The organism is Ellagibacter isourolithinifaciens, from assembly GCF_008831035.1.
In the GTDB taxonomy this organism is placed as follows: domain Bacteria; phylum Actinomycetota; class Coriobacteriia; order Coriobacteriales; family Eggerthellaceae; genus Ellagibacter; species Ellagibacter isourolithinifaciens.
Genome location: NZ_WAJR01000018.1, coordinates 1 through 42,555 on the forward strand (window position 1 = coordinate 1; position 42,555 = coordinate 42,555).

31 protein-coding genes are annotated in these 42,555 nt (G+C 61.1%); 20 read left to right on the forward strand and 11 right to left on the reverse strand.

Features of this window, described 5'->3' with window-relative positions:
• Positions 1-197 precede the first annotated feature (197 nt).
• The 5 genes from F8C90_RS07430 to F8C90_RS07450 form a co-directional block, all read right to left on the reverse strand.
• A complete protein-coding gene (locus F8C90_RS07430) occupies positions 198-1,313 on the reverse strand; it encodes an IS110 family RNA-guided transposase (protein ID WP_158049890.1) in 1,116 nt (371 codons plus the stop codon).
• A 195-nt stretch (positions 1,314-1,508) separates the two neighbouring features.
• Entirely contained in the window at positions 1,509-2,417 is a 909-nt protein-coding gene (locus F8C90_RS07435) for a LysR family transcriptional regulator (RefSeq protein ID WP_158049891.1), read from the reverse strand.
• Between the two features lie 146 nt (positions 2,418-2,563).
• Positions 2,564-3,685: a 5-methyltetrahydropteroyltriglutamate--homocysteine S-methyltransferase gene (locus F8C90_RS07440; protein WP_158049892.1), complete on the reverse strand. Its 1,122-nt coding sequence runs from the start codon at positions 3,683-3,685 to the stop codon at positions 2,564-2,566.
• Positions 3,686-3,914: 229 nt separating this feature from the next.
• The gene (locus F8C90_RS10955; RefSeq protein ID WP_170264598.1) at positions 3,915-4,190 is read right to left on the reverse strand and encodes a substrate-binding domain-containing protein; all 276 of its coding nucleotides are present in this window, start codon (positions 4,188-4,190) and stop codon (positions 3,915-3,917) included.
• Positions 4,191-4,269: 79 nt separating this feature from the next.
• On the reverse strand, positions 4,270-5,322 hold the full coding sequence (locus tag F8C90_RS07450; RefSeq protein WP_158049894.1) for a helix-turn-helix domain-containing protein: 1,053 nt from the start codon (positions 5,320-5,322) through the stop codon (positions 4,270-4,272).
• Positions 5,323-5,417: 95 nt separating this feature from the next.
• On the opposite strand from F8C90_RS07450, the gene F8C90_RS07455 reads away from it, so the two are divergent.
• The 5 genes from F8C90_RS07455 to F8C90_RS07475 are packed head-to-tail and all read left to right on the forward strand — an operon-like array spanning position 5,418 to position 12,035.
• Positions 5,418-6,191: an energy-coupling factor transporter transmembrane component T gene (locus tag F8C90_RS07455; RefSeq protein WP_158049895.1), complete on the forward strand. Its 774-nt coding sequence runs from the start codon at positions 5,418-5,420 to the stop codon at positions 6,189-6,191.
• Positions 6,191-7,762 (forward strand): ABC transporter ATP-binding protein, encoded by a 1,572-nt coding sequence (locus F8C90_RS07460; RefSeq protein WP_158049896.1) that lies wholly within the window; start codon positions 6,191-6,193, stop codon positions 7,760-7,762. Before F8C90_RS07455 ends, F8C90_RS07460 begins: the two co-directional genes overlap by 1 nt.
• An 18-nt stretch (positions 7,763-7,780) precedes the next feature.
• The gene (locus F8C90_RS07465) at positions 7,781-8,404 is read left to right on the forward strand and encodes an MptD family putative ECF transporter S component (protein ID WP_158049897.1); all 624 of its coding nucleotides are present in this window, start codon (positions 7,781-7,783) and stop codon (positions 8,402-8,404) included.
• A gap of 60 nt (positions 8,405-8,464) precedes the next feature.
• Entirely contained in the window at positions 8,465-10,300 is a 1,836-nt protein-coding gene (locus tag F8C90_RS07470) for an ABC transporter ATP-binding protein (RefSeq protein WP_246155845.1), read from the forward strand.
• A gap of 34 nt (positions 10,301-10,334) precedes the next feature.
• A complete protein-coding gene (locus tag F8C90_RS07475; RefSeq protein ID WP_425481730.1) occupies positions 10,335-12,035 on the forward strand; it encodes an ABC transporter ATP-binding protein in 1,701 nt (566 codons plus the stop codon).
• A gap of 484 nt (positions 12,036-12,519) precedes the next feature.
• Here the strand turns inward: F8C90_RS07475 and F8C90_RS07485 are convergent, their stop codons facing one another.
• Complete coding sequence (locus tag F8C90_RS07485; RefSeq protein ID WP_158049899.1) at positions 12,520-13,809, reverse strand: ATP-binding protein; 1,290 nt, start codon at positions 13,807-13,809, stop codon at positions 12,520-12,522.
• Positions 13,810-14,003: 194 nt separating this feature from the next.
• On the opposite strand from F8C90_RS07485, the gene F8C90_RS07490 reads away from it, so the two are divergent.
• Entirely contained in the window at positions 14,004-15,299 is a 1,296-nt protein-coding gene (locus tag F8C90_RS07490; RefSeq protein ID WP_158049900.1) for an amidohydrolase, read from the forward strand.
• Between the two features lie 32 nt (positions 15,300-15,331).
• On the opposite strand, the gene F8C90_RS07495 is transcribed toward F8C90_RS07490, so the two are convergent.
• Positions 15,332-16,123: an MFS transporter gene (locus tag F8C90_RS07495; RefSeq protein WP_158049901.1), complete on the reverse strand. Its 792-nt coding sequence runs from the start codon at positions 16,121-16,123 to the stop codon at positions 15,332-15,334.
• Between the two features lie 333 nt (positions 16,124-16,456).
• On the opposite strand from F8C90_RS07495, the gene modD reads away from it, so the two are divergent.
• The 4 genes from modD (at position 16,457) to F8C90_RS07515 (ending at position 21,622) form a co-directional block, all read left to right on the forward strand.
• The gene (gene modD, locus F8C90_RS07500; protein WP_246155847.1) at positions 16,457-17,320 is read left to right on the forward strand and encodes a ModD protein; all 864 of its coding nucleotides are present in this window, start codon (positions 16,457-16,459) and stop codon (positions 17,318-17,320) included.
• 254 nt (positions 17,321-17,574) lie between these two features.
• Positions 17,575-19,647, forward strand: coding sequence for an elongation factor G (gene fusA / locus F8C90_RS07505; RefSeq protein WP_170264599.1), 2,073 nt, complete (start codon positions 17,575-17,577; stop codon positions 19,645-19,647).
• A 381-nt stretch (positions 19,648-20,028) separates the two neighbouring features.
• A complete protein-coding gene (locus tag F8C90_RS07510; RefSeq protein ID WP_170264600.1) occupies positions 20,029-20,991 on the forward strand; it encodes a SpoVA/SpoVAEb family sporulation membrane protein in 963 nt (320 codons plus the stop codon).
• A 337-nt stretch (positions 20,992-21,328) separates the two neighbouring features.
• Positions 21,329-21,622: a hypothetical protein gene (locus F8C90_RS07515; protein WP_158049903.1), complete on the forward strand. Its 294-nt coding sequence runs from the start codon at positions 21,329-21,331 to the stop codon at positions 21,620-21,622.
• Between the two features lie 170 nt (positions 21,623-21,792).
• Here F8C90_RS07515 and F8C90_RS07520 read toward each other — a convergent pair whose 3' ends face one another.
• Together F8C90_RS07520 and F8C90_RS07525 are read right to left on the reverse strand one after the other, a co-directional pair.
• Positions 21,793-22,221, reverse strand: a complete 429-nt coding sequence (locus F8C90_RS07520; RefSeq protein ID WP_158049904.1) for an FKBP-type peptidyl-prolyl cis-trans isomerase — start codon at positions 22,219-22,221, stop codon at positions 21,793-21,795.
• A gap of 110 nt (positions 22,222-22,331) precedes the next feature.
• A complete protein-coding gene (locus F8C90_RS07525; RefSeq protein WP_246155848.1) occupies positions 22,332-23,618 on the reverse strand; it encodes a glutamate-cysteine ligase family protein in 1,287 nt (428 codons plus the stop codon).
• A gap of 411 nt (positions 23,619-24,029) precedes the next feature.
• On the opposite strand from F8C90_RS07525, the gene argC reads away from it, so the two are divergent.
• The 8 genes from argC (at position 24,030) to F8C90_RS07565 (ending at position 34,837) form a co-directional block, all read left to right on the forward strand.
• Positions 24,030-25,100, forward strand: a complete 1,071-nt coding sequence (argC, locus tag F8C90_RS07530) for an N-acetyl-gamma-glutamyl-phosphate reductase (RefSeq protein WP_158049905.1) — start codon at positions 24,030-24,032, stop codon at positions 25,098-25,100.
• 21 nt (positions 25,101-25,121) lie between these two features.
• Positions 25,122-26,384 carry a bifunctional glutamate N-acetyltransferase/amino-acid acetyltransferase ArgJ gene (argJ, locus tag F8C90_RS07535; RefSeq protein WP_158049906.1) on the forward strand — a complete coding sequence of 421 codons (1,263 nt, stop codon included), beginning with the start codon at positions 25,122-25,124 and terminating at the stop codon, positions 26,382-26,384.
• 5 nt (positions 26,385-26,389) lie between these two features.
• Positions 26,390-27,334 (forward strand): acetylglutamate kinase, encoded by a 945-nt coding sequence (gene argB, locus F8C90_RS07540; RefSeq protein WP_158049907.1) that lies wholly within the window; start codon positions 26,390-26,392, stop codon positions 27,332-27,334.
• 41 nt (positions 27,335-27,375) lie between these two features.
• Positions 27,376-28,611 (forward strand): aspartate aminotransferase family protein, encoded by a 1,236-nt coding sequence (locus tag F8C90_RS07545; protein ID WP_158049908.1) that lies wholly within the window; start codon positions 27,376-27,378, stop codon positions 28,609-28,611.
• Positions 28,612-28,682: 71 nt separating this feature from the next.
• A complete protein-coding gene (locus F8C90_RS07550) occupies positions 28,683-29,891 on the forward strand; it encodes an argininosuccinate synthase (protein ID WP_158049909.1) in 1,209 nt (402 codons plus the stop codon).
• 532 nt (positions 29,892-30,423) lie between these two features.
• A complete protein-coding gene (argH, locus tag F8C90_RS07555) occupies positions 30,424-31,824 on the forward strand; it encodes an argininosuccinate lyase (RefSeq protein WP_158049910.1) in 1,401 nt (466 codons plus the stop codon).
• Between the two features lie 209 nt (positions 31,825-32,033).
• Positions 32,034-34,268 carry a transglycosylase domain-containing protein gene (locus F8C90_RS07560; RefSeq protein ID WP_158049911.1) on the forward strand — a complete coding sequence of 745 codons (2,235 nt, stop codon included), beginning with the start codon at positions 32,034-32,036 and terminating at the stop codon, positions 34,266-34,268.
• A gap of 62 nt (positions 34,269-34,330) precedes the next feature.
• Positions 34,331-34,837: a hypothetical protein gene (locus tag F8C90_RS07565; RefSeq protein ID WP_158049912.1), complete on the forward strand. Its 507-nt coding sequence runs from the start codon at positions 34,331-34,333 to the stop codon at positions 34,835-34,837.
• A gap of 244 nt (positions 34,838-35,081) precedes the next feature.
• Here the strand turns inward: F8C90_RS07565 and F8C90_RS07570 are convergent, their stop codons facing one another.
• Positions 35,082-37,307, reverse strand: coding sequence for a transglycosylase domain-containing protein (locus F8C90_RS07570; protein WP_158049913.1), 2,226 nt, complete (start codon positions 37,305-37,307; stop codon positions 35,082-35,084).
• Between the two features lie 88 nt (positions 37,308-37,395).
• Here F8C90_RS07570 and F8C90_RS07575 point away from each other — a divergent pair, with 88 nt between their 5' ends.
• The gene (locus F8C90_RS07575; RefSeq protein ID WP_158049914.1) at positions 37,396-39,858 is read left to right on the forward strand and encodes a U32 family peptidase; all 2,463 of its coding nucleotides are present in this window, start codon (positions 37,396-37,398) and stop codon (positions 39,856-39,858) included.
• A 142-nt stretch (positions 39,859-40,000) separates the two neighbouring features.
• Here the strand turns inward: F8C90_RS07575 and F8C90_RS07580 are convergent, their stop codons facing one another.
• Entirely contained in the window at positions 40,001-40,822 is an 822-nt protein-coding gene (locus tag F8C90_RS07580) for an MBL fold metallo-hydrolase (protein WP_158049915.1), read from the reverse strand.
• A 251-nt stretch (positions 40,823-41,073) separates the two neighbouring features.
• Between F8C90_RS07580 and tyrS the strand changes: the two genes are divergently transcribed.
• The gene (gene tyrS, locus F8C90_RS07585; RefSeq protein ID WP_158049916.1) at positions 41,074-42,285 is read left to right on the forward strand and encodes a tyrosine--tRNA ligase; all 1,212 of its coding nucleotides are present in this window, start codon (positions 41,074-41,076) and stop codon (positions 42,283-42,285) included.
• Positions 42,286-42,555: the final 270 nt, after the last annotated feature.

Consider the following 42,555-nt stretch of genomic DNA (forward strand, 5'->3'; position numbering starts at 1 on the left):
CGCCCGTCTATGTCGGCCGCCCTGGCTTCGCATTTCGTTGCTACGGCTGGATGCGCGCACCTTCTAACAAGAAGAATCTTTCGGCGAGCATGGCGGTCGTCCCGCTGCTCAAAAACAGATCTGGGATTGCATCCAACGACCAGTCGATATGGAAGAAGCCGCGGGGAATGACCGTTATGGGATTGCCATCGCTCCCCCTACGCGAGCGCTCCTTCGCTCATGCGCCCGAGCGCCCATATCCAGCAAGCCAGCTCGCGCGCTGTAGCGACGTTTGCGACCACAGGCCGCTTGCGCAGCTCGCAAGATAGATGGCGGCGCCTTTCCACAAGGCGCTTGACACCGACTGCCGCATGGTTCGATATGGAAGCGGGAACGCTCTCGTCGTAAAGCGAGCGCTTCCGCTCCTTCGTGGCGCGGGTGTAGTGCCAGGATGCCTCCACGAGCAGCTTCCGCAAGTGAGAGTTGCCGGCTTTGGTGATGCCGCCCCGGGAGGCGCGCTCTCCGCTCGAGTGCTCGGAGGGGACGAGCCCAAGCCAGCTCGCGAAGGCGCGCGCCGAGTCGAAGCGGGAGAACACGCCGGCTTCGACCGTGAGCGCGAACGCCGTCACGGTCTCTATTCCCTTCATGCACCTGAGCGCCTCAACGCGATCCCGCCAGCGAGGCCCTGAGGCGCATTGGGCCACTCTCTTCTCGATGGCCTTCTTCTGCGATTCGATATGGCGCACCTCGGAGATGTAGTAGTCGAGGGACTCTCGAGCGGCAGCGTCGGGAAGCTCGATTCCCCGGATCCACTCCCAGTGCGCATGGGTCCAGCTGCCTCGGCGCTTTCCATCTTCGTTAAACTCGTTCCAGGCATATCCCCACCGGATGAGCAGATGGGTGAGGCGGTGCTTGGCGCGGGTGAGGTCGTCGCGGACGTCCTCGAGCGCACGAGAGAGGTTGCGGGCGCCCTCTGTCTCGACGTCGGGCACGAACACCTCCACGATGTTGTGCGCCATGAGCTGGCGCGCCAGAAACTCCGCATCGTTGCGGTCGTTTTTCTTGCGCCTGTCCGATGCGGGCTTGTGCATCTTGGACACGGCGCCCACTATGCAGTCCACGCCCATCTCTCGAAGCTCGCGCACAAGATGAAACCCCGTCACGCCGGATTCGTAGACCGCTTTGGGAGAGTCAAGCTGAAGAATCCATCCTGCGATCTCCGCGGGCGAATAACCGAACTTCTGCGACCGAACCTCGCCTGTGATCGAGTCGAGTGCGACAGCTGTAACGGATCGGGCATGGACATCCAGGCCGATTGAAGTAACATGGTTCATTGCGAGCCCCTCTCATGTATGTGGCAACTTAGGAAAAACTGCCGGTTGTATAAATGACGCACGACCATTATCAGCCTATGATCCACGGTCATTAGGAAGACGACATGAAGCAGGGGCTCACAATGTTCTACTCATATCGTCTTCCTGTTCGCGCGTTTCTGCTGCGTTGCGATTCTGCTTTCCCACTCGTCGCAATTACGAACTTTGCGGGATGTGGCGTTTGATTGCTTCCCGGTAGGCTTTCCCGTAGCGCGTGGGCGTGGTGTTTCTGCGGGTGATAATCCCGATGGTCATGGTCTCGTCCACGTCCAGCGGAACGGAGATGATGTTCTTGCCGTTGAGCTCGTGCGATATGACCCCGCTGCACACGGTGTACCCATTCAGCCCCACGGCCAGGTTGAACAACGTCGCTCGGTCGCGCACGCGGATGTTCTTGCGGCGGTCGAGCGTGCTGAGCAGCTCTTCGCTGAAGTAGAACGAGTTGAAATCTCCCTGCTCGTAGGAAAGGTAGGGGAAGTCGTCGAGGTCGTCGAGCGTTACCGACTCGCGTTCCGCAAGCGGATGAGTGCTCGAGATGAACACATGCGGCTCGGCGGTGAACAAGGGCTCGAATAGAAGGTCTTGGCTTCGCAGCATTTTCTCGATGACCTCGTGGTTTCGCTTGGAGAGGTAGATGATCCCCAGCTCGCTTTTCATGCGCGAGACGTCCTCGATGATCTCGTGCGTCTGTTCCTCGCGCAGGGTGAAATCGTAGCGGAAGGCGTTGAACTCGCGTATGACGTCGACAAACGCGTTGACGGCGAACGAATAATGTTGGCAGGAGACGGCAAAATGGGGGACTTGCTGCGTCTCTCCCTTGTATTTCTCTTCCAGAAGGTCTGCCTGTTCGAGCACTTGTCGGGCGTATCCCAAAAACGTCTCACCCTCCGATGTCACCACGACGCCTTTGTTCGTGCGCTCGAAGATGACGACGCCCATCTCTCGCTCCAGATCGTGGATTGCGGCGGTGATGGAAGGCTGGGACACGAACAGGCGCCTCGACGCCTCGGTGATGTTGCCCACTTCGGCGACTTTCACGACGTATTTCAGTTGCTGCAGTTTCATGAGCGCTCCTCGCCCGTGGGCCATCGGTGTTCAAGGATAGGGGAAAATAACGTTCTTGCAGGCGTTTCGCGCAAAGAACGCAAAAAGGGGGAGAGCTTGTCGGCCCTCCCCCTCGGGGGTCACGCGCGGTGTGTGGAAGGCCTTAGCTAGTTGCCCCACACTTCTTCGGCGATCTCGCGCACGAGCGCCACCTTCGCCCACTGCTGCTCCTCGGTGAGCTTGTTGCCAATCTCGCAGCTTGCGAAGCCGCACTGCGGGGAGAGGCAGAGGTTCTCGAGCGGCACGTACTTCGCCGCCTCGTGGATGCGCGCGATGACGGCCTGCTTGTCCTCAAGCTCGGCACGCTTCGTAGTGACAAGTCCGAGCACGACCTTCTTGCCTGCAGGCACGCTCGCAAGCGGTGCGAAGCTGCCGGAGCGCTCGTCGTCGAACTCGAGGAAGAAGGCGTTCACGTGCTCGTTCGCGAGCAGTGCGTCGGCAACGTCGTCATAGCCGCCCTCGCAGGCCCACGTGCTGTGGAAATTGCCGCGGCATACGTGCGTGTTGATGCAGAGGTCGGCGGGCGCGGCGTCGAGCACGCGGTTGTTCACGCGCAGCAGCGTTTCCTTGATGCGCGCGAGCCCCGCTTGGTCGGTCCCGAAGAAAAGCTCCGCCTTCGGGTCGACAAGGCATCCCCACGAGCAGTCGTCGAGCTGCAGGTTGCGGCAGCCCACGGCGTGAACCTGCTCGATGAATGCCAGGTAGGCGGCGACGATGTCATCTTCTAGGAGAGTGTCGTTTCCGTATGCGGCGTCGGTCGCCTTGCGGTTCATGGGCATGATGAATTGCTCGATGAACTGCGCGGGCGCGGGAATCGTCAGCTTCGCCGTGGTGTTCTCGTCCTCGAAGGACTGGACGAAGCGGAAGTGCTCGACGAAGGGATGCTCGCCTGCGAGCGAAATTTTCCCCGTCAGATAGGTGTCGTCGATCTTGGCGGCCTCGTCGTGGAACGGCAGGCCGTCTTCGGTTGTGGAGTGGCCGATGCCCTCGAATGCCCACATGAAGTCAAGATGCCAGGTCGCACGGCGGAATTCGCCGTCGGTGATGAAGCGCAGGCCGGCCTTTTTCTCCTTCGCGATGAGGTCGGTGATACACTCGTCCTCGACCTCCTTCAAAGCTGCGGCGTCGATTGCGCCTGCGCTGAAATCCTCGCGCGCCTTCTTCAGCTTCGCGGGGCGAAGGAAGCTGCCGACGACGTCGTATCGATTCGGTCCATAGTTCACTGCCATTGTCTGCCTTTCGGTTGGATGCTTGCTCGGGCTCGTCTCGGTGCCTCTTTTATTCGGCACTTGACGTTTTGGCTATCGCCGCGTTTATGTCGGTGTGAAGTATAGTCACGCGCTCGGAAATCGGGAAATACATGAATTTATGCAATTGCTATAGGGAAAACCTATCGACAAATGCGGACATCGAAGAAGTGTGTCTTCTCTCCCGGATCCTGCAACCCGCGTCGCGCGTCTAGCTCTCGTAGACGATGGCTCCCGTGCTCGTCGCCTCGTAGCCCTCGATTGCGTCGATCGCGCTGCGGAAGGACTCGCTTTCCGCAATCTTGCGAATTTCCCGCACAAGCGGTGCGGTGCGCTGGCTCTTCGCGACGGCGATGTCGAGCCATTCGGTTTGCAGGGGGACGAAGGCGAGGTCGGGCAGCTCCTTCGCCAAACGCTCGACGCCGATCGCCACGTCGGCGCATCCCTTCGAGTGTAGCGTCGCCGGCGGTTGGCCTTCGTTCCCCATCGCCCCTCTAATCTGAGTCGCTCGCATGGCCGGCTCCCACTTGTTTTCGGGGTGGCGGGGTATAGCGCGATGCTCTGTCCTATTCGATGCGCAATCTTTTGCGATAGGCGCGCGGCGTTGTGCCGTAGGCACGCTTGAATGCGTCGGTGAACGCTCCTTGGTTGCGATAGCCTGCGCTTTTGGCGATTCCGCCGATTTCGCGACTTCCATCAAGGAGAAGGCGCCGACCGTGCTCCAGGCGCCGTGCGCGGATGTATCTTTGCGGGGTGTCCCCCTGAACATTGCGGAACGCCGATATCATCTTCCCCTCGCTTACATGGGCGATATTGCACAGCGTTTTCGTGCTGAGATCGGATGATAGGTTGCCATCGATGTAAGAGCAGATGCATTCGACGCAATCCTTATCGCTTATGTGCGCGGCGTCGGCTGTCGTGTCCCTCTCGGGAATGCCGCTCGCCAGCAGCGCGAAGCATTCAATCACCTTGGCGTGATAATACGCATCGGCTACTGATGCGGCGGGGTAGGTGATGTCAAGCCCTCGAAGCGCCGAGGGTAAGCCGGGCACGCCATCAGACGTGGTGAGCCGCCCGATGGTGCGACGCAGTTTCTCCTTGTCGCAGCGCAAGGCGTCCGCATAGCGGTGCATCGCTTCGGGGGCAATGGTGATCGACGCCGATGAAAGCCGCTTGCCGGGCTCGAACGAGCTTGTGTAGGTGCCGCCATCCCAGTCATGCCCTATGAGCTTGCAGTTCGATCCGGCGCACTCGGGCGAGCAATACTCGGGCATTGCATGCTCATAGAGGCCGAACCCCAGATAGGGAACAGTCTCTATGGCTGCCTCCACGGCGCGTTCGTACGTGATGTCCATCGACACGACGATAGTGTCGCCGTCCATGAGGTAGAACCAATAGGAGCCCTTGCCGTATCGGGGGTCGACAAACCATGTCTCGCCGATGCTTCGCACCAGGTTTGCCTGTCCGAAGCCGCGTGCGATCGCTTCTTTCGCGCGTACGGTGTGCAGCCGCGTAAGCTGTGTGACGAACATGTCGTAAAGCGGGTTTCCCTGTTCTGAGGCATAGCTTCCGTTTGATTTTTCGGTAGAACTTGATTTCTTTTCGGCGTCGTTTTCCATCTTCCCGTTCCGTCTTTCGCATCGCTTCACCGAGCTTTATTGTATCGCGAATAAGTCACCTATGGCTAACTGATAGGAAGAAGGACGAAAACTGCATGGCTCTTTCGATGGAAACGTCTTTGCCCTTGAGCGCGGTAGTGCAGGCGCGGTCTTCGCTGTCCGCCGACGCCGCGCCGCGCCATCTCGACCCGCGCGTGTCGCTTGCGGTGTTGGTGATGATTAACGTACAGATGGCGCTTTCGCAAAGCCTGTTCGCCGAGATGGGCGTTTTGGCGCTTACCGTTGCCGCGATGGCGTATTGCCGCCGCTTCTCCGCGATTGTGCGCTGGCTTGCCTTCTATGCGCTGTTCGCCGTGACGGCGCAGCTGCTCGTGGCGAGCGGAAGCACCTTGCTTTCGCCCTTTGCGGCGTCGCTTCTCATGTACCGCCATGTTCTGCCCGCCTTCATGTTCGCTTTCAACATGATTGCAACCACGCGTCTCGGCGAGCTCGCTTGCGCGCTGCAGGCGATTCGCGTTCCCGCGAATGTTTCGGTGGCGGTGTGCGTAGCGTTTCGTTTCCTCCCCACCATGGGCCGCGAATTCTCCGCCGTCGCCGACGCGATGAAGACGCGCGGCATCGCTCTCACGCCGAAATCGGTCGTGTGCCATCCCGCCAAGACCGCCGAGCATTTCCTTGTGCCCGTGATCGCGCGTTTAGGCCAGGTTGCCGACGAGCTGGGGAACGCGGTCGTCGTCCGCGGTGTAGGGGCGAGCGCGCACCGCACCTCGTATTACCGCCTGATGATATGCGCAGTCGACGTCGCATGCCTTATCGCTGCGATGGCGCTCCTTGCACTTTCCGCTTGCTTTAGAGCGGGGGTGCTCTGATGATGGAAAATGCCGCCGCGGCGAAGGCTTCGCCCTATGCTATCGAGCTCGATGGCTGCACGTTTTGCTACAAAGGCGCTTCCCATCCATCGCTTCGTGACGTTTCGCTTAAGATCCCTCGCGGTCAATGCGTTGTTGTGACCGGACAGTCCGGATGCGGCAAGACAACGCTCACGCGCCTCGTTAATGCGCTTATTCCTCTTATGTACGAAGGAGATCTTCAAGGTGAGGTGCTTGTTGCGGGAAAACCCGTTTCCGCATGGACGATGGGCGAGCTTTCCGCGCATGTCGGGTCGGTGTTCCAGAATCCGCGTAGCCAGTTCGTCAATCTCGACGTGACCTCGGAAATCGCCTTCGGATGCGAGAACTTCGGAATCGATCGCGAGGAAATGGTCGAACGTGTGGCGCAGGCAGCGGCAACGCTCGGTATTGAGGGCCTGCTCGAGCGCGGTACCGAGGCGCTTTCCGGCGGGCAGAAGCAGTCGGTTATCCTGGCATCGGCCTATGCGGTGCATCCTGACATCTTCGTGCTTGATGAGCCAACCGCGTCGCTCGATGTGCATGCGATGCGGAATCTTGCGCGCACGGTTGCGCTTCTGAAGAGCCAGGGGAAGACCGTGCTTATCTCCGAGCATCGCCTGTGGTGGCTTGATGGCATTGCAGACCGCTATGTGGTTATAAGCGATGGCTCGGTTATAGGAGACTGGGCGGCGGCAGAGTTCCTTGCTATGCCGTTTGAAACGAGAACCGATATGGGGCTGCGCGCCGCCTCTCTTGCTGAAATCGACTCTGTTGTGGCGGTGTCGTCATTGGGCGACGCGGTCGCATCGAATGCCTCCAGATCACCTTCTTACGGAAAAACCATCGTACGTATGAGCGGCGTAGTTGCTGGCTACCGCGGTGCGCCTGCGGTCTTGAACGGTCTCGATTCCTGCCTCCTTTCGGGTAGTGTCGTCGGTATTGTGGGGCACAACGGGGCTGGGAAAACGACGTTTGCCCGGTGCATGGCCGGCCTTCTCAAGGAAAAGGCGGGGGTGATCGAGGTCGACGACGTGCCGCTTCGCGCAAGGAAACGGGCGGGGCGCGTGTACCTGGTTATGCAAGAACCGGGATACCAGTTGTTCAGCAGCACGGTCGACGATGAGCTTGCAAGCGCGTGCTCTTCGGATGGCGCGGAAGACAGCCTAGGCAATAAGGACCGGATTGCAGCAATAAAGGTTGCGCTTGCTCTCGAAGGTCTTGCCGACAGGCACCCGCTCTCCCTTTCAGGTGGGGAGCGCCAACGGCTTTCCATCGCTGCTGGCTTGCTTTCGAGTGCCCGCGCGATGATTCTCGACGAGCCTACGAGTGGCTTGGATTATCGCAACATGCGTCGAATAGATGCCCAGATCGCGCGCATGCGCGATGCGGGAATCGCTGTCTGCGTTGTCTCGCACGACTATGAATTCCTCTGCTCGGCATGCGACGAGATAGCCCTGATCGAAGACGGGCGCATCGCCGAGCGCTTCCCCTTAAACAAGGCAACACTTCCGAAGTTGAAGCTCAATTTCGGGTTTGCGGAAATGCAGTAACAAGAGAAAGGCTTCACAATGGCAAGCAAAGCAACAATTGGTTCTGTCGCAAAAGAGCGTGCTGGCTTGAACCCGAAGGACTTCGTCTTCATCGCCGTGTTCGGCATCCTTTTGTTCCTAGTGTTCATGGTGTTCTCGATTATCTTTAGCGCGAATGCCAACCTGTGCTGGTTTACTCACACGGTAGGCGCGTTGTTCGCTGGTACCGTGTTCATGTACCTGGCCTATCGCGTCCCGAAGCGTGGCGCGATCGCCATCATGGGCATTATAGTTGGTGCGGTCGGCCTTCTGATGGGTATGTTCTGGAGCGGTCCTGTCGGCATTGTTGTGGGCGGTATCGTGGCAGACCTTATCGCAGGCGATCCGCAGAAGCGCACCAAGACCAAGCTTATCTGTGCCTTTGCCGCGTTCACGTTCTGCTTCTGGCTTGGGCAGATCTCTCTCATCCTTATGATGGGCGAGGCCTATGCCGAGATGTGCGTTCAAGCCGGCATGACCCTCGAGTACGGCCAAACGCTCGTTAACTCGATTCTAAGCCCAATGGGCGTCGTTACCGGCGCTGCCACCATCGCTGGCGGCCTCGTCGGCGGCTTCATCGGTACCAAGGTGTTCTCGAAGCACTTTGCCAAGCTTGGCATGTAGATTAACGGCCGGGAGGTAAATATGGCAATGACCCGGGAAGACGGTACTCTAACAGCAGGAGTGGGAAAGGACGTGGGGAAAGAAGGTCCTGCCAAGAAGAAAAACGCGATTCTCGAGCTGTTGGGGTTTGCTGGCAAGCGGCGGGTTTTGGCGTATGCGGGATGCGGTCTTTCGGTGCTGAACGCTGCGCTCGCCGTGATGCCCCTCGTATGCGTGTGGTTCGTGGTTCGTGACTTGGTTTTGGTGTACCCGAACTGGAGCGAAGCATCATCGGCCGCGATGTGGGCTGTGCTTGCCGTGGCGTTCGCCGTGCTGGGCATTATCGTGTATTTCGGTGCGCTCATGGCCTCGCATCTGGCGGCCTTTCGCATTGCGGCAAATATGCGCAAGGCGATGGTACGTCACGTGGCGCGGATCCCAATGGGATATTTCAGCGTGCACTCGTCGGGGGAGATGCGCCGCGTGATCGACGGGTGCGCGGGCCAGACAGAAGACCTTATCGCCCACAAGCTGCCCGATTTCGTTGGCTCTTTCGCCACCCCGGTGATCTTCTTCGTCGTGGCGTTCCTGTTCGACTGGAGGATGGGACTTCTGTGCCTCGTCCCCATCGCCGTTTCCTTCGCCGCGATGTGGTGGATGATGGGCCGCGAGGATGCGAAGGGTGGCCGCCATTTCATGGAGCTTTACCAGGCGGCCCTCATGCGCATGAGTGCTGCGGCAACCGAATACGTTCGTGGTATACCCGTGGTAAAGGTATTCCAGCAGACGGTGTTTTCGTTCAAAGCATTCCACGAGGCAGTCATCGACTATCGCGACATGGCGACGAACTATACCGAGTATTGCCGACGACCCCAAGTCGTGCAGTTGGTCGCGATCAACTCGACTTTCGCGGTGCTCGTGCCTGCAGGCATTGCGCTTGCGGCCGTCGCGCCTGATTTCCCGGCTTTCCTGATTGACTTCCTGTTCTATGCGTTCTTCTCGGCGATGACAACAACGATGATGTCGAAGGTCATGTATTCGTCGGAGGCCGTCATGATCGCCGAAGACGCACTGCGGCGGATGAACACGATTATGGAGGTCGCTCCCATCGACGAGGTGGAGCCTGCGGAAGCGCTTCATCCGAAGGAGGCGAGCATCGAGCTTGCGGGCGTCAGCTTCTCGTATCCGGGGTCCAGGGAACCGGCGCTTTGCAACGTATCGCTTTCCGTTCCCGCCGGGGCGACGGTGGCTCTCGTCGGGCCGTCGGGCGGAGGCAAGTCGACGCTCGCGTCGCTCGTCCCGCGCTTTTGGGACGCAGATGAGGGTGTCGTTCTTGTGGGCGGGGCGGATGTGCGATGCATTCCCGTCGAGGAGCTGATGGGCGCCGTTTCCTTCGTGTTCCAAGACGATCGGCTGTTCAAGCGAAGCTTGGCGGACAACGTACGTGCGGGTCGCCCCGATGCGAGTGATGCCGAGGTGCTCGCGGCGCTCAATGCGGCACAGTGCGACGACATCATCGCCAAGTTCCCCGATGGCGTGAACACCGTGGTGGGAAAAGCGGGCGTGTACCTTTCCGGGGGAGAGCGCCAGCGCATCGCGCTTGCGCGTGCCATTCTGAAAGACGCCCCAATCGTGGTTCTCGACGAAGCAACGGCGTTCGCCGACCCCGAAAACGAGGCGTTGATCCAGGCGGCTCTCGCGACACTTTGCGAAGACAAGACGGTGCTCATGATCGCGCACCGTCTATCCACCGTCGCAAATGCGGACCGCATCTTCGTCATCGATCGGGGCTCTGTCGTGGAGCAGGGTACCCACGAAGAGCTTGTCGCGCAAGGCGGGCTGTATGCGCGCATGTGGCGAGACTATCGAACGAGCGCGATGTGGAGGATCGAAGGGGGTGGCAGCCGTGTGGCGTAGGATTCAAGATGCTTTCGCCCTGACCGACCAGGGCATGAAGGACTTCATGCGCGGTGCCGGGTTCTGCGCGCTGGCGAACCTGATGCTGATGCTGCCCATCGTGGTGCTGTACTTCGTCGCGAGCGATTTCGTCAGGTACCTTGGTGAACCTGCTGTCGGCCTGCCCAGCATGGCGCCCTACGTGGTGGGCATCGTGGCGGCACTTGCCGTGATGTTCGTCACGCAGATGTGGGAATATCGCGCGACGTACACGGTGGTGTACAAAGAAAGCGCTCGCAAGCGCATCGCCATCGCGGAGCGTTTGCGCCTGCTTCCGCTCTCGTTCTTCGGGAAGCGCGATTTGGCCGACTTGACAAGCGTTATCATGAAGGACTGTTCCGATCAGGAGCGCCTGTTCTCGCACACCATGCCGCAGATTTTCGGCATGGGCGCTTCGACGCTGGTATTCGCTGCCATGATGTTCGCGTTCGACTGGAGGCTGGCGGCATCTGCGCTCTGGCCCATCCCCGTAGCGCTCGTGGCGTTGCTTCTGACCGCGCGCGTCCAGAAGTCGCATACCGCGAAGAAGAACGCGGCGTCCCTTTCGTTCGTCGATGGGCTACAGGAATACCTTGAATGCCATCGCGAGATACGCTCGCTCAACAAGGTGGGCGCGTTTCAGAGCGATCTTGGTCGTCGCATCGATCGTTTCGAGCGAGAGAAGATTGGTGCCGAACTGGCTATGGGCGTGGCGGTATGCTCCGCTCAAGGCTTTTTGCGCCTGGGAATCGCATCCGCCATCGTGGTGGGGACGATGCTGCTCGTGACAGGACGAGTCGACTTCCTCGTGTTCTTCGTGTACCTGTTGGCGGTGACGAGGGTTTACGATCCCATCAACGTTATCTTGCAGGCCGTCGCCGAGCTGATGGACATGAGCTTGAGCCTGAAGCGCATGCGCGCCATCGAGAATGAGCCTATTCAGACAGGTAGCACCTCGTTCGAGCCTCAGGGCTACGACGTGGCTTTCGATGACGTGGGCTTTGCATACGCTGACGGCGAGGATGTCTTGGACGGCGTGTCGTTCACGGCGCGGGAAGGGCAGGTGACGGCGCTTGTGGGCGCGTCAGGTTCGGGCAAGAGCACGGCTGTCAAGCTCGCTTCGCGTTTTTGGGACGTAAGCTCCGGCGCGGTCTTCGTGGGCGGCGTCGACGTCTCCACTGTCGATCCGGAAACGCTGCTCTCTTCATTCTCCGAGGTGTTCCAGGACGTGGTGCTTTTCGATGATACCGTGCGTGAGAACATTCGCCTTGGGAAGAAGAACGCTACGGACGAGGAGGTTCTCGCCGCGGCGAAGGCGGCCCGCTGCGACGAGTTCGTGGAGCGTTTGCCCAACGGCTACGACACGCTGATCGGGGAAAACGGTAGCAGGCTTTCCGGCGGCGAGCGCCAGCGCATCTCGATTGCGCGCGCCCTGCTGAAAGACGCCCCGATCGTGCTGCTCGATGAAGCCACGGCTTCGCTTGACGTGGAAAACGAGACGCAGGTGCAAGCTGCTCTCTCCGAGTTGCTTCAAGGCAAGACGGTCCTCGTCATCGCGCATCGCATGCGCACGGTCGACAACGCCGACAAGATCGTCGTGCTCGAAGGCGGCCGCGTGGTGGAGCAGGGGAGTCCGGCCGAGTTACGCGAAAAGCCCGAAGGCAGGTACCGCCGTATGTTGGAGCTGCAGCGCGAAAGCGCCGCGTGGGCCCTCTAACGCAAAAACGATGTGAGATGGGACGGTCGGGTACGTGCCGAAGCCCCCACTCGGCATATCTGCGAACCGGAGGCGCAGAGGAAGTTTTGCCAGCGATATGTTTTGCCTCTTGAAATCACGGGAGCCGATCATGCGGTCGACGTCGGCATGATGCAAAAGTGCCGATCGGCCAAGTGCTTCGCTACTTGATCGCTGCTTTCGCTCACAACACCCATGGCATGAAAAACAGGATTTTACCGTCCCGTCATTCCAGTTGCATCCAGTCTCCCTTGCCACCCCCTATTCATCAGCTGCGGATTGCCCATAACCGCCCGGGCAATCCGCAGTGCGCGTTAATCATTTGGCGGCTGCATGATTTCTAGGATGATCCCACCGGGGTTGCGGAGGTAGAAAGCGTGGTTTCGACCGAAGCCGTCCTGGCGAAAATCGAACTCCTCTTGCGGGCATGCGCTCCACGCTTCATGCGTTACAGCAGGATAGCGCTCTATAGACAAAAAGCCGCATAGAGCGGAATAGACCTGAGACCATCGTTCATTCCAAAGGGCTTAGTCGAAAGCCGGATAAGGCGCACGCCCGGATGGCTCTTTTTAAGTGAGGACAGGCTTCGAGATCGCGTGTTCTCGCCCGCTTTGACCTCAATCGCGGACACGCACCCCTGTCTCTCTACGACAAAGTCGATTTCTGCACGATTGTCGCGAGTCCAATAATGCAGAGGATAGCCAATGGCCGAAAGCTGCTGGGCAACGTAGTTTTCGGTAAGTGCGCCCATGAATGTGCCGCCGATGCCGGCGAGAACATCAGCTCGCTGAGCACCGGCTTTGGAAACGAGCAGTCCGGTATCCGCCTGATAGATTTTAAAAGACGAGGGGTTAACGAATGCCTCCAGGGGACTTTCGATTTGCCCGACGAGGCTGCAGCGCACCACAGTGCCCGACAGCACCAGCCAATCGAGAGCGTCCCCAAAGAGGGACGCGTTGCCCCCCGCTCGTACCACCTTGTATTGGAATTTACGATTCTCTTTGGCAAGCTGCTGTGGAATGGAGTCGAAACATGCGCGCGTTTTCGAGCTCAAGCGTTCATCAGCATATTTATTGGTGTCAGCAGAATACCCATCAAGAATGATGCGGTGCTTTTCGGCGACATCGATGACCGACTGAACCTCAGCGTAGGTTTGGACAGCCTCGGGCATCCCGCCAACAACAAGATACTGCCGATAGAGCCCAAGCGCTTTGTCGTGAAGACTCGGAGCAAGAGGGTCCATTGATTCAAATGACGAGCGTATCTCGTCGGCCAATCGCTCGTACCCCATCGCCCAAAGAAACTCTTCGAAATCAAGCGGAGCCATTTCGATTAAATCAGTCTTTCCGACGGGAAACGAATACGACTGATGATTAATGGCAACCCCAAGGAGCGACCCGGCGGCCGCGACGTAATACTCGGGGGCATCTTCGCAAAAGTACTTAAGGGAAGTGAGCGCTTCCTCGCATGCCTGGACCTCATCGATGAACAGCAAGGTTTTGCCGGGCACGATGCGCTGCCCTGTTCGCGCCTCAATCGCGCGTACAATCGAATAGGGGTCGAGACCGCCCGAAAAGTCCGCCCGCGCCGACTGATCGTTCTCGAGATTGACGTAGACGACCGACTCGAAAAGGGTCTGCGCGTATGTTCTGAGCAGATAGGTCTTGCCGCATTGCCGAACGCCTTTGACTAACAGGGGCTTCCTATCAGCCTTGTCTCGCCATTCCTTAAGGAGCCTGTCTGCCTTGCGACGCATAATCGACCTTTCTTATAGAATGCCTTTCAACAATATTTTAGCGCAGATTAATTGATTTCCTATTATTTATCTGCGTTAAAATATTTCTTGAAGTGGCTCCTCATGACTTCCCGAGAAAGACATCGAGGCTCGCGCATTACTAGATGCAGTCCTATAATAGGTGCCATTGAAAACGAACAGAGAGGAGCATCCCCGTGCTTTTCACCGACATCGATATCCTCGACGAGAATCTTGACTACCAGGCCCATCAATGGGTGGGCGTCAAGGACGGCACGATCGACTATATTGGCGACGCCGCACCTGAAAACGCTGCCGACTACGGCGAGGTATACGACGGCTGCGGTCGCCTGCTCATGCCGGCGCTCTACAACGCGCACACACACCTGCCGATGACGCTTCTGCGCGGCTACGCGGAGAACGTGCCCCTGCAGGAATGGCTCAACAACCTCGTGTGGCCCTTCGAGGGGAAGATGACGCCCGAAGACAACTACTGGGCGACCAAGCTCGCCCTTGCCGAGATGGCGCGCTACGGCTCGGTCAGCGCGTCGGACATGTACTATGCCACCGACGAGCGCGTGCAGGCGGTGGGCGAGGCCCATATGAAGATGAACGTCTGCGAGAGCGTGCTTTACTTCGAGCCGAAGCCGTTTGTGGAATACCCCATGTGCGAGAAGATGGAGCGCATCGTCAAGCAGTACCATGGCGCGCAGGACGGGCGTATCCGCGTGGACTACAACATCCATGCCGAGTACACATCCAACCCTATCACCTGTACCGATATCGGGAAGGTCGCAAAGGAAGCGGGTCTTCCCATCCATATCCACATCTCCGAGACGAAAAGCGAGCACGAGGAATGCAAGGGCCGCCACGACGGCCTCACGCCCGTGCAGTACTTCGAGAGCATCGGCGTGTTCGACGTGCCCGTAATCGCGGCGCACTGCGTGTGGGTCGACGACAAGGACATCGAGATCCTCGCTAAGCGCGGCGCGACCGTGGCCTTGAACCCTGCCTCCAACATGAAGCTCGCAAGCGGGTTCGCGCCCGTACAGAAGCTTCTCGATGCGGGTGTGAATGTGGCGCTCGGCACCGATGGCATGGCCTCGAACAACAACCACGACCTGTTCCAGGACATGTATCTTATGGGCACGATCTACAAGGGGCATGAGCTCGATCCCGCGATCATCTCGCCCAAGCAGGTCATCGCCGCTGCCACGCGCGGGGGAGCTCTCGCGCAGGGTCGCGAAGACTGCGGGCTTGTGAAGGTGGGCATGAAGGCTGACCTCACGGTGCTCGACACGACGGGCGCTTCGTGGTGCCCCATGACGAACCCCGAGGTCAACATCGTGTTCTCAGGCCATGGCTCCGATGTCGTGCTCACCATGTGCGACGGCGAGGTGGTCTATCGCGACGGCGTTTTCCCGGGTATCGATCTCGAGCAGGTGAAGGCCGAGGTCTCCGCTCGCACGAAGCGCATCATCTCCGAGCTCTAAGGCAAACTGCTCACAAAGCGGGAGCGCCCCTCTCATCGCGAGAAGGGCGCGGTGGGGAACAGCCCTAGCGCCAACAGGCCCACGGCCATGAGGAACAGCGACCGGATGAGAAGCGGCCGCCTTCCCATGGAGTTCAGCCAGAACATGGCGGGTAGGGACCCCACTAGGAAGAACAGGCTCAAGACGCTCTCGCCCAAGATCGCGCTCTTCCCGACGCCCAGGCCGAAGGCGGTCATAATCTGCGGACCGAACGTGTAGATGGCGTACATGGGAACGACCTGGCACAACGTGAGAATCCCCAAAAACACGATACGCGCGGCGTAGCCTTTCGAGAACACCTCCGCAAAGCCGGCCTTGTGCTTGGGCTCCTCTTCCTCGTCCACGAGGATGACATCGGCGCCGTACACGCGGAACACCACGCGGCGCGCCTCCTCGTGGCGTCCTTTGCTTTTCAGCCACAGGGGCGACTCGGGGACTTTGCACCTGCCGATCAGCAGGAAGACGCAGGGGATGATGGCGGAGCCGAGCATGAGCCTCCATCCGCCATCGACGTCGCACAAAGCGAAGCCGACGACTGCAGCCACGGTAGCGCCCAAATACCACGCCGCCGAGACCATGCCCATGGATATCGCGCGGTGGTGCTTGGGGGTGAACTCGGTGATGAGCGAGGTCGCGATGGGGTAGTCGGCGCCTACGAAGACGCCGATGAAGAAGCGGTATATCACGAGCAGAAGCGGCGTCGTCGCGGATGTCGTCGGGCACGCCGATGTCAGCGGATTCCTTTTCGATTGCGTCGATTTCGGGACAGCTTCCTTGGTTGTCATATGGGTTTCCCTTGGCCCGTGTCGGACAGTAGGCAATGCGTTCCGTTTTGCCTTAAGAAGGCGTAAAAGGGCAAAAGCCCGCAAGACGCATTTTTAGTCTTATTTCGAGAAAATGGCGACGTTTACGAGCAAGGCCGTGCGAGTTTTTCGGATTATGGCGCTTGAGGGATAATTCCCATCGAGACGCTAGGTTGAATGTGCGGGCGCCTAAGTCTAGGCTTGAAGTTGAACCAAAGGTGCGGGACGTCGGGTGGCTCGTTCCGCTATTCTGTCCCGCTTCGACCGGCGGGACGGCCGAATCAGCGGGTTGCGGCCAGCGCGTCGCAACGGCAAATGGAAAGGATCCTCATGAACGTGTTCATTCCCGATGGCCGCATCGACCAGTTCATTCTCGAAGACATGCCCTATATCGATCTTACGACCGAAGTCCTTGGCATCGGCGAGGAACCGGGGAAAATCGAGTACTTCACGCGCGAAGACTGCGTGCTTGCCGGTGTGGAGGAGGCCGCCCGCGTGCTCGGAAAGACGGGCGCGCGCGTCGTGTGGTCGCGTCGTTCGGGGGAGCGCCTCGCTGCGGGGGAGCCGTTCCTTCGCGCGGAGGGCACGGCGGCGGCGCTGCATATGGCGTGGAAGGTGTCGCTCAACCTGTGCGATCACCTGTCGGGCGTAGCGACCAAGACGCGCGCGATCGTGGACGCGGCGCACAGCGCGAACCCTGCATGCGAGGTGCTCACTACGCGCAAGAGCATGCCGGGCGTGAAAGACCTGCTCACGAAGGCGGTTACATGCGGCGGCGCCTTCCCACACCGTTTGGGCGCGTCCGAGACCGTGCTCGTGTTCGACCATCACATCACCTTCATGGGCGGCTTCGAGGCGTTCTTGGAGGCGCTTCCCGCCCTTCGTGGCCGCTGCGTGGAGAAGAAGCTGTTCGTGGAGGCGGGACCCGACGAGGCGCGTCGCCTCGCGAAAGCGGGCGTTGACGGCATCCAGCTCGACAAGCTGCCGGTGGACGATTTGGCAGCGCTCGTGCCCGAGCTGCGCGCGATCGACCCTCATCTCACGCTCATCGCGGCGGGCGGCATCAACCTGCAAAACGCTGCGGCCTATGCTGCGACGGGCGTTGACGGCCTGGCCACCACAGCGCCCTTCACCGCCAAGCCCATCGACATGAGCGTCCGCATGAAGCGAGCAGAATAGTCGCACGACTTCCCCTATGGCTTCACGCGGGGGCGTGTAGCGCGCATTTCCCCGTAAAATGCAAGTGCTTTCCAAAGTGCGGGGCAAATCTTGGGGCAAGCGGATGAAAAAGGACGAAAGTACGTTACACTGGTTACAACGCAAGCCGAAGTCGGCTTGACCAAGCGGTTCTTTGTGTGTGCAAGACTAAAAGTGGTTGTGCCTCAAAGATGCTCTTTCGGGCGCGGCCACGCAACGAAAGGTTGGTGGTCAAAATGGCAGCTCCTGCCACTGAGCACGTGCGCAATGTCGTCCTGGTGGGTCAAGACGGCGCGGGGAAGACTTCGCTCGCTGAGGCGATGCTCTACGTCTCCGGCAAGACCCCGCGCATGGGTACGACACACGACGGCAAGTCCTATCTCGACTACGACGCCGAGGAAATCAAGCGCAAGTTCACGATCGGCACCTCGATCGCCCCCATCCCGTACAAGGACTACAAGATCAACGTGCTCGACACTTCGGGTCACCCCGACTTCATCTGCGACACGCTGTCCACCATGCAAGCTGCTGAAATGGCGCTTTTCGTGGTCGACGCCGTTGCGGGCCCACAGGTCATGACCACCAAGCTGTGGCGCGAGGCCGAGGGAATGCGCCTTTCGCGAGCCGTGTTCATCAACCATATCGACCGCGAGCATGCCGACTTCGACATGGCCATGGCGACGCTCCACGCGCGTTTTGGCTCGCGTTTGGGCCCGGTCACCATCCCCATCGGGCAAGACGCTGACTTCAAGGGCGTCATCGACATCATCCGCATGGAAGCCCGCTACTTCGGCGAGGGCGACGACTCCGAGCGCATCGAGCCCATTCCCGCCGAGTTCGCCGATGCTGCGCAGGCGGCCCGCGACAAGCTGTGCGACCTCGTGGCCGAGGCCGACGACGAGCTTATGATGAAGTATCTCGAAGGCGAGGAGCAGCTCACGCAAGACGAGCTCGAGTCGCTGCTCGACAAGGCCATCGCGCAGGAGCTGTTCATCCCCGTGTTCGTGGGCTCCACCATCATCAAGCAGGGTATTCAGGGGCTTATGGAAGACATCTGCACCTACTTCCCGCACCCAAGGAGCCACGGCCGCTTCCAGATGGCCGACGGCACCTCCATCCCCATCGACGAGACGAACCGCCCTGCGGCCTTCGCCTTCAAGACGCTCTCCGACCCGTTCGTGGGCCGCTTGAGCTTCCTTAAGGTGCTCTCGGGCGTGCTCGAGCCCGGCATGGAGCTCATCAACGCGCGCACGGGCAAGAAGGAGCGCCTTGGCCATCTCTACGTCATGATGGGCAAGGAAGCCACTGACGTGAAGAGCGCGAAAGCGGGCGACATCATCGTCGTGCCGAAGCTTGCCGAGACGCGCACGGGCGACACGATTTCCCTTACCGGCGAGATTGCCGTCGATCCGCTGCCGCTGCCGGTGCCGCAGTACCCGGTCGCGATCGAGGCCGTCAACAAGAAGGAAGAGGACAAGCTCGGGACGTTCCTTGCCCGCGCGGCGGAAAACGACCCGTCGATTCATATCCAGCGCAATGAGGAAACGCATCAGACCGTGCTCACCGCGATGGGCGACACACAGGTTGACATGCTCGTTTCCCGCTGTAAGGAGCAGACGGGCGTTGAGGTTCGCCTCGTGACGGTGCGCATCCCGTATCGCGAGACCATCCGCAAGACCGCCGAGGCCGAGGGCCGTCACAAGAAGCAGACGGGCGGTGCCGGGCAGTTCGGCGACTGCTGGTTGCGCATCTCCCCGAACCCGGGGGCGGGCTACGAGTTCGTCGACGAGATTAAGGGTGGCGCTATCCCCGGCGGCCTTATTCCCGCGGTCGATAAGGGCGTGCAGGAGACCATGAAGGAAGGCGTGCTCGCTGGGTACCCGATGGTCGACATCAAGGTCGCCGTGTTCGACGGCAGCTACCATTCCGTCGACTCCAACGAGATGGCGTTCAAGACCGCCGCGCGCATCGGTTTCCGCGCCGCGTGCGACCAGGCCGATCCTGTGCTGCTCGAGCCGATGGCCGACATGGAGATCACGGTGGGCGAGGACTATGCGGGTCCGGTTATGGGCGATATCTCCACGCGCCGCGGCCGCATCGTCGGCACCGACTCCAACGACGAGGGCGAGACGGTGATCATCGTGCGCGTGCCCTACGCCGAGATCGTGAAGTACACGAAGGATTTGCGCTCGATCACACGCGGCTCGGGCTCGTACAGCATCCAGCTCAACGGCTACGAGCAGGCGCCTGCCGACGTCACGAAGAAGCTCGTGGAGGAATACCAAGCTTCAAGGGCTGCAGGGAATTAAAGACGCTACCGCGTCCAACAGACGCGAGGCGGCGCTTGCGCAACAAGGGGGTCGACGGCTATTACGCCGCCGGCCCCCTTTGCGTGTGCAGGGAAGCCGCCCGGGTAGGAGGCGCGTCGGCTTTCCCCTTCGTCCGCTTTTCTTTCGCGTTCCCCATTCGCTTATCTGTTCAGTCCTTTTCTCATGCCCTCAGGGCAAATTCGTCCTTTCGCTTCAGGGCCCACGGCCAAGTCAACCCGTCGATTCGACCCTGCGGGTTGAGGTCGATTGCGCGCTTTCGGGTAGTCTATCGTGCGCATGTTCACGCTTTTGAGGGAAAGCGTGTCTGTTTTTGCGCATTCGCGCGATGTGGAGTCAAAAGAATAGTTGAAGGGGATGGTCATGAAACCATACAAGACAGTTATCTACAGCTTCCTGGTGGGCGGCACCTTCGCGCTCATCGCCCAGGCGATCCTCACGTTCTGGCAGACCGTGCTCGCAGGCACGCCGATGGCGTTCTTCATGGGCGGCGCTACGCTTATCAGCATGGGCGTGATCGGCTGCATCCTGGGCGGCCTTGCGTGCTATCAGTACGTCGAGGAATGGGCGACGTTCGGCGCGCTGCTCCCGTTCTCCGGCTTCGCGATGGCGGTCGGCATGAAGGCCGTGGGTCCCTGGACGAAGAACAACGAGAAGATGGGCAAGTGCATCTGGAACTGTGTGTGGTTCGTCGTGTGGTTCAACGTGCTGTTCGCCGCTATCTGCATCGTGATTGGCTGGATCTGCGGCACGGTCGGGTTCAATAACAACCTCGGCGTCGCAAAGACCGAGGGCGGCATGCTGTTTGTGTACGCGTTCCTCGTGGGCGGCCTGCTTGCTGCGTTCTTCCAGATTCTGTTCGTGTGCCTGAAGAAGGTCACCAAGAAGGTCACCCCGCTCCACATCCTGATCACGGCATGGATGTTGGGCGCAATCTTCGCGCCCTTTGGAATTTCCGGTGCGCTCGCCAACTTCTCCGGCGAGGGCTTCTCCGTCATGATCACGGTCGGCGGCTACAACATGTTCAACGTGGGCATCGAGCTCGCTGCGGGCAACCTCGCAGGCGCCGGCGTGCACCTGGGATCGTTCCTGCTTGCGGTCGCCGGCCTTGCCATCACCGCGCTGTTCACCTTCTTCATCTACAACTGGACGTTTGGTCGCAAACCGCTCGAGCAGGTTCATGCCGAGAAGGCGCTGAACTCGCTGAAGGAGCTCGGCTACGACGCCTCCATGGTGAAGAAAATCGACAAGGAAGAGCTCGAGGGCTACGACGCCACCAAGAACAGCGGCGTGCCTGCAGGTATGTGCGAGGCGGTGAAGGCTTAAGCGACCGCTTTTCGTACGACGGCTGCGCGGCGTGCGTACCTTGCAACTCGCGCTGTTGGAGTGCGTTTCGTGATGCGCCTTGCTTTGCGTTTCACCTTGACGGGCTTTCCTCGTACGGAGGGAGGCCCGTTATGCTTTTGCGCCTCATCGTGGGCCTGCCAACCTGTTAGGCTTCGCACCAGATGGGGGCTACGACACGATTCTCGCAAGCGGTAACGGGAAGCGCGCTGATTTCTGGACGCTTGCTTTATACTGGTTAGCACTATTTTCGTAGTTCGCTCGCGTCGAGCGCTGGTTTTGCCTCATTGCGCCGCCGCGATGCCTTAAGGAGTGGGAAATGGCAAAGGGAATGAGCAAGAAGGAGCGCAAGCTCCGCGAGGAAATCGCCGAGCTCGAGCAAAAGAAAACGCGCGGCTTCATGCAGACGGCAGGCGGCATCATTATCTTCGTGCTGTTCCTGATCATCCGCCAGGTCTTGGTAGCGAACGGCATGTTCGACCCCGAGACGGTTGCGGCGAGCGTAGTCACTTATGCGATTGCGGTTGTAGCGGCCGGCTTCGTCGGCATCGGCGCCTATCATTATTCCAGGGCGAAGACGAAAATCGGCGATTTGCAATCTCGCATCAAGTAGACGCGCCCGCTTCACGTGAGGGTGGGGCCGTCGGGCAGATGGACGGGAATGCGCGCCTCGTGGCGCCTTGCTCAAGGTTACAGTTAGGAACTACATAAAATGAGAAAGCCCCGCGTCCTTCGCAAAAGCGGATGGATGCGGGGCTTTCGGGCTCGCGATGCGTGCGGCGGTTAGTCTGCGACTTCCACCAGGGTGATCTCGAAGGTGAGCGCCTGGCCTGCCAACTCGTGGTTCATGTCGAAACTAACGGAGTCGTCGGTCACTTCCACAACGCGTGCGGGGAAGGGCGCCGAACTGCCCGAGCGCAGGTAGATGGTCTGTCCTATAGGCAGCTGATCGGCATTGGGAACATTCGAGCGCGGCATCTTCTGCACGAGCGCCGGGTTGTGCTCGCCATATGCCTCGGCGGGTTCGAGGCGAACTGTCTTGGTCTCGCCAACCTCCATGTCGCGCACAGCCTTGTCGAAGCCGGGGATCATCTGGCCTGCCATGCAAGTGAACTCGAGCGGCTCGCCGCGGTCGTAGGACGAATCGAACTGCGTGCCGTCGTCGAGCGTGCCTTTGTAGTGGGTCTTCACCTTTTTGCCTTCATTGCTCATGAAGCACATCTCCTCTCGGTCTGAAAAGCGTTAGCTGTCAGTCTATCTGAAGTGCGCGGCCAAGGCCACCGGCCGCTGCGCCTGATTCCCGAGCCTCGCAATGCGTCGTGCTATTCCCGATCGGCGAGCGTCGTTCGCGCGGCGACGAGTTTCTCGAGCGGCTCGAGAAAACCTCGCTCGTTGTCGGAAAGCCCAGCTCGTGCGGCGGCCATCACTTCGTCGGCGAACTCGGCTGCCGACCTGCCGTAGATCTCGCCCGCATAGCCTCGTTCCTGCAGCGAGTTCTTCGCTTGCTCGATGTCGTTTGCCGCGATGCCCTCGAAAAGCCTCTCCACGCGCGTCAGGCTCTCCTCGCAGTAGAAAATTCCCTTCACGAGCGCGGCGTACGCGACAACGTAGGGCACGGGCATCGCGTCGGCGGGGCGAATCTCGAGGTAAGTCTTTAGCCGCACGTCGGGAAACACCATCGACAGCGCGTGCTCGACCTCGGCGCGGCTCATGGGACGCTCAGCATAAATCTCGCTGAAGCGGCGGGAATCCTCGCGCCAGCCGCCCTGCCCGTCGGGCACGAGAATCGCCGGCGTGTCGTAGACCCAGCGCGCATAATCGCGCAGCGTGAACGAGCCCTCGACAGCGCCCGGCACGATGCCGCAGCGCTCGGGATCGCAGTGCTGCCAAATCTCGGTGCGCACCATGCGGTGAGTGCGCGGCGCACCTTCGAAGATGGGGGAGTTGTCGCAGATAAGCGACAGGACCGGCGAGAGCGCGCTCGCGACGCGATACTTGCGCACGCAGTCGTCGGCGCTCGTGTAGTCGATGCTCACCTGCGTCGATGCGCTTCCTCGCATCATGCAGGGCCCGAAGGGGCTCACGCTACCGAGGTAGCGATTCATGTACTCGTAGCGCTGCTTGGGGATAAGCTCCAGGCTCGTCGCGCGCGCCGTGGGATGATAGCCCGACTTCGCAAGTTTCGCGCGCTTCGGCGCGAGCACGCCGCAAAGCTTCTCCTCAAATTGCTCGAAGCACGCTTTCGCGCTGGCCAGTTCATGAAAAGGACCTGCGGAAAGTTCCACCTGAGCGGCGGGTTCGATGGTCACCGCCTCGCCGGGGCGCGCTACGCCCAAAAGGTCGCCCTCAGCGTCGTAGGTTGCTTGCGGGTAATCGGCGCGCAGCACCTCGAGCGCGCTCTGGATGCCGTCTTCGCCCGAGTAGTTCACTGGCGAGCTGTCCTCGCGAACGATGATGTGCTCGAGTTCGATGCCGAGCGCGCCTTCGTCAGCTATGCACCCGCTTTCGATAAACGCCGCGATTGCGTCGACGTTGCGATCGTACATCTCCATACCGTTCACGGGGGAATTTTGCGCGTCTGATGCCTGGTCACTGGCCTGTTCATTCATGGTTTGGCTCCTTGGCCTAAAAAAGTGGTGCAAACCCCAGCGGGTTTGTATAAAATAATTTCGCCGCACATCGTAGCACGTTGCGGCGACAGAATTGGGCATGTATCGAAAACGAGGACGAATCGTGAACTTGGGCATTCTGAATAGCAAGGCGCTCGCCGCTTCTTTTGCTGTCATGTCCCGACGACGTCCTTTGCGCGACGGCAAAGCCTCGCGCCGTGCCGCTTCGCGCGTTTCTTCTCTGTAACTTTTTCGCGTCCTCTTTGGACGGGAACCCCCTTTCATTACTATTGTCCGTGCGCTTCGCTCTATGCGTATCGCGTGCATCGCCGCAGCTAGCATCGCTGACGGCCGGGCTCGTTGTTCGCATATCTGCAGGCGCGGGAACCAATTCGATAAGGAATCGACATTATGAAGATTAAAGCCGGTATCGTTGGGGCCGCTGGCTTCGCAGGTGCGGAACTCACGCGCCTTTTGCTGAGGCACCCGAGCTTCGAGCTGTGCGCGATCACTTCAGACGCGCTCGCCGGGCGCGCGCTCGCCGAGGTATACCCCGCGTTCGCGGGTGCGAGCGACCTCGTCTTCTCCAAGCACGATAAGAGCGTGCTTGCCGACCTCGACGTAGCCTTCCTCGCCGTCCCTCACACGGCGTCCCTCGCGATGACGCCAGAACTCATCGCCGCGGGCACCACGGTCGTCGACCTGTCCGCCGACTACCGCCTGAAAGACCCCGCAATCTACGAGAAGTGGTACAAGGTGGCGCACACTTCCACCGACCTTCTCGCAAAGGCCGCCTTCGGCCTGCCCGAGCTCACGGGCGACGAACTCGCCTCTGCCGCGGCGCGTCGAGCGGCAGGGGAAGCTGTGCTCGTGGCCTGCGCGGGCTGCTATCCTACGGCGACCTCGCTTGCCGCTGCGCCGTTTTTGCGCGCCGGGCTCGTCGAAGAGGGCGCCACCGTCATTGTCGACGCGCTCTCGGGTATCACTGGGGCGGGCAAGAAGGCCACCGAGCGCACGCATTTCTGTTTCGCGAACGAAAGCGTCGAAGCCTACGGGGTGGGAACGCATCGTCACACGCCGGAAATCTCGCAAATCCTGGGGCTTGCCCCCGGCAGGCTCGTGTTCACGCCGCATCTTGTTCCCATGAACCGCGGCCTGCTCTCCACGGTGAAGATGCCGCTCGCGAAGGGCGCCGACGCTCCCGATCCCGAAGAACTCGCCGCCATCCAGCAGCGCTTCTACGCGAATTCCCCGCTCGTCGAGGCGCTTCCTGCAGGTAAGCTCCCCAAAACCGCATCGGTCGCCGGAACGGCGCGCGCGCAGGTGGGCGTCGCCTATCACGCGGAAGCTCGCATGATTATCGCGATCGGCGCGATCGACAACCTGGGGAAGGGCGCTGCCGGCCAGGCCGTCCAGTGCGCGAACATCATTTTCGGCCTCGATCAGACCGAAGGCCTCACCTCGCTTGCCGTGGGGGTGTAAAACCCGATGGAAGGAATCGACATGACAGTATTCACCCAGATCGAGGGCGGAGGCGTTACGAGTGCTCTCGGCTTCAAGGCTGCCGGCATCCATGCGGGTTTCCGCAAGGAACCTGAGCGTCGCGACCTCGCGCTCGTCGTCGCGGACGAGCCTTGCGCGGCAGCGGGCACGTTCACGAAGAACATCTTCTGCTCCGCGCCCGTCATCATCTCGAGGGAGCATCTCTCCGATGGCGGTACGGGCGCCCCGAGCTATGGCACCGCGCGCGCCGTGGTGGTGAACTCCGGCATCGCGAACGCCGCGACGGGCGTCCCCGGACTCGAACATGCCCGCGAGATGGCGCGCATCACCGCCGACGCTGTGGGCTGCACCGATGAGGAGGTGCTCGTCGCGTCGACTGGCGTCATCGGGCAGCATCTTCCCCTCGACCCCTTCAAGACGGGCGTCCCCCAAGCGCTCGCCGAGGCAAGCCGCGAAGGCGGGGCCTCCGCGGCGCGCGCAATCATGACCACCGACACGCACCCGAAGGAATACGCGGTCAGCTTTTCAGGCGACGAACTGGGCTTCGACGGCGTCACCTTCACCGTCGGCGGCATGTCGAAGGGCTCGGGCATGATCATGCCGAACATGGCCACCATGATCGCCATCGTCACGACCGACGCTCCCATCGCCGCGGCCCATCTCTCGCAGATCCTGCGCGACGCCGTGGGTGTGAGTTTCAACAAGATCACCGTCGACTCTGACACCTCGACCAACGACACCTGCGTCACGCTCGCGAGCGGGGCTGCGGCTCCGGGTGCGGCTCCCATCGAGCCGGGAACTCCCGCCTACCGTGCGCTCGCCGCCGCATATAAGGAAGTGTGCACGAACCTCGCGCGCATGATGGCCGCTGACGGCGAGGGCGCCACGAGGCTTGTGACCGTGCATGTCGCGGGCGCCGCCACCGACGCCGACGCCGATGCGGCTGCGCGCACCATCGCGAACTCGCCGCTCGTGAAGACGGCCATTTACGGCCACGACGCGAACTGGGGCCGCATCGCCGCAGCTGCGGGGCGCTCGGGTGCGGCGTTTCGCCAGGAGGATGTGTCCATCGACATCATGGGCATGCCTGTTTGCCGAGGCGGGCTCACCGTCGCCTTCGACGAGGACGAGGCGCTGCGACGTTTCGAGGCGCCGGAGATCGCGATCGACGTGAACCTCGGCGCCGGCACGTGCGAAACCACCATGTGGACATGCGACTTCTCGCATGATTACGTAACCATCAACGGAGATTACAGGACCTAATTGCCATGAACTACGATAAGGACAGCAGACCGAACGGGGTCGACACCATCACAGGCGAAGTGCTCGCCGAGGCGATGCCGTGGATCAAAAACATCACCGGTAAGACCATTGTCATCAAGTACGGCGGTTCTGCCATGGTCGACGAGCAGCTACGCGCCGAGGTCATGGCTGACATCGTGCTTCTGAAGATCATCGGCGTGAACCCGGTGATCGTGCACGGCGGCGGGCTCGCCATCTCCGAGGCCATGAAGCGCTTCGACATGCCCGTGAAGTTCATCGACGGCCAGCGCGTGACCACCGATGCGGCCATGAAAGTGGTGCGCTCGGTGCTTGCCGGCCAGGTGAACCAGGAGCTTGTCGAGGCGATGAACGAGCACGGCCGGGTTGCGGTGGGCCTTTCGGGTGCCGACGGGGCCACGATTATCGCCGAGCAGGCGAGCGAGCAGCTCGGGCGCGTCGGGCGCGTCGTGCGCATCAACTCGCAGCTTCTCGAAGACCTCGTGTCGGCGAACTACATTCCCGTTCTCGCGTCGGTTGGCATCGGGGAAGAGCCGGGCAGCGGCTTTTTCAACGTGAACGCCGACGTGGTGGCGGGCCATGTGGCAGCGGCCATAGGCGCGCACAAGGTGTTCTTCTTGACCGACGTCGACGGCCTCTACCGCGACTTCGACGACAAGTCGACGCTCATCTCGCGTATCTCGCTTGATGAAGTCCGCGAGATGGTAGACAAAAAGCAGGTTTCGACGGGCATGATTCCGAAGCTGCGATCCTGCATCCGCGCGCTCGACGCGGGCGTGCACCGTGCGCATATCTTAAACGGCACCACACCGCATGCGCTTCTGCTCGAGATGCTCACCGACAAGGGCGTCGGCACCATGATCGTCCCGCCCGATGGGGACGCGGCGTTCGACTCCACGCGCGAGGGCAGCTTCGCGAGCAAACTGGTGTAACGTGGGCGGTCACCTCACCGCCTTTGTGAGAAGGAGAAACAATGAGTCTTGCTGAACAGCAGCAGCTGGAGGAAACCTACGTCATGCACACGTTCGGCCGTAAGCCGGTCGAGCTGGTGGAAGGCGAGGGCATGGTCGTTCGCGACGATGCCGGCAAGGAATACCTCGACTTCATCGCGGGAATCGGCGCGGTGAGCTTGGGGCATTGCCACCCTGCCGTCGTGCGCGCGATCACCGAGCAGGCCTCCACGCTCATCCACGTGAGCAACTACTATTACATCGAGCATCGCGGGCAGGTGGGCAAGCTGCTCTCCGACGCTCTGAACGAGGACGTGCCCGCCGCCGACCAGGCGCCTTGGCAGACGTTCTTCGCGAACTCGGGCGCCGAGGCGAACGAGTGCGCCATCAAGCTCGCCCGCGCCTACGCGCGCCGTCGCGTTGAGGCCGAAGGCGGCGACGGGGAGGCGGCTCCGCGTGTGATCGTCACGGTGAAGAAGAGCTTCCACGGCCGTACGCTCGCCACGCTCGCCGCGACCGCGCAGCCGGCCAAGCAGGAGCTTTTCCAGCCGCTGCCCGACGGCTTCACGCCCACGCCGCAAAACGACATCGCGGCGCTCGAGGCGCTGTTTGAGGCGCAGGGCGACTCCATCTGCGCTGTCATGCTCGAGCCCATCCAGGGCGAGTCGGGCGTGCACCCCTGCAGCCCCGAGTTCATGGAAGCGGTTCGCCGTCTCACGGCTGAGCGCCACGCGCTCATGATCTGCGACGAGGTGCAGTGCGGCATCTACCGCACCGGCAAGCCCTTCGGCTTCCAGAACTACGACGTCGTGCCCGATATCGTCTCCATCGCGAAGGGTGTGGCATCGGGCTTCCCCTGCGGCATGTGCGCCGCGCGCGGAGAAGTGGCGGCGGCGTTCAAGCCGGGCGATCACGGCTCCACGTTCGGCGGGTCCAACCTTGCGGTGGCGGCGGCAGAGGCGACGCTGAGCGAGATTCAAAAGGAGAACCTCGCCGCGAACGCGACTGAGGTGGGCGCGTACCTGCGCGAGCAGCTTTCCGCGCTTCCCCAGGTCACCGAGGTACGCGGCATGGGCCTCATGCTGGCGGCCGACCTCGCAGAGGACGGCAAGGGAGCTCCTGACGTCGTGCTCGACGGGCTTTCCGCAGGGCTTCTGCTCAATGCGACGGGTGCGCACACGCTGCGCTTCCTGCCGCCGCTCGTGTGCAGCAGGGCAGACGTCGATGCGTTAATCGAGAAACTTGGTGGGATTTTATAGTTCGCCAAATGCTCAGGGTGCATTTGGTTTACCGTGGTTAAAACAGTTTTGAGCTGGGAAAGGATACAAAAATGAGCGAACAGAGGGACAGGGTTGTCTTGGCCTACTCCGGTGGCCTTGATACGTCGGTGTGCATCAAGTGGATGCAGGAGGAGCGCGGGCTCGACGTCATCGCCGTCGTTGGCGACGTCGGACAGGAGCACGACGGCCTTGAGAAGATTCACGACAAGGCCCTGCGCACCGGCGCCATCGAGTGCCGCGTGGTCGACATGCGCGAGGAATTCGCCAAGGAATACCTTACTCCTGCGCTTGCCGCGAACGCGCTTTACGAGAACAAGTACCCGCTCGTGTCCGCTCTCTCGCGCCCGCTGATTGCGAAGCATCTCGTCGAGATCGCGCACGAGTTCGGCGCGAAGTACGTGGCACACGGCTGCACCGGCAAGGGCAACGACCAGGTGCGCTTCGAGGCGTCCATCATGATGCTCGATCCGTCGCTGGAAATCATCGCCCCTGTTCGCGAGTGGGATTTGAAGACCCGTCCGCAGGAGATGGATTGGGCAGCGGCGCACGGGGTGGAAGTTCCCACTACCAAGAAGTCGCCCTATTCGATCGATGACAACCTGTGGGGCCGCGCCATTGAGTGCGGTGTTCTGGAAGACCCCTGGAACGAGCCGCCGGCGGACATCTACACGATGACCACCGATCCCGAGAAGGCTCCCGATACCCCGACTGTCGTGGAGATTTCCTTTAAGGACGGCGTCCCCTGCGCGATCGATGGCAAGGAGATGAGCTACCTCGACATTATTCTCGAGATGAACAAGATCTCCGGCGCGAACGGCTTCGGCCGCCTCGACATGGTGGAGAACCGCCTCGTCGGCGTGAAGAGCCGCGAATGCTACGAGGCTCCAGGCGCGCTCGCCATCATCAAGGCGCACAAGGCGCTTGAGGACATCTGCCTCGAGCGCGACGTGCTCCACTACAAGCTCCATGTGGAGCACGAGTGGGCCGACCAGGTCTACAACGGCAAATGGTACGCCCCGCTGAAGGCCGGTCTGGATGCGTTCCTCGCAACGACGCAGGTCAACGTCACGGGCACGGTGCGCCTGTCCTTCTACAAGGGCGCCTGCACGGTCACGGGCTCCAAGAGCGATTACTCGCTCTATACCAAGGAGCTCGCCACCTACGACGAGGGCGACACCTTCGACCACAAATCTGCGAAGGGCTTCATCAATATCTACAGCCTCTTCGGAAAGGTCTGGGCAGAGAAGCACCGCGGGTAAAGGGGGTTTCGCTGGTCTGCCGACTAGCGAAACGATCCGGCGCTGCGCGGCGTTCCGTCGGCACAGCTGGCGCTCCAAGGTTTCGTCGTGCCTTAAGTACGCTTCCTCAACCTTTCGCGCCATCTGCACTCGCCAGAACGCCGCTCGCTGACTTTGACTCGACTTGCAAGTTTTCATATCGTGCAGGTTGAACAGGGCCGAAGCGAGCGTTGTCTTCAGAAGCGAACGACCCAAGGGCGCTCCCAAAAGGGCGCCCTTCTCGTAATGATTAACGCAAGTCGAGGTAGTGCGGGCGTGCTCAAATCCCGAAACGCAGAGCTTGGCTGAGCACGCCTACGCTCCCGACTGGGCAACGCTTGCAGGATTGGAAAACGTAGAGTTTGGTGTCCGACGGCCCTCACAAAGCGAGTTCCGCAGCGAAGCGAGGACTGTCTGAGCGACTGAGGGTTGTCGGACGCCAAACCCGGACGGCCCCCTAAGGCTCGAGGGCATTTACATGATCATTCTCACCGATTGAAAGGGCACACACACCATGGCACTCTGGTCAGGCAGATTCGAAGAGGGCGTGAGCGAGTTCACGCAGCGCTTCGGCGCATCTCTTCCCGTCGACAAGCAGCTCTACGCGCAGGACATCGCAGGCTCGCGCGCCCATGCGGCGATGCTCGCGCACCAAGGCGTCATCTCGCAGGAGGATGCCGACAAGATCGATGCGGGCCTTGAGCGAATCAAGGGCGAGATCGAGGCGGGAAGCTTCCCGTTCGACATCAACAACGAGGACATCCACATGTCCATCGAGAGCGTGCTCACCTCAGAAATTGGCGATGCGGGCGCGCGCCTTCACACGGGTCGTAGCCGCAACGACCAAGTCTGCACAGACACGCGCCTGTTCGCCAAGAAGCGGGCGCGCGACCTGATGGCTGCCAACGTGGAGCTTCGTCATGCGCTCGTATCTCAGGCGGAGAAGCACTTCGACGTCATTCTGCCTGGTTATACGCACATGCAGCATGCCCAGCCGGTGCTCTTCTCCCACCATATGCTCGCGTACGTGTGGATGCTCGACCGCGACTTCGACCGCCTGCGCGCGGCATACGACGCCGCGGACGCGAACCCGCTCGGGTCCGCGGCCCTCGCTGGCACCACCTATCCGCTCGACCGCTTCATGACGGCAGAGGCGCTCGGCTTCTCGCGCGTGATTCCCAACTCACTCGATGCCGTCTCCGACCGCGATTTCCTGCTCGACCTTCTGTATGCCTGCAGCGTGTCGTGCATGCACCTGTCGCGCTTGTGCGAGGAGATCATCCTCTGGTCGACGGCGGAGTTCGGCTTCGTCACCCTGTCCGACTCGTTCTCGACGGGCTCCTCGATCATGCCGCAGAAGAAAAACCCCGACTTCGCCGAGCTCATCCGCGGCAAGTCTGGGCGCGTGATCGGCGACTTGGTCGCGCTGCTCGTCACGATGAAGTCACTTCCCCTTGCGTACAACAAGGACCTTCAGGAGGACAAGGAAGGTGCCATTGACGCTGCGAAGACGCTCGAGGATTGCTATCGGTGCGCCACGGGCATGATCGACACCATGGAGATTCACCCCGACGCCATGCTTGAGCAGGCGAAAAAGGGCTATCTCGCCGCGACGGACGTGGCCGACTATCTGGCGAAGAAGGGCCTTCCGTTCCGTCGTGCGCATGAGATCGTGGGCCATCTCGTGCTTTTGTGCGACAAGCGAGGCTGCGGCTTGGAAGACCTCTCGCTCGAGGACTTCAAAGCGGAAAGCGACCTGTTCGAGGAGGACATCACGAAGTGCCTCGACCTTGCGAGTATCGTCGCCGCGCGCACCACGTTCGGCGGCACGGGCAATTCCGCGGTGAAAGAGCAGCTCGACCAGGCGAAAGAGGCGCTCGCCGCCGATGAGGCCGACGCGGCATCGCTCGCGTAGTCCCCTGACGGGGCGTCGTCGCCCTAATCGGCGACGTTATCACGAAGGCAGGGGTTCGAGAAATCGGCCCCTGCCTTTCTGCATTACGGGGAGGCGCAGGTCATGGGCCAAAACGACGCCTCTTGTGCCCATTTGCTGACAAAACGGGGGAGCTTTCGAGGGGAAAGCGAGCCGATGCTACAATACTTTGGACTAACGAGGAGGTGCCCGTGGCGTCACGTGCGATTAAAAGCAGGGCCAACATCAAGAAGAAGCATCCGTCGACGGCGGTGATCGCTGTAGCGGCGGTTATCTTCGCGTTCATCGTCTCGCTTTGCTGGGGCGTCTGGTCTGTCGGCTCGTCTTGGCTGTCTGATCTCCCCGATTACAAGAGCGCCGACGCGTACAACACCGCGCAGCCGACGGTCGTCTATGCGAGCGATGGGCAGACGGTGCTCGCGGAGTTCCAGCTGGAGAACCGCGACCCGGTCGAAATCAACGAGATCAGCGACTACGCGCTCAAGGGCACGGTTGCTACGGAGGACGAACGCTTCTACTCCCATGGTGCGATCGACCCGTGGGGCATCGGCCGTGCCTTGGTGAACAACCTCATGGGCGGCGACCTTGAGGGCGCATCTACCATCACCCAACAGTTCGTGCGCAACACAATCCTCTCTTCGGAGATGGACGACATCTCGATCAAGCGCAAGGTTCGCGAGGCGTATATCTCGATCAAGCTCGAGGAGCAGTACTCCAAAGACAACATCCTGCTCATGTACTTGAACACGATCAACTACGGCTCGGGCGCCTATGGCATCGAGGCGGCATCGGAGCGCTACTTCTCGAAGCACGCAAGCGAGCTCACCATCGCCGAAGCGGCGACGCTTGTGGGCATTCCCCAGTCGCCGACGTACAACAACCCGATTAATTATCCCGAGAACTGCACGAAGCGCCGCAATGTGGTGCTCGACCGCATGCTCTCGAACGGCGTCATCACTCAGGAAGAACACGACGCCGCCCAGGCCGAGCCCCTCGTGCTTAATCCGACCGAGCCGTCGACCACGGGAATCGAGGCGTATCCGTACTTCACGAGCTACGTGCGCGACCAGCTGACCAACGCCAACGGCAAGTACGCGTACTCCAAAGACGAACTTTTCAAGGGCGGGCTGAAGGTCTACACCACGCTTGACGTTTCCATGCAGGAGGCTGCCGAGGCGGCTGCGCGCGAGAAGGAGCAGGCGGCGGGCGACAACTACGAGGTTGCGATGGTGGCGATCGATCCCGACAACGGCTACATCAAGGCGCTTGTCGGCGGCAAGGACTACGACGCCTCGCAGGTCAACATGGCTACCGGGACAGGCGGGTCGGGCAGGCAGGCAGGTTCTTCGTTCAAGACGTTCACCCTGGTGGCAGCTATCGAGCAGGGCATCGACCCCAATACCATGATCGACGCTTCGGCAACTGCGAAGCTCCCCGGATGGGAAGTTGCCAACATCAACCACACCAACTACGGGACGAAGAGCATCGCGGACGCCTTCGCGGTGTCGTCGAACACGGCGTTCGCGCGGCTTATCCTCTCGATCGGCCCGGACAAGGTCGTCGATGTCGCCAAGCGTATGGGCATCACCTCGCCGCTCACTGCGACAGGGTCGCTCACGCTCGGCTCTGAGTCTGTGACGCCGCTTGAGATGGCAAACGCCTATGCGACCATCGCGAACGGCGGCACGCACTACGACCCCGAGTGCGTCGAGCGCATCGTCGACCGCAACGGCTCGATCGTGGTCGACAACTCGGCACCAAAGGGCGAGCGAGCCATTTCCGCAGAAGTTGCCCATGCGGCCACCGAGGTCATGAAGGGCGTCATCACAAAGGGCACCGGCAAGGCTGCGGCGCTTTCGAACGGACAGGTTTCGGCGGGCAAGACGGGAACGTCGGAGAATTATATGGATAGCTGGTTCTGCGGCATCACCCCGCAGCTTTCCGTTGCCATCTGGTTCGGCGATCGTAGCGATTACAGTCATGCACAGCGAGTGCCGAGCGGCATGTCTGCGGCGAGTACGTTCCCCGACTTCATGAACGTTGTTCTGAAAGGCAAGCCGACCGAGGATTTCCCGAAAGCAGGCGATCCCCAGTACAAGAGCGATTTCAAGGACACCCAATACCACATCGGCGGCTACTACAGTTCCGCCGACGATGAGGACAAGGACAAGGATAAGAAGACCGACGAGAGCTCGACGACCGAGAACGGGACTAACGCGGGGAACCACCATGGCACCACGGGCGATGGCGGCAACGGCACGACCGGTGGCACTGGAGGCACCGGCGGCGATTCCGGCGGAGGCACGACGGGCGGAACTGGCGGCGGCGACTCCGGCGGAGGCACGACGGGCGGAACTGGCGGCGATTCCGGAGGTGGAACCGGCGGGGGTTCCGGTGGAACCACTGAGCCAGTTCCGATAGAGTAGAGTTTTGCACGATTCGTACAATCGCGCGGCGGGTTCCCCGTCGCGCATCGATGGGAGAACACATGACCCGATCTTCATTCATCCGCGCGCTTGCCGCCGTTTGCGTGAGCGCAATGCTCGCTGTTGCGCTTTCCGGCTGCATGCAGCAAACGGCCAATCAGGCAAACGACCAGCAATCAGAAAATCGCGAGTACATGACGCAGGTCAATCAGAAGATGGACGATCTCGATTCCCGCCTCTCCGATTTCGTCGATGCCGTTTCGCGCGGTGACGTGGTTACCATGCGTACCCAGGCGGACAACGCGTTCAAGGTGCTTGACGACTTGTCTTCCCTTGAGGCGCCCGAGCCGCTGAAGGATGTTGCAGCCGGCTATGTCGACGGCGCGAACAGCCTGAAGGACGCGCTCAACTCCTATATTCAGCTTTACACGGAGATTGATGGCGCGACCACGACCGAGCCTTTCGATTGGTCAACCTACGATTCGCGTTTGCAGGCAATCCAGGACGCCTATAATGCGGGAATCGATAAGCTGAAGGCGGCTGACGAGGCTGCGGCAGGCAAGGACTAGCGTTTCGGCTCTCCCCCGAGTGCCAAGGCGAGCGAGACTGCTCGCTCTGGGAACGCTCGGCAGATTCTTAAAATGAATTGGTCACAACGCGAAGGCGACGACCTGCATCATGCGGGCCGCCGCCTTCGCGTTTCTCGCTTATGCTGGTAGGGTGCCGCCAATCGAGGCATGGGCGGATGTCTGCTGCGACGGCCTGCATCGAGCCATGCGCACCCATCGGCTGCGGCACGGATGCTCAAAGCCCCTATGGAGCAGGCTCACCGCCTTCACCGCCTGGTTGCCCGCCGTCATCGGGTGGCTCCGCAGGACCTTCCCCTCCGCCAGGTGGTTCTTCGCCCGAGTCTGCACCGTCGCCCTCGCCGCCCGCGTTCGGGTCGGGGCCGATCGACACGTAGGCGGTGTAGGTCCCGTTCGCGAACTCGATCTTCACTATCGACCCTGCAGCCACGGTGGAGCTGTAGGTTTCCACGATGGTGAGGTTACTTCCCAACGCCGCCTGCACTTCGGCCAAGCTTGCACCCGAAAGCTGCGCGATGGTGTCCTTCGCGGCATCTTCGCTGTATATCGACTGCTTCTTGTTGAAGGCGCTGTCGTAGTTCGGCTCAGCGGCGGTGGGGAAGTCTACCCTCGCGCGACCGTCAAGGGCAAGCGACATGAAGATTCTCCAGGCGTCCTTGCACCAGGGCGCCTCCCACATCTCCCGTTCCTGCGCGGCGCCCGTCCATACTGCGCAGGAAAGCTGCGGGGTGTAGCCGCAGAACCACAGGTCGCGATGCTCCTGGGACGTGCCCGTCTTGCCTGCGCTCACCTGCCCCGACGGCAGCGCCGACCCGCGGCCGGTTCCCTGGGTGACCACGCCTTGCAGCACGCGGGTCACTTCTCCTGCAACCTCGGGGGAGAGCACCTGCTCGCCCGGTACCTCCGTGTTGTCGATGAGCGTCGTGCCGTCTTGCGCGATCACCTGGGTGATGCAGGTATCGGCGTGGCGGATGCCCCCGGTCGCGAATGCTCCGTAGGCGCTCGCCATGCGCAGCGTGTTCGTCTGCGCGGCGCCGAGCGTGAGCGCGGGGTAGGCTCCGTAGCCGTATTTCGTGTCGCCGGCAACGCCGAGGCGCGCCGCCATGTCGAGCAGGCTCTGCGGCGTCACGCCATCGGGGTCGGTGACAAGGCGGGCAAAACCGGTATTGGCGGAGACCCAGGTCATTCGCTCAATGGAAAGGTACCCGTAGTTCGCACCCGCATAGTTGGTGACGGGCTTGCTCCATGCTGCGTTCACGAACCCTGTGGAGCAGTCGATAACCGTTTTCGGGCTGATGCCCTGCTCGATGGCGGCGGCCAGCGTGAACGCCTTGAACGATGAGCCCGCCTGGCGCCCCGTCGCGCTTGTCGCGAGGTTGAACTGGCTGTCCGACCAATCCCTCCCGCCGATCATAGCGAGCACGTACCCGGTGTTCGGGTCGATGCACGTCATCGAAAGGCTCACATCGCTGTCGCCGGTTCTCGCCATATCGTCGTACACTTCCGCTGCTGCTTCCTCCGCGTAGCCCTGAAGCGTCGGGTCGATTGTGGTGTAGATCGTAAGACCGCCGTCGAACACCTCCTCGAACGAGAGCTGGTCAAGGAGCTGCTGGCGCACGTAGCTCGTGAAATACGGGTACTCGTAGATGCCGTCTTCGGCGCGTGTTTCGACGTCTAAGACAAGCTCCTCTTCGACGGCGCTATCGTGTTCCTCCTGCGTGATCGTTCCATGCGTGAGCATGCGGTCGAGCACGACGTTGCGACGTTTCGTGCAGTTTTCGGGATAGTCCTCGGGGTTGTTGTACGTCGGTGACTGCGGGATGCCCACAAGCGTTGCCGCCTCTGCAAGCGTAAGGTCGATTGCGCTCTTGGAGAAGTAATGCTGCGCTGCGGCCTCGATGCCATAGCACCCCGAGCCGTAGTTGATCGTGTTCAGGTACATGAGCAGGATGTCGTCTTTGGAATACGCCTGCTCCATCTCGATGGCGAGCTCGGCTTCGCGAACTTTGCGCCGAAACGAGATATCGTTTGCCTCGCTTGATAGGAGCGTGTTGCGCACAAGCTGCTGCGTGATGGTGGAGGCGCCCTCGAGGCTGCCGCCGTTCAGGTTGTTCACGAGCGCGCGCCCGATGCCGTAGTAGTCCACGCCTTGGTGCTCGTAGAACCGGGTGTCCTCCGTCGCGACGGTTCCTTTGAGGACATAGTCGCCCACCTGGTCCTTCTCGATGGGTTCTTGGTCTTGCAGGTAGAACTCCGCCAAAAGGGTGGTGCGATCGTTCGCGTAGATGCGCGTCTTGGCGCTGTAGGCGAAGGCGTTCGGGTCGTGCACGCTGGGCAGCTCGCCGACCCATGCGTCCACGACGCGTCCCACGCCGAAGGCCCCGAAACCGACGACGAGGACGACCGAAAACGCCGCAACGAGCACTCCCCACGCTGGAGCATGGGTGCGCATTTCACGGTGTTTTCTCCTTACTCTCATGATTCGTCTATACTACCATGAACCGACCATCTGGTCTTTCAGACGAGGAGACACCAACCTTATGCGGAATATGGAACTTTTGGCGCCTGCGGGCAACATGAGCGCCCTTCACGCCGCCGTGCGTGCCGGTGCGGACGCGGTATATCTCGGGCTCGAGTCGTTCAACGCGCGCCGCGGGGCCGATAACTTCACCATCGCCACGCTCAAGGAGGCGTGCGATTACGCGCATCTGCGGGGCGTGAAGATCTACGTCACGCTGAACATCATCGTGCTGCCGGGCGAAGTGGGCCGCGCGCTCGAATGCGCTCGCCAGGCATGGCGCGCAGGTGCCGACGCGCTCATCATCCAGGACATTGGTCTTGCGAGCGAGATAGCCCGCGCGCTCCCTGACATCCGCCTGCATATTTCTACGCAGATGAACACGTGCAATGCTGCCGGCATCCGCGCCGCCGCCCGCATGGGTGCCAAGCGTGTCACGCTTGCCCGCGAGCTTTCCGTGGAGGAAATCGCCCATCTCGCGCAGGTAGGCGCCGAGGCAGGCGTCGAGGTCGAGGCGTTCGGTCATGGCGCGCTGTGCATCTGCTATTCCGGCCAGTGCCTCATGTCCTCCATGATCGGGGGTCGCTCCGCCAATCGAGGTCTGTGCGCGCAGGCGTGCCGCTTGCCCTACGAACTGCACAATGCTGCCCAAAGAAAGCCGCTTTCGGCGCCAGGCGAGCATCTGCTCTCGCCGAAGGACCTCTGCTCGATCGATCTTCTTTCCGATCTGGCGCGAGCCGGCGTCGCGTCGCTTAAGATCGAGGGCCGTATGAAGTCGGCCGATTACGTGTCGGCCGTCGTGTCGGTGTACCGCCGCGTGCTCGATCGGGTGTATGCGCAGGAGGGCTCTGTTTCTCCTGCTCGCCCGACGGAGGACGAACGCCGTACGCTCGAGGAGGCGTTCTCCCGCGGGTTCACCACGGCGTATCTTGAAGGTCAGCGTGGGAACGACATCATGAGCTATCAGCGCCCGAACAATCGCGGCGCCTTTATCGGCCGCGTGGCCGAAGCACGTAACGGCATAGCGACCATCTCCGCTGAGCACGAGCTTTCAATCGGCGATGTCCTCGAGTTTTGGACGGGGAAGGGCCATGCCGCCCAAACGGTAGCCGACCTCTCCTACGACAAGAAGGGCCGTGTGCGGATTGAGCTCGATGCGCGCGTGAAGGGCGTGCGTGCGGGCGACCGCGTGTTCCGCGTGCGCAGCGCGAAGGAAGCCTTCGAGGACGACTCCCTCGAGCCGCGCGTCGAGGTTGAGGGCACGGTTCGCCTGCGCATCGGCGAGCCGCTCGAGGTCTCCTTCTCCTTTGCCCGCACGTCTCAGGGCGAGCTTGCCGAAGTTCGCGGTGTGGCGAGTGGGGCCGAGGTCGAGCCTGCTCGCACGAAGGCCGTCACCGAAGAGGACGTGCGCGCTCATATCGATCGCCTTGGCTCGACTCCTTATGTTCTTACGCGGCTCGACGTCGAGCTCGACGAGGGGGTCGGCATCGGGTTCTCGCAGCTGCACCGCGTTCGCGCCGAGGCCCTCGACGATTTGACCGAGCGAGCCTTGGCCGCCTACCATGCCCGTCGTCTTCCCCGTACCGAGGATCGCGAAGAGCTTCCCGCCGTCCGTCCGAGCGGTGCCCGCATCGGCGCATGGACGACGAACCCCGTGTGCGCGAGGGCCGCAAAGCGTACGGGCGCTCATATGGTGTACGTTCCGGCGCTGAACTACGGACGCGGCGAGGCGGTGGTCGCGGGTCAGCTCACGGCCACGGTCGAGCAGGCGGGCTACCCCAAGCAGTGCCTTCTTGCCATGCCCGTCGTCGATCACGACGAGGTCGGGCTCTCGCGCGAGGCGAAGCTTGATTTCGACCCGTGGCGTTACGCAACGTCGGGGCGTCCGGTGTTCGTGGAGAGCCTCGGTGCCATGCAGATGGCCGCCGAGATCGGGATTCCCTTCGAGGTCGGCCCGCATCTGCCCGTCACGAACAGGCTTGCGCTCGACGAGGTTGCTCGCATGGGCGCCGTTCGCGTGTGGCTCTCTCCCGAGCTCTCTCTCGACCAGATTCGCGAGTTGTCCCGCGATACCCCGGTTGAGCTGGGCATCTTCATCTCGGGCGCGCAAGAACTCATGATCACCGAGCACTGCCTGCTCATGAGTCAGGGCCCGTGCAGCGAGGATTGCGCCGAGTGCCGTCGTCGTCGCAGCCCGCATTACCTTAAGGACCGCAAGGACTTCGACTTCCCTGTCATCACCGATGCGCTCGGTCGCAGCCACCTTTACAACAGCGTTGAGCTCGACCTGGTGGCTTCGCTTCCCGAACTCATGGCGGCGGGCGTCACGTCCTTTATGGTCGATACGACGCTCATGAACGGCGAGCAGGCGGCGCAGGCTGTTGGTCGAGCCATCCGCGCGCTGCGTATCGCGCAGTCCGACGGAAACTCGGTCGCCAAGATCACAAGCGCCACCACAGGACATCTGTTCCGCGGCGTTCAGTAGCACGCCGCGACATAGGACGGGGCCTCTGTCTCTTTGGGGCAGAGGTCGGGAACTGTATCTCAGCTAGGCTACTTACCATTTGAAGGCGCTTCCCATGCGCAACGCTGCGGCCTCGCAGTGCTGGGAAGCTCCTTCCCGGGCGCTACTTCACGCTCGTGAGGCGTCCTTGGTAGCCGCAAAGGACGCGCGCATTGCCCTCGGCGATGGCGAGTCCTTTCTCGAGTGCCGCTCGCGGCAGGTCGTAGTCGTTGTTGTTCTGCGAGATGTGCATGGCAACGACGGCCTCGGGCGCGCGAAGACCCGCGGCGCGCGATTCAGTGATGAGTGCGGCAAGCTCCTCGGTAGCCTGCGGGTTCGAGAGGTGGCCGAATTCCGAGGCGATGCGCTGCTTGATGACGTAGGGATAGTCGCCGCTTTGCAGCATGCGCTCATCGTGGTTGCTCTCGAGCGCCAAAATGCGCACGTCACGCAAGGCCGAGTGCGCGGTACTCGTCACGATGCCCGAATCCGTTATGTAACCCAGTGCGTCGCCGTCGGGCGCCTCGACGCGAAAGCCGAAGGAAGCGGCAGCATCGTGGCTGGTTGCGAAAGGGAAGGCGCGCAAGCCAGCGGCCTCGATTGCGCGCTGCCCCGAGGAGAGCGGCAAGATGGCGCAATCGCCTGCGACCTTCTGCAGCGCGGAGCTCGCGTCGATGCAGGCCTGGTTTACGTAAACCGTTGGTGCGCAGCCTAATTTCGCGAGGCCGCGCAACACCACGCCCAACCCCTTGGTGTGGTCCCCGTGCTCGTGGGTGATGAGCACGGCGTCGATTCGAGCGGGGTCGAAGCCCGCCTCGTCGCATCGCTCGAGGAAATCGCGCTTGCAGATTCCGCAGTCGATAAGCATGCCCGCGCCTGTCGCGGCGTTTTCAACGATGGCAGCGTTGCCTTTGCTTCCGCTTGCGAGCACATGTAACTTCAGCACTGGTTGTTCTCCTGTCGGGCGATGGGCAGGAATAGCCCTCGACCGTGACGATTAGATTCCACTGCGGCATTGTAGCGAAACGCCACTCGCTTCAGCGAAGAGTTTGGGCGAGAAGTCCCCTCGCTTATGAGCTCAGTCTTCCAGAGCGCTTGCTCGTTCGCTTATTGCGCAGCCCTCTCGATAGATTCGGGCCTCATGCGGCCTATGTGCTAGAATCTCATGAGCTAATCCCTTGTATGAAGGACATTTCGATGCTCACACCTGAAGAACAGCTTCACATCATCTCTTCTGGCACGGCGCAGATCGTGCCGGAAAGCGCTCTGCTTGAAAAGCTCAAGCGCGGCAAACCCCTCAACATCAAGCTCGGCGTCGATCCGACTGCTCCTGACATCCATATCGGCCACGCCGTCCCGCTGCGCAAGTTGCGCCAGTTCCAGGACCTCGGCCACGAGGTCACGCTCATCATCGGTGACGGCACGGCGCTCATCGGCGACCCGTCTGGGCGCAACTCGACCCGCCCGCAGCTTTCTCGCGAGCAGATTAAGGTGAACGCGGAAACCTACGTCAACCAGGCATTCAAGATCCTCGACCCCGAGAAGACGACGCTTCGCTACAACTCCGAGTGGATCCTCTCGCTGAACATGGAAGAGCTCTTGAAGCTCATGGCGCAGTTCACGGTCGCCCGCATTCTCGAGCGCGACGATTTCCATAACCGCTACACCTCGAACCTGCCAATCAGCCTTCACGAGTTCATGTACCCGGTCATGCAGGCTTACGACTCCGTCGTTATCAAGGCTGACGTCGAGCTCGGCGGCACTGATCAGCTCTTCAACCTGCTTGCCGGTCGCGAGCTTATGGAGAAGCTCGGCATGGAGCCGCAGGTGTGCTTGACGCTCCCGCTGCTCGAGGGCACCGACGGTGTGAAGAAGATGTCGAAGAGCTACGGCAACTACATCGGCCTCACCGATGAGCCGTCCGACATGTTCGGCAAGGTCATGTCCATCCCCGACGAGCTTATGGTGAAGTATTACCGTCTTGCATCTACCGAGTCCGTCTCGGCAATCGACGAGATCGAGGCCGGCTTGGCCAACGACGAGCTCCATCCTAATAAGGTAAAGCGAGCCCTTGCCCGCAACATCGTTGCCGCTTACTATGACGAGGAACAGGCGAACGCGGCCGAGGAGCAGTTTGACCTCGTGTTCAAGAAACATGACGTCCCCGACGACATCGCCGAGTACACGCCCGACCTCACTCCCAACGAAGAGGGCCTCGTCTATCTCGCGAAGATCATTCACGACGCCGGCCTTGCGCAAAGCGTTGGGGAAGCGCGCCGCCTCATCGATGGCGGTGGCGTAAAGCTCAACGGCGATGCGGTCGCGCCTAAGGTATACAACGTTGAGCCCGAGAAGCTGAAGGATTGCGTCCTGCAGGTTGGCAAACGAAAGTTCATCAAGCTCGTGTAAAAAAGGTCTTGCGGCGGTAAAACCGAATAGCTATAATGAGAAACCCGCGTTTGAGGAGAGCGTGGGTTTCTTCTTTCACTCAGCTTGATTGAGAGCAGAAACGGTGGCCCTTCAAAACCGCTCAAAACTTTTTGAAAAAAGTTCTTGACGGCAGGCGAAGGGTCGCGTAATATATCTCCTTGCGCCGCGGACGGAAGGAAGCGGCGGGGCGGGGCGGATAAGACGCCCCGGGAACCTTGAAAACCGGATACCGAGGAAAACGGATAGGAA

What these genes read in the sequence shown, in the direction of transcription:
- argH (WP_158049910.1), top strand. Translation starts at nt 30,424, where the DNA reads ATGGCACTCTGGTCAGGCAGATTCGAAGAGGGCGTGAGCGAGTTCACG.
- fusA (WP_170264599.1), top strand. Translation starts at nt 17,575, where the DNA reads ATGGCAGCTCCTGCCACTGAGCACGTGCGCAATGTCGTCCTGGTGGGT.
- F8C90_RS07520 (WP_158049904.1), bottom strand. Translation starts at nt 22,221, where the DNA reads ATGAGCAATGAAGGCAAAAAGGTGAAGACCCACTACAAAGGCACGCTC.
- argC (WP_158049905.1), top strand. Translation starts at nt 24,030, where the DNA reads ATGAAGATTAAAGCCGGTATCGTTGGGGCCGCTGGCTTCGCAGGTGCG.
- F8C90_RS07515 (WP_158049903.1), top strand. Translation starts at nt 21,329, where the DNA reads ATGGCAAAGGGAATGAGCAAGAAGGAGCGCAAGCTCCGCGAGGAAATC.
- argB (WP_158049907.1), top strand. Translation starts at nt 26,390, where the DNA reads ATGAACTACGATAAGGACAGCAGACCGAACGGGGTCGACACCATCACA.
- F8C90_RS07440 (WP_158049892.1), bottom strand. Translation starts at nt 3,685, where the DNA reads ATGGCAGTGAACTATGGACCGAATCGATACGACGTCGTCGGCAGCTTC.
- F8C90_RS07465 (WP_158049897.1), top strand. Translation starts at nt 7,781, where the DNA reads ATGGCAAGCAAAGCAACAATTGGTTCTGTCGCAAAAGAGCGTGCTGGC.
- F8C90_RS07570 (WP_158049913.1), bottom strand. Translation starts at nt 37,307, where the DNA reads ATGCGCACCCATGCTCCAGCGTGGGGAGTGCTCGTTGCGGCGTTTTCG.
- tyrS (WP_158049916.1), top strand. Translation starts at nt 41,074, where the DNA reads ATGCTCACACCTGAAGAACAGCTTCACATCATCTCTTCTGGCACGGCG.
- F8C90_RS07430 (WP_158049890.1), bottom strand. Translation starts at nt 1,313, where the DNA reads ATGAACCATGTTACTTCAATCGGCCTGGATGTCCATGCCCGATCCGTT.
- F8C90_RS07575 (WP_158049914.1), top strand. Translation starts at nt 37,396, where the DNA reads ATGCGGAATATGGAACTTTTGGCGCCTGCGGGCAACATGAGCGCCCTT.
- F8C90_RS07495 (WP_158049901.1), bottom strand. Translation starts at nt 16,123, where the DNA reads ATGACAACCAAGGAAGCTGTCCCGAAATCGACGCAATCGAAAAGGAAT.
- F8C90_RS07455 (WP_158049895.1), top strand. Translation starts at nt 5,418, where the DNA reads ATGGCTCTTTCGATGGAAACGTCTTTGCCCTTGAGCGCGGTAGTGCAG.
- F8C90_RS07510 (WP_170264600.1), top strand. Translation starts at nt 20,029, where the DNA reads ATGAAACCATACAAGACAGTTATCTACAGCTTCCTGGTGGGCGGCACC.
- argJ (WP_158049906.1), top strand. Translation starts at nt 25,122, where the DNA reads ATGACAGTATTCACCCAGATCGAGGGCGGAGGCGTTACGAGTGCTCTC.
- modD (WP_246155847.1), top strand. Translation starts at nt 16,457, where the DNA reads ATGGAAAGGATCCTCATGAACGTGTTCATTCCCGATGGCCGCATCGAC.
- F8C90_RS07485 (WP_158049899.1), bottom strand. Translation starts at nt 13,809, where the DNA reads ATGCGTCGCAAGGCAGACAGGCTCCTTAAGGAATGGCGAGACAAGGCT.
- F8C90_RS07545 (WP_158049908.1), top strand. Translation starts at nt 27,376, where the DNA reads ATGAGTCTTGCTGAACAGCAGCAGCTGGAGGAAACCTACGTCATGCAC.
- F8C90_RS07450 (WP_158049894.1), bottom strand. Translation starts at nt 5,322, where the DNA reads ATGGAAAACGACGCCGAAAAGAAATCAAGTTCTACCGAAAAATCAAAC.
- F8C90_RS10955 (WP_170264598.1), bottom strand. Translation starts at nt 4,190, where the DNA reads ATGGGGAACGAAGGCCAACCGCCGGCGACGCTACACTCGAAGGGATGC.
- F8C90_RS07550 (WP_158049909.1), top strand. Translation starts at nt 28,683, where the DNA reads ATGAGCGAACAGAGGGACAGGGTTGTCTTGGCCTACTCCGGTGGCCTT.
- F8C90_RS07565 (WP_158049912.1), top strand. Translation starts at nt 34,331, where the DNA reads ATGACCCGATCTTCATTCATCCGCGCGCTTGCCGCCGTTTGCGTGAGC.
- F8C90_RS07475 (WP_425481730.1), top strand. Translation starts at nt 10,335, where the DNA reads ATGAAGGACTTCATGCGCGGTGCCGGGTTCTGCGCGCTGGCGAACCTG.
- F8C90_RS07460 (WP_158049896.1), top strand. Translation starts at nt 6,191, where the DNA reads ATGATGGAAAATGCCGCCGCGGCGAAGGCTTCGCCCTATGCTATCGAG.
- F8C90_RS07435 (WP_158049891.1), bottom strand. Translation starts at nt 2,417, where the DNA reads ATGAAACTGCAGCAACTGAAATACGTCGTGAAAGTCGCCGAAGTGGGC.
- F8C90_RS07525 (WP_246155848.1), bottom strand. Translation starts at nt 23,618, where the DNA reads ATGAATGAACAGGCCAGTGACCAGGCATCAGACGCGCAAAATTCCCCC.